This window comes from Rhodanobacter thiooxydans LCS2 (assembly GCF_000264375.1).
GTDB classification, from domain to species: Bacteria; Pseudomonadota; Gammaproteobacteria; order Xanthomonadales; family Rhodanobacteraceae; genus Rhodanobacter; species Rhodanobacter thiooxydans.
Genome location: NZ_AJXW01000055.1, coordinates 1 through 57,671, shown reverse-complemented (window position 1 = coordinate 57,671; position 57,671 = coordinate 1). Strand labels below are relative to the sequence as shown.

General features: G+C 63.8%; 44 protein-coding genes (1 of these 44 running past the window's edge). 23 read left to right on the top strand and 21 right to left on the bottom strand.

The window, feature by feature from the left end:
* Both mtgA and UUA_RS11890 read left to right on the top strand, forming a co-directional pair.
* Nucleotides 1-107 carry the final stretch of a monofunctional biosynthetic peptidoglycan transglycosylase gene (gene mtgA / locus UUA_RS11895; protein WP_008437135.1) on the top strand. 634 nt of this gene lie to the left of the window's left edge, so the window shows 107 of its 741 coding nt (coding positions 635-741); its start codon lies off the left edge, out of view; its stop codon occupies nt 105-107.
* Between the two features lie 97 nt (nt 108-204).
* Complete coding sequence (locus UUA_RS11890; protein ID WP_008437134.1) at nt 205-633, top strand: CBS domain-containing protein; 429 nt, start codon at nt 205-207, stop codon at nt 631-633.
* 26 nt (nt 634-659) lie between these two features.
* On the opposite strand, the gene UUA_RS11885 is transcribed toward UUA_RS11890, so the two are convergent.
* On the bottom strand, nt 660-1,922 hold the full coding sequence (locus UUA_RS11885; RefSeq protein ID WP_008437133.1) for an NTP/NDP exchange transporter: 1,263 nt from the start codon (nt 1,920-1,922) through the stop codon (nt 660-662).
* Nucleotides 1,923-2,001: 79 nt separating this feature from the next.
* Between UUA_RS11885 and UUA_RS11880 the strand changes: the two genes are divergently transcribed.
* Nucleotides 2,002-3,639: a GMC family oxidoreductase gene (locus tag UUA_RS11880; RefSeq protein ID WP_050981876.1), complete on the top strand. Its 1,638-nt coding sequence runs from the start codon at nt 2,002-2,004 to the stop codon at nt 3,637-3,639.
* An 86-nt stretch (nt 3,640-3,725) separates the two neighbouring features.
* Here the strand turns inward: UUA_RS11880 and UUA_RS11875 are convergent, their stop codons facing one another.
* Both UUA_RS11875 and UUA_RS11870 read right to left on the bottom strand, forming a co-directional pair.
* Nucleotides 3,726-5,618 (bottom strand): M48 family metallopeptidase, encoded by a 1,893-nt coding sequence (locus UUA_RS11875; RefSeq protein WP_008437131.1) that lies wholly within the window; start codon nt 5,616-5,618, stop codon nt 3,726-3,728.
* A gap of 47 nt (nt 5,619-5,665) precedes the next feature.
* Nucleotides 5,666-6,253 (bottom strand): LemA family protein, encoded by a 588-nt coding sequence (locus tag UUA_RS11870; RefSeq protein ID WP_008437130.1) that lies wholly within the window; start codon nt 6,251-6,253, stop codon nt 5,666-5,668.
* Between the two features lie 57 nt (nt 6,254-6,310).
* Here UUA_RS11870 and UUA_RS11865 point away from each other — a divergent pair, with 57 nt between their 5' ends.
* Nucleotides 6,311-7,630, top strand: coding sequence for a serine hydrolase domain-containing protein (locus tag UUA_RS11865; protein ID WP_008437129.1), 1,320 nt, complete (start codon nt 6,311-6,313; stop codon nt 7,628-7,630).
* 72 nt (nt 7,631-7,702) lie between these two features.
* Here UUA_RS11865 and UUA_RS11860 read toward each other — a convergent pair whose 3' ends face one another.
* The 7 genes from UUA_RS11860 to UUA_RS11830 form a co-directional block, all read right to left on the bottom strand.
* Nucleotides 7,703-8,725 carry an energy transducer TonB gene (locus UUA_RS11860; protein WP_039953889.1) on the bottom strand — a complete coding sequence of 341 codons (1,023 nt, stop codon included), beginning with the start codon at nt 8,723-8,725 and terminating at the stop codon, nt 7,703-7,705.
* 385 nt (nt 8,726-9,110) lie between these two features.
* Nucleotides 9,111-9,644 (bottom strand): met regulon transcriptional regulator MetJ, encoded by a 534-nt coding sequence (gene metJ / locus UUA_RS20220; protein ID WP_039953886.1) that lies wholly within the window; start codon nt 9,642-9,644, stop codon nt 9,111-9,113.
* Between the two features lie 610 nt (nt 9,645-10,254).
* Nucleotides 10,255-10,650 (bottom strand): glycine cleavage system protein GcvH, encoded by a 396-nt coding sequence (gene gcvH, locus UUA_RS11850; protein WP_008437120.1) that lies wholly within the window; start codon nt 10,648-10,650, stop codon nt 10,255-10,257.
* Between the two features lie 90 nt (nt 10,651-10,740).
* Nucleotides 10,741-11,841, bottom strand: a complete 1,101-nt coding sequence (gcvT, locus tag UUA_RS11845) for a glycine cleavage system aminomethyltransferase GcvT (protein ID WP_008437119.1) — start codon at nt 11,839-11,841, stop codon at nt 10,741-10,743.
* A gap of 87 nt (nt 11,842-11,928) precedes the next feature.
* Nucleotides 11,929-13,806 carry an adenylyl-sulfate kinase gene (gene cysC / locus UUA_RS11840; RefSeq protein WP_008437118.1) on the bottom strand — a complete coding sequence of 626 codons (1,878 nt, stop codon included), beginning with the start codon at nt 13,804-13,806 and terminating at the stop codon, nt 11,929-11,931.
* Nucleotides 13,806-14,723 (bottom strand): sulfate adenylyltransferase subunit CysD, encoded by a 918-nt coding sequence (gene cysD / locus UUA_RS11835; protein WP_008437117.1) that lies wholly within the window; start codon nt 14,721-14,723, stop codon nt 13,806-13,808. The genes cysC and cysD overlap by 1 nt, the downstream gene beginning before the upstream one ends.
* A 177-nt stretch (nt 14,724-14,900) precedes the next feature.
* Complete coding sequence (locus tag UUA_RS11830) at nt 14,901-16,298, bottom strand: amidase (RefSeq protein WP_008437116.1); 1,398 nt, start codon at nt 16,296-16,298, stop codon at nt 14,901-14,903.
* A 168-nt stretch (nt 16,299-16,466) separates the two neighbouring features.
* Between UUA_RS11830 and UUA_RS11825 the strand changes: the two genes are divergently transcribed.
* The 13 genes from UUA_RS11825 to UUA_RS18565 all read left to right on the top strand — a co-directional run bounded on the left by UUA_RS11825 (nt 16,467) and on the right by UUA_RS18565 (nt 32,400).
* Complete coding sequence (locus UUA_RS11825) at nt 16,467-18,077, top strand: electron transfer flavoprotein-ubiquinone oxidoreductase (protein ID WP_008437115.1); 1,611 nt, start codon at nt 16,467-16,469, stop codon at nt 18,075-18,077.
* Nucleotides 18,078-18,392: 315 nt separating this feature from the next.
* Nucleotides 18,393-18,686: a HigA family addiction module antitoxin gene (locus UUA_RS11815; protein ID WP_008437111.1), complete on the top strand. Its 294-nt coding sequence runs from the start codon at nt 18,393-18,395 to the stop codon at nt 18,684-18,686.
* 124 nt (nt 18,687-18,810) lie between these two features.
* The gene (locus tag UUA_RS11810; RefSeq protein WP_050981878.1) at nt 18,811-20,790 is read left to right on the top strand and encodes a glycosyltransferase; all 1,980 of its coding nucleotides are present in this window, start codon (nt 18,811-18,813) and stop codon (nt 20,788-20,790) included.
* Nucleotides 20,791-21,136: 346 nt separating this feature from the next.
* Nucleotides 21,137-23,746 (top strand): rhamnan synthesis F family protein, encoded by a 2,610-nt coding sequence (locus tag UUA_RS11805; RefSeq protein ID WP_274378156.1) that lies wholly within the window; start codon nt 21,137-21,139, stop codon nt 23,744-23,746.
* A 106-nt stretch (nt 23,747-23,852) separates the two neighbouring features.
* Nucleotides 23,853-24,599: an electron transfer flavoprotein subunit beta/FixA family protein gene (locus tag UUA_RS11800; RefSeq protein WP_008437104.1), complete on the top strand. Its 747-nt coding sequence runs from the start codon at nt 23,853-23,855 to the stop codon at nt 24,597-24,599.
* 145 nt (nt 24,600-24,744) lie between these two features.
* On the top strand, nt 24,745-25,686 hold the full coding sequence (locus UUA_RS11795) for an electron transfer flavoprotein subunit alpha/FixB family protein (RefSeq protein WP_008437102.1): 942 nt from the start codon (nt 24,745-24,747) through the stop codon (nt 25,684-25,686).
* Between the two features lie 65 nt (nt 25,687-25,751).
* The gene (locus UUA_RS11790) at nt 25,752-26,852 is read left to right on the top strand and encodes a DegT/DnrJ/EryC1/StrS family aminotransferase (protein ID WP_039953884.1); all 1,101 of its coding nucleotides are present in this window, start codon (nt 25,752-25,754) and stop codon (nt 26,850-26,852) included.
* Nucleotides 26,837-27,826 (top strand): glycosyltransferase family 2 protein, encoded by a 990-nt coding sequence (locus tag UUA_RS11785; RefSeq protein WP_039953883.1) that lies wholly within the window; start codon nt 26,837-26,839, stop codon nt 27,824-27,826. The genes UUA_RS11790 and UUA_RS11785 overlap by 16 nt, the downstream gene beginning before the upstream one ends.
* Complete coding sequence (locus UUA_RS18880; RefSeq protein WP_167316982.1) at nt 27,807-28,628, top strand: WxcM-like domain-containing protein; 822 nt, start codon at nt 27,807-27,809, stop codon at nt 28,626-28,628. Before UUA_RS11785 ends, UUA_RS18880 begins: the two co-directional genes overlap by 20 nt.
* Before the next feature lie 38 nt (nt 28,629-28,666).
* Nucleotides 28,667-29,605, top strand: coding sequence for a hypothetical protein (locus UUA_RS11775; RefSeq protein WP_039953881.1), 939 nt, complete (start codon nt 28,667-28,669; stop codon nt 29,603-29,605).
* Nucleotides 29,606-29,617: 12 nt separating this feature from the next.
* Nucleotides 29,618-30,286, top strand: coding sequence for a MaoC/PaaZ C-terminal domain-containing protein (locus UUA_RS18570; RefSeq protein ID WP_008437096.1), 669 nt, complete (start codon nt 29,618-29,620; stop codon nt 30,284-30,286).
* A gap of 3 nt (nt 30,287-30,289) precedes the next feature.
* A complete protein-coding gene (locus UUA_RS11765; protein WP_008437095.1) occupies nt 30,290-30,697 on the top strand; it encodes a GtrA family protein in 408 nt (135 codons plus the stop codon).
* A gap of 116 nt (nt 30,698-30,813) precedes the next feature.
* Nucleotides 30,814-32,400: a hypothetical protein gene (locus UUA_RS18565; RefSeq protein WP_008437094.1), complete on the top strand. Its 1,587-nt coding sequence runs from the start codon at nt 30,814-30,816 to the stop codon at nt 32,398-32,400.
* Nucleotides 32,401-32,578: 178 nt separating this feature from the next.
* On the opposite strand, the gene UUA_RS11755 is transcribed toward UUA_RS18565, so the two are convergent.
* The 8 genes from UUA_RS11755 to UUA_RS11715 all read right to left on the bottom strand — a co-directional run bounded on the left by UUA_RS11755 (nt 32,579) and on the right by UUA_RS11715 (nt 46,696).
* Nucleotides 32,579-33,666, bottom strand: a protein-coding gene (locus UUA_RS11755; RefSeq protein ID WP_238533019.1) for an IS3 family transposase whose coding sequence is annotated in 2 segments (ribosomal slippage) — nt 32,579-33,414 and nt 33,414-33,666 — 1,089 coding nt in all. Because the reading frame shifts where the segments join, the coding sequence is not laid out codon by codon here.
* 44 nt (nt 33,667-33,710) lie between these two features.
* A complete protein-coding gene (locus tag UUA_RS11745; RefSeq protein WP_008437091.1) occupies nt 33,711-36,038 on the bottom strand; it encodes a YfhO family protein in 2,328 nt (775 codons plus the stop codon).
* Between the two features lie 231 nt (nt 36,039-36,269).
* Nucleotides 36,270-39,119 (bottom strand): rhamnan synthesis F family protein, encoded by a 2,850-nt coding sequence (locus UUA_RS11740; protein WP_081491548.1) that lies wholly within the window; start codon nt 39,117-39,119, stop codon nt 36,270-36,272.
* 84 nt (nt 39,120-39,203) lie between these two features.
* The gene (locus UUA_RS11735) at nt 39,204-40,064 is read right to left on the bottom strand and encodes a glycosyltransferase family A protein (protein ID WP_008437089.1); all 861 of its coding nucleotides are present in this window, start codon (nt 40,062-40,064) and stop codon (nt 39,204-39,206) included.
* Nucleotides 40,065-40,069: 5 nt separating this feature from the next.
* The gene (locus UUA_RS11730; RefSeq protein WP_155943268.1) at nt 40,070-43,282 is read right to left on the bottom strand and encodes a hypothetical protein; all 3,213 of its coding nucleotides are present in this window, start codon (nt 43,280-43,282) and stop codon (nt 40,070-40,072) included.
* Between the two features lie 5 nt (nt 43,283-43,287).
* Nucleotides 43,288-44,664, bottom strand: coding sequence for an ABC transporter ATP-binding protein (locus UUA_RS11725; protein WP_039953879.1), 1,377 nt, complete (start codon nt 44,662-44,664; stop codon nt 43,288-43,290).
* Nucleotides 44,654-45,484, bottom strand: a complete 831-nt coding sequence (locus UUA_RS11720) for an ABC transporter permease (RefSeq protein WP_039953877.1) — start codon at nt 45,482-45,484, stop codon at nt 44,654-44,656. Before UUA_RS11720 ends, UUA_RS11725 begins: the two co-directional genes overlap by 11 nt.
* Nucleotides 45,485-45,526: 42 nt before the next feature.
* Nucleotides 45,527-46,696 carry a trans-sulfuration enzyme family protein gene (locus UUA_RS11715; RefSeq protein ID WP_008437083.1) on the bottom strand — a complete coding sequence of 390 codons (1,170 nt, stop codon included), beginning with the start codon at nt 46,694-46,696 and terminating at the stop codon, nt 45,527-45,529.
* Between the two features lie 273 nt (nt 46,697-46,969).
* On the opposite strand from UUA_RS11715, the gene rfbB reads away from it, so the two are divergent.
* The 6 genes from rfbB (at nt 46,970) to mgtA (ending at nt 54,732) form a co-directional block, all read left to right on the top strand.
* Nucleotides 46,970-48,040: a dTDP-glucose 4,6-dehydratase gene (rfbB, locus tag UUA_RS11710; protein ID WP_039953875.1), complete on the top strand. Its 1,071-nt coding sequence runs from the start codon at nt 46,970-46,972 to the stop codon at nt 48,038-48,040.
* Between the two features lie 2 nt (nt 48,041-48,042).
* Nucleotides 48,043-48,933, top strand: a complete 891-nt coding sequence (gene rfbA / locus UUA_RS11705; protein WP_008437081.1) for a glucose-1-phosphate thymidylyltransferase RfbA — start codon at nt 48,043-48,045, stop codon at nt 48,931-48,933.
* On the top strand, nt 48,930-49,487 hold the full coding sequence (gene rfbC / locus UUA_RS11700) for a dTDP-4-dehydrorhamnose 3,5-epimerase (protein WP_008437080.1): 558 nt from the start codon (nt 48,930-48,932) through the stop codon (nt 49,485-49,487). Before rfbA ends, rfbC begins: the two co-directional genes overlap by 4 nt.
* Nucleotides 49,484-50,413 (top strand): dTDP-4-dehydrorhamnose reductase, encoded by a 930-nt coding sequence (rfbD, locus tag UUA_RS11695; protein WP_008437079.1) that lies wholly within the window; start codon nt 49,484-49,486, stop codon nt 50,411-50,413. The genes rfbC and rfbD overlap by 4 nt, the downstream gene beginning before the upstream one ends.
* 226 nt (nt 50,414-50,639) lie before the next feature.
* Nucleotides 50,640-52,052: a mannose-1-phosphate guanylyltransferase/mannose-6-phosphate isomerase gene (locus UUA_RS11690; RefSeq protein ID WP_008437078.1), complete on the top strand. Its 1,413-nt coding sequence runs from the start codon at nt 50,640-50,642 to the stop codon at nt 52,050-52,052.
* Nucleotides 52,053-52,179: 127 nt separating this feature from the next.
* A complete protein-coding gene (mgtA, locus tag UUA_RS11685) occupies nt 52,180-54,732 on the top strand; it encodes a magnesium-translocating P-type ATPase (protein WP_008437077.1) in 2,553 nt (850 codons plus the stop codon).
* 20 nt (nt 54,733-54,752) lie between these two features.
* On the opposite strand, the gene UUA_RS11680 is transcribed toward mgtA, so the two are convergent.
* The 3 genes from UUA_RS11680 to glmS all read right to left on the bottom strand — a co-directional run.
* Nucleotides 54,753-55,226 carry a host attachment protein gene (locus tag UUA_RS11680; protein ID WP_008437076.1) on the bottom strand — a complete coding sequence of 158 codons (474 nt, stop codon included), beginning with the start codon at nt 55,224-55,226 and terminating at the stop codon, nt 54,753-54,755.
* A gap of 42 nt (nt 55,227-55,268) precedes the next feature.
* A complete protein-coding gene (locus tag UUA_RS11675) occupies nt 55,269-56,159 on the bottom strand; it encodes a universal stress protein (RefSeq protein WP_238533018.1) in 891 nt (296 codons plus the stop codon).
* Between the two features lie 47 nt (nt 56,160-56,206).
* On the bottom strand, nt 56,207-57,671 hold a 1,465-nt coding region (gene glmS / locus UUA_RS11670; RefSeq protein WP_008437068.1), incomplete at its 5' end, for a glutamine--fructose-6-phosphate transaminase (isomerizing).

Sequence of the window (57,671 nt, the reverse complement as noted above, 5' to 3'; positions counted from 1 at the left end):
CCAGCGCCTATGTGCAGCGCCGCGCGGCATGGATCCAGCGGCAGATGTACCAGCTCGGCGGCCCCGGTTACCTCGACCGCCGCGTGCCGCCGCGCAAGCCGCGCTGAGCGCCCGCGACCGGTTCACGACTTCACTACACGCCGGCGTGACGGCGGCGCTAGACTCGCCGCAGACGGCCCGTCCGGGCCGCAGGGAGACCCAAGCATGAGCCAGGTCAAACATCTGCTGCAGGGCAAGGGCAACGCGATCTACAGCATCGCGCCGGAAGCGCCGGTGCTCGATGCGATCAAGCACATGGCCGAGCACCGGATCGGCGCGCTGCTGGTGATGCGCGGCGAGCAGCTGGTCGGCGTGATGTCCGAACGCGACTACGCGCGCAAGGTGATCCTGCAGGGCCGCTCCTCCTCGCAGACCGCGGTGTCCGACATCATGAGCGGCAGCCCGCTGACGGTGAGCCCGGATACCGACGTGTTCGAGTGCATGCGCCTGTGCACCGACAGCCGCGTCCGCCACCTGCCGGTGGTGCAGGACGGCAAGGTGGTCGGGGTGATCTCGATCGGCGATCTGGTCAAGGCGGTGATCGACGCGCAGGCCGAGCAGATCGAGCACCTGCAGCGCTACATCACCAGCTGAGAGCCGGGATGCAGGAAAGCATCGGCTCAAGCCGATGCTTTCGCCCCCTTGTCCACGGGCGCCTGTTCGTCCGGCGCCAGATCCGGCGACCAGCCGGCACGGCGTGCGACCACCGTCGCCAGCGTGGCGACGCCGGCACCGGCCAGAGCCAGGCCGGCCACGCCCCAACCCAGCATGCGCAGGCCGCTCACCGCGCTGGTCACCACCAGGTCGCCGAAGCGCCACACCGCGGTCTCCACGAAATTCTTGCCCTTGTAGCGCGTCTCGCGCGGCACCCGCGTGTACAACGCATCCACCGCCGGCTTGGTCATGCCGTAGGCGAAGCCGCGCGTGATTACCTGCATCACGGCCAGCAGCGGCACGCTGTAGCTGAAGAACGCGAAACTCCCACCACCGATCAGCGCCACCCCGACCAGCAGGGCCAGATTCACCAGCGACGGAACGACCAGTCCCCAGCCCGCGCCGCAACGCACCAGCAGCCACGGCGTCACGCTCAGCTGCAATGCCGCGCCGAGCAGGTTGGTGGCCAGATCCAGGTCGTTGTAGAACAGCGTGCGTGCGACCGTGCTGGTGAAATGCGCCTTGGCATAATCCGCCACCAGCGCATAGGCCAGCGTGCCGATGCCATCGCCAAACAGCATCAGCAGAGCCATGTAACGCAGGAACGGCCGCGACCACAGCTCCTTGAGCCCGGCCCACAGCGAGCCGCCGATGGTTTCCTCGCCCTGGCTGCCCGAGCGCCGGTCGTGGCTCGCCGAAAGCCGCAGCAACAACGCCAGCGCCAGTGCCAGCGCCAACGCCGAGACCAGCAGCAGTGGCGCCACGCCGATCGCCCTCACCAGCAGCTTGGTCACCAGCGGCCCGAACAGTGCCCCGCCCATGCCGCCCAGCGCGATCAGCGAAAACACCCGCCGAGCCTGGCCGCTGGAGAAGATGTCGGCCATGAAACTCCAGAACAGCGACACCACGAACAGGTTGAACACGCTGACCCAGACGAAGAACAGCACACCCAGTTCGCGCGCGCCGATGCGCTCCTGTGCCATGAACGCGGGCACGAACGCCAACAGGCAGACAATGAAGAAGCCATAGCTCCAGCCAAGCAGTGGCCGCCGCCGGAAGTGCGCCACCAGCATGCCGAACAGCGGCGTCAGCAGCAGCATCACCACGAACACCGCGCCGTAGAACAACGGCAGCGACTGCGAGCCGACCGCCCCGCTCAGCTGGTCGCGCACCGGCCGGATGATGTAGTACGAGGTCATCACGAAGAAGAACGCCAGCGCGGAGAGCATTGGCGCGGCGGCTTGTTCCACAACGGTTTGGCGGGGCAAACTCACAGGCGCATCCAGCGTGGGGCGCGGCAAGCCTAGCATGCGTTCACGCTTACCCGATCTGGCATGGGGGGACACCTTGGACAGTTACGACTACGTCATCGTCGGCGCCGGCTCGGCCGGTTGCGTGCTCGCCAACCGGCTCAGTGCCGACCCGGCCGCGCGCGTGCTGCTGCTGGAGGCTGGCCCCGCCGACTGGAACCCGCTGATCCACATGCCTGCCGGCATCGCGCGACTGGCCAACAACCGCGCGCTCAACTGGAACTACCGCACCGAGCCGGAACCGGCGCTCGGCCAGCGCCGCCTGTGGTGGCCGCGCGGCAGGACGCTCGGCGGTTCCAGCTCGATCAACGCGATGTGCTACGTCCGCGGCGTGGCGGCCGACTACGACGGCTGGGCCGAAGCCAGCGGCGACCCGCGCTGGTCGTGGCACGAGGTGCTGCCATGGTTCCTGCGCAGCGAGGACAACAGCCGCGGCGCCAGCGCGCTGCACGGCGCCGGCGGCCCGCTCGGCGTCGCCGACCTGCGCCACCACAACGTGCTGTCGGCTGCGCTGCTCGATGCGGCCGCGAGCGCCGGCTTCGCGCGCAACGACGACTTCAATGGCGAACGGCAGGCCGGCTTCGGGCTGTACCAGGTGACCCAGCGCGACGGCGCACGCTGCTCCAGCGCCAGCGCTTTCCTGAAGCCTGTGCGCCAGCGCGCGAACCTGCACGTGCGCACGCACGCACTGGTCGAGCGCGTGCTGGTCGAGCACGGCCGCGCGGTCGGCGTGCAGTTGCGCCACGGCCGGCACGGCGTCGAGCGGATCGAAGCGGGTGAAGTGATCCTTGCCGGCGGCGCGATCAACTCGCCGCAGCTGCTGATGCTGTCCGGCATCGGCCCGGCCGAGCACCTGCGCGAGCACGGCATCGCGGTGCTCGCAGACCTGCCCGGGGTCGGCGGCAACCTGCAGGATCATCTGGACATCTGCACGCTCGACGGCAACCCCAACCGCGTCAGCTACGACCACCTCAACGAGCTGGCTGCCGGCTGGCGCTGGCTGCGCCACCGCGACGGGCCTGGCAGCTCGAACGTGGCCGAGGCCGGCGGTTTCGTGCGCAGCCGCTACGCCGCCGACGCGCGCTGCGACCTGCAATTCCACTTCGTGCCGGCGTTGCTCGACGACCACGGCCGCCATCGCCTGCCCGGCTACGGCTACACGCTGCATGCGTGCCATCTGCATCCGCGCAGCCGCGGCCGGCTGCGCCTGCGCTCGGCCGACCCGACGCAGCCGATCGCGATCCACGCCAATTACCTGGGCGACCCCGAAGGCCACGACCTGAAGATGATGATCGAGGCGGCGCGGCTGTCGCGCGAGATTCTCGACCAGCCGGCGTTCGCGGCGTATCGCGGCGAGCCGGTATTCCCCGAACGGCGCATCGCCAGCGACGCCGAGTACATCGACTTCATCCGGCGCAAGGCCGAAACCATCTACCACCCGGTCGGCACCTGCCGCATGGGCAGCGACGAACGCGCGGTGGTCGACAGCGAGCTGCGCGTGCGCGGCGTGGACAGGCTGCGCGTGGTGGACGCTTCGGTGATGCCCAGCCTGCCGACCGGCAACACCAACGCACCCACCATCATGATCGCCGAGCGGGCGAGCGCACTGATCCGCGGCGAAGGACAAAGCCTGTAGGAGTGCACTCGTGCGCGATGCTTTCCGTCATGTGACGAAGAGCATCGCGCACGACCGAAGGAAGTCCCTTGTGGGCGAGTGCGCTCCTACAAAGGCAGCGGGCAATGCAGGCTGGCGCAGATCACCCGCAGCAGTTCCGCCTCCTCCACGCTGACCTGGCCGTCGGCGTGGATCGCACGCAGCAAGGCCTGGATCACCAGCTCCTTGGCCATCGGGTTCAGACCGTCCAGATCGTCCAGCGCGCGCTCGAACGGCGTCTGCCAGGCCGCCGGCGGCGGCGTCCACTCGATGGCCTCGCCGGGGAACGCCTGCTGCATCGCGAACAGCCACGCACGCCTCGCGCCGGCCTGGTCCGGACAGCCGGCCGCGGCGACGACGGTACAGACCAAGATCACGCTGTCGCGTGCCGCCGGAAGCTTCTTCACCCCATCGACCGGCGCGCTGCGCGGCGCGTGCGCCTCGCCCAGCTGAATGCGCAGCAGGCGCGCCAGGCAGTACTCGCCGATGTCGACCCGGCCATCCACCCTGACCAGGTCGTCCAGCACGCGCAACAAGGTCTGCTGGCGTCCGTCGGGCAATTGCCTGAGCGCGGGAAACGCCAGTGCGACCAGCGGCAGGCGCGCGATCGGCGCCAACGCGGTGAGGGCGGATGCCTGTGCCTGCACGGCACGCTGCACATCGTCGCCGAACGCATCGGCAACGATCCGGCGCTGCGCCGGCTGCAGCTCCGCCTCCGATGACAGCGCCAGCGCCAGCATCACCGTCAGCGCAGACTCGGGCTGCTGCACGGCTTCGCTCAAGCTCGCCGGCATTGCCTGCTGCACGACGGCGGCTCGCTGGAATGCCGGCGCGGCCGCGGCAGCGCCGCCGGCCAGCACGCCCGTCAGTACCGGCGGCAACGGCAAGCCCGACATGCCCGGCACGCCGGAGCCGGCCGCCGCAGCGTGCGCAGGCACAGGCGGTGGCGATGCCGCTTCGCGCGGCATCCCCGCCGCCATGCGCACCAGGTCGGCCTCCGTGAAGCCAGGCTCCAGCACGCGGATGCGCTCGAGCAGGGGCGGATGGGTGGCGAACAGCGCGTTGAACCGCCCGGCTTCGCCGAACAGCATGTGCGCCACCTCCTGCCGGTTCGCCACCTGCAGGGTGGAACCATCGGCGTCGATCGCGATCTTCTTCAGCGCGCCGGCGAGACCTTCGGTCTGGCGGGTGAACTGCACCGCCGAGGCATCCGCCAGCGCTTCGCGCGAACGCGCCACCGCGGCCTGGATCAGGCGCGCGAAGAAATAACCGATGTAGCCGACCACCATCAGCGCCACGCCGATCAGCAGCACCTGGCTGCCGCCACGACGGCTGCCGCGGCCGCCGAACTGCAGCAGCTTGCGCCCCGCCACCGCCAGCACCAGGATGCCGAACAGCAGGCCCATCAGGCGGATGTTGAGCCGCATGTCGCCGTTCAGCACGTGGCTGAACTCGTGCGCGACCACTCCCTGCAACTCGTCGCGGCTGAGCTTGTCCAGGCAACCCCGGGTCACGCACACCGCCGCGTCGGAGCTCGAGTAGCCGGCGGCGAACGCGTTGATGCCTGGTTCGTCGGTCATCAGGTAGATGTCCGGCACCGGCACGCCGGAGGCGATCGCGACTTCCTCGATCACGTTGCGCAGCCGGCGCAGCTGCGGGTCGCCGGTATCCGGCGGCACCGCCACCGCGCCGACGCTTTCGGCCACGGCCTTGCCGCCGCCGGACAGGGTCATGATGCGGAACAGCGAGCCGAGCCCGATCCCGGCGACCACCGCGGCGCTGCTGACCAGCAGCAGCGGCAGGTTCGACGCCGCCGGCTCGCCCGCGGCCGGATGGTTGCCGAAGGCCAGCCACACGGCCGCGTCGATCGCCACCACGATCGCCACCACCGCCAGTACGAACAGCGCCACCAGCCGCCGGCTGCTGCCGCGCACGCGCGCCTGTTGCGCAAAGAAATCCATGCAAGCTCCCGGAGTGCGCCGCGGCATGCACCGCGACGCGGCGGCGATCAGCCGAAGGAAACCTTCGGCGCGTCGCGCACGGCCGGGTTGTCGATCGCGAGCGGCTCGGCCGCGGCGAAGCCGAAGCCGTTCGCCACAAACGACGCGGGAAAGACCTCGCGCCGGTTGTTGTAGGTCAGCACCGAATCGTTGTAGGCCTGGCGCGCGAACGCCACCCGGTTCTCCGTGGAGGTCAGCTCCTCGGAGAGCTGCATCATGGTCTGGTTCGCCTTCAGGTCGGGATAAGCTTCCTGCAGCGCGAACAAATGCCCGAGGGTCTGGGTCAACGCGTTTTCGCTGCTGGCCAGCTGCTGCATCGCGGCCGGGTCGCCCGGGTTGGCCTTCGCGCCGGCGAGCCCGCCGACCGCCGCATTGCGCGCCTGCACCACTGCTTCGAGCGTGCCGCGCTCGTGCGCCAGGTAGCCTCTGGCGGTTTCCACCAGGTTCGGAATCAGGTCGTGGCGACGGGTGAGCTGCACGTCGATCTGTGCAAACGCGTTCTTGTAGCCGTTGCGCGAAGTGACCAGTCCGTTGTAGATCGCCACGAAGTACAAGACAATCAGAACGATGACTATCAGAAGAATGATCAGGCCCATCGTCACGCTCCCCTTCTCCAAGGCGCGCCCCTCGCGCCGGAACCACGTCAGAATACCATGCAGTTTCAGAACCTTTTCCTGCTGATCGCCGGTGCGCTGGGCCTGGCTTGCACGCCGCTGCGCGCCGATGCATCGCCCGTCCCGCCGGCAGCGGCCACGCTGTCGACCAGCGGCGATATTGCGCCGCAGAAGCTGCCCGCGGCACGCGTCAAGCAGACTCTCGCGGACTACCAGCACTGGCTGAACCGCCTCGCCCAGCGTGATGCCGTGGCCGGGCTGGCCACGGCGGTGGTGATCGACGACAAGGTCGTGTTCGAAGGTACCGTCGGTTATGCCGATGCGGCCACCAAGGAGCCGATCAAGCCGGACACCGTGTTCCGCCTCGCCTCGCTGTCCAAGGCGTTCGCCACCGCCATCGCCGGCCTGCTGGTCGACGACGGCAAGCTCGACTGGGACACCAAGCTGGTCGACGTGCTGCCGTACTTCAAGCTGAAGGACATGCAGGCCGCCTCGCAGGCCACTGTCGGCGACATCCTCGGGCAACGGCTGGGCCTGCCGCGCAACACCTACGACAACATGCTGGAAGGCGACACGTCGTACGAAGAGCTGGTGCGCAAGCTGGACGAGGTCAGCATGGTCTGCGGCGTGGGCCAGTGCTACGGCTACCAGAACGTCGCCTTCAGCATGATCGGCGACGTGGTGCTGGCGCGCACCGGCGACTTCTTCTATCGCCAGGTCGACAAGCGCATCTTCTATCCGCTGGGCATGAACACGGCCAGCTACGGTCGCGCCGCGCTGGAATCGAGCAAGAGCTGGGCGCGCCCGCACCGCGCCACCAGCCGCGGCTGGGTGCCGTTCGACCCGAACGAGACCTACTACCGGGTGGCGCCGGCGGCCGGCGTCAACGCCAGCCTGCGCGACATGGAAAAATGGCTGATCGCGCAGATGGGTGGGCGTCCGGACGTGCTGCCCACCACGCTGCTGGACACGCTGCACAAGCCAGGCGTCTCCACCCCCAGCGAACTGCACGCCACGCCGTGGCGCAGTGAACGCCTGAGCGCGGCGCACTACGCGCTCGGCTGGCGGGTCTACAAGTACGGTGGCGAGACGCTGATCTACCACGCCGGCGCCGTCGCGGGCTACCGCACCATGATCGGCTTCTTCCCGAAGTACCGCGCCGGCGTGGTCACGCTGTGGAACTCCACCGGCCCTACCCCGAGCGGGCTGATGCCGATGGTGTTCGACGACCTGCTGGGCCTGCCGCATGTCGACTGGGCCAATCTCGACGGCGCCGCCAGGCCAGCGGTGCAGGCACGCCCGAAGGCGAGGGCCAAGGCCAAGCCACACGCGCATCGCCGCGCGCCGCGGCAGCGCTGAGCCGCCTTCCCCGAAAAGAAAGGCGGCGCATGCGAAACATGCGCCGCCCGGCCTGCCGCACCCGCGCCGCGATCAGAGCTTGAACTCGATCCGCTGCTGCTTGACGCTGGAAACCGCCACGCCGTCCTTCATCGCCGGATTGAAGCGGTAACGCTCCACCGCATCGATCGCGGCACGGTCGAAGACATGGCGCGGCTGCGACTCGACCACCTTCACGTCGCTGGTCGTGCCGTCGGGATCGACCGTGAACGACACCACCACCCAGCCTTCCTGACGGGCACGCATCGCGGCCGTGGGGTAGCGCGCGGGCGCGCCCTTCACCAGGACTGCCGCCGTGGTTCCGCCAGCGGCATTGCTGCCGCCGTCAGCCGCTGCGGTGGCGTTGCCGCCGGTCGCCGCCGGCTCCGACTGCTGCGCCGTGCGCGGCTGCTCTGCCTTCGGCTGCGCGCCCGCCTGGGCCTTCTGCTGCTCGGCCAGCTGAGCCGCCGCCTGTTTCTCCGCGGCGGCCTTCTGGGCGGCCAACTGCGCCGCCTTTTCCTGATCCGCGGCGAGCTGTTGCTGCCTGTCCTGCGTCTTGCGCTGGGCATCCAGCTTGGAGCGCAGGATGGTCAGCGTGAAGTTGGCCGGATCGGCCTTCGCCAGCAATTCGATCTGGCGCTGCGCCTCGCCCCAGTCACGCGAGTTGATCGCCTGTTCGGCCGAGCTGGCCGCGAACGGGAACGTCTCGCGCAACGCATCGGAAGCCACCTTGTTGCCGGGATCCTTTTCCAGCACGCGCAGATAGAACTCGAACGCGTTGTTGCCGGCCGGCGCCAGGTAGCGCTGCTCGTTCATGGCGGTACGCGCCTCGGCCAGCAGCTGGTTGAGATCCATCGCCGCCACGTTGGCCGGCGGTGGCGCCGCCCGCGTCGCAGTGGAAACCGGTGTGGATGGATGGCCGCCCGCGTCGGCCATGACCAGGTCCTGATGCGGCTTGATGATCAGGAACCACGCGCCCGCGGCGAGCAGGGCGAAAATGGCGATGATGGCAATGATCAGCGGCCGAACGGCCCCACGCACATGCCGGCGCGTATCGAGTATGTATCGGGTATCCATGGTCTCTCACTGAGTATCGACAGATACCCGCGCTTTTTCCCCCTGTCCATCCAGGAGCGGCGAATCCCCCGGATTCGCCGCGGCGCGGATGTGCAGAAGGTAACTCCAACGGCGCAGTACGGCAAATCATGCGCGCGGTCACGGCAGTGGCCGGAAACAAGGTCCAGGCGGGCGTTTCCCGAAGCCGCGCCGGCAGCAGGCGCAGGGCGGCCACGCCAAATAAAAAGCGGGGCATGCCACCTGGCCACGCGAGATTTTTCCGGCCCCCGAAACGAAGCGTCCCGGCCAGGCCGGGACGAAGGCTTCTCGAAGTGCTCTCCCCGCGCTGGGCACCGCGGGGAGAGAAGTCGATGGCTAATCTTATTGTGGGGTGTCGCGTGTCGCCTTACTTCTTCGCTTTGGCCTTCGCGGTCTTGGTGGCCTTCACCACCTTGGCCGGTGCAGCTTTCTTGGCGGCGGCCTTCTTCGGCGCAGCCTTCTTCGCAACCTTCTTCACCGCGGCTTTCTTGGCGGCCGCCGGCTTCTTGGCGGCAGCTTTCTTCGCCGGCTTCTTGGCGGCAGCCTTCTTGGCAGCCGGCTTCTTGGCGACCGGCTTCTTGGCGGCGGCCTTCTTCACGGCGGGTTTCTTGGCGGCGGCCTTCTTGGCGGCCGGTTTCTTTGCAGCGGATTTCTTGGCAGTGGCCATGGTTCGTCTTAGCTCCTCATCAGTTGGCAGTGGTTGCCCAGTAAAAGCGTGCAGGAACGCCTCGACCAACACATCGCTGTTGGTGGCGTGCCGAAGATTGTTCACTTGGCGGTGGGTGCGCAAATCAGAAAGCCGCCGCAGTACGTGCAGCGGAATCGAGACGGTGATCTTGCGTACTGCGTTGGCCTTTTCACCGTGCTCGACATACGGCTTGATGTACTTCGTTGTCGCCATGAAAACCCATTCCCCGTGATCTGTTGCGAAAGCTATCCCCGAAGATTTCGGCTGTCAATTGATTTTAGTCATCAAATCAATCCCGTTCCAGCCACCCCAAATCGTCTCCAGGCCTTCCGCAACAAGGCTTCCGGGCCATTATGCGGATTAATCAAATGGACGTCTGGACGGCCATATAATTTTCTTCAAAAAATCGGCATTACTTCTGAAACCGTTGGTACACAACGATTTCAAGGCCAATTCCCTCGATAGTCATTGAAACGGCCATCGCGTGAAGCCTTCCGCACGAAGCACTTTCCGACTCGCCGGCAGCCTGCCCGCAGATGAACGGAACACGACCGGAAGCGGCCTGTTCGGGGTCTGCGCCAACCGAAAAAAAATTTCCCGGAGTTGCCCAATCCGGTCCCCGGGGGACGTGGGAGGAAGACGCTACGACGACGGCGGCGACCTCGCGGGACCGTCGCGCGAAGTCATCGCGGGCACCATCGCATCGACAAGATGCGCCTGTGCGACACCAGTCGCGCGCACCTCGCATGCACGAATCACCGCGGCAAAAACGACGCCGGCCGCTCAGGGCGGCCGGCAGGGTCGAGCATGATCGCGCGCGACTTCAGTGGTCTTCGTTCTCGACCAGTTCCTCGTAGTCGTTGGCGTCGAGCAGCTCGTCGAGTTCGGCACGATCGCTGGGGCGCACCAGGAAGATCCAGCCTTCGCCGAAGGCGTCCTCGTTGATGGTCTCGGGCTTGTCGTTGAGCAGCTCGTTGACTGCGACGACCTCGCCGGACACCGGCGAGTAGATGTCCGAGGCGGCCTTCACCGATTCCACCACGGCGGCGCCGCTGCCTGCCTTCACGGCGGAGCCGACTTCCGGCAGCTCGACGTAGACCAGGTCGCCGAGCTGGTCCTGCGCGTGGTCGGAGATACCCACCCGGACCAGGCCGTCGTCTTCGGCGCGGGCCCACTCGTGGGACTTGAGGAATTTCAGATCGCCGGGAATCTCGCTCATGATCGGGGTCCAGTCGTTGGGTTGGGTCGGATTGTCGGCGGTGATTCTAGCGATATCCGCCGGGGAAGAATGCATGCGGCGTGATGCCGCTCAGATCCCTTCGCAGGGCTTGCCGTCGCGCACGAACGGGTATTTCACCAGGCGCACCGGCACTTCGCGGCCGCGGATGTCCACGCGGATCGCGCCCGGCTCGCCGGCGGGGATGCGCGCGAACGCCACCGCCTTGTCGAGGGTCGGCGCGAAGCTGCCGGAGAGGATCTCGCCCTCGCCGTTGGCGGTGAGCACCTTCTGGCCGTGGCGCAGCACGCCCTTCTCGTCCAGCACCAGGCCGACCATCACGCGCTTCACGCCGGCGGCCTTCTGCGCTTCCAGCACCTTGCGGCCGATGAAATCGCGGCCTTCGTCCAGCGCGATGGTCCAGCCGAGGTTGGCTTCCCACGGCGACACGCTCTCGTCCATGTCCTGGCCGTACAGGTTCATGCCGGCTTCCAGCCGCAGCGTGTCGCGCGCGCCGAGGCCGGCCGGCTTCACGCCCGCGGCGGCCAGCGCCTCCCACAGCGCGACGGCATGTTCGGCCGGCACCATGATCTCGAAGCCGTCCTCGCCGGTGTAGCCGGTGCGCGCCACGAACAGCGGCATGCCGTGCGGCCCCTGCGCGGCGGCGGCGGCGAACTTGCCCAGCTTCTCGATGCGCGGGCGATCCACCTCGTGCAGCAGGCCGAGGACCTTGGCGCGCGCGTGCGGGCCCTGCACCGCGATCATGGCGAACTCGGGACGCTCCTTCACCTCCACCCCGAACGCCTTCGCCTGGCGCTCGATCCAGGCCAGGTCCTTGGCGCGGGTGGCGGCGTTCACCACCAGACGGTAGAACTCGTCGCCCAGGAAATACACGATCAGGTCGTCGATCACCCCGCCGTGCTCGTCCAGCATGCACGAGTACAGCGCCTTGCCCTGCACCTTCAGCTTGTCGATGCTGTTGGCCAGCAGGTGGCGCAGGAAGTCCTTCGTGCGCGCGCCGTGCAGGTCCACCACCGTCATGTGCGAGACGTCGAACATGCCGGCATCGCGGCGCACCGCGTGGTGCTCTTCGATCTGCGAGCCGTAGTTGATCGGCATGTCCCAGCCGCCGAAGTCGACCATGCGTGCGCCGAGCGCGCGATGGGTGGCGTTGAGTACGGTCTTCTCGGTCATCACGGGGCGCCTTGCGGGGGGAAGTTCCGCATTATCGCCGCCGGCACCGGGCAATCCAACCCATGCACGGCCGATGCCGCTCCCGCCTCAGCCGGCGGTGTCGCCGTCGATGCCCGCCAGCACCCGCGCCACCACCTGCTCGGCCAGCTGCTCGGCGCGCTCGCCGCTGCTCAGCAGATGGATCTCCGGTGCCTCGGGCCGCTCGTACGGCGCGTCGATGCCGGTGAAATTGCGGATCTCGCCGGCGCGCGCCTTGCGGTACAGGCCCTTCGGGTCGCGCCGCTCGCACTCTTCCAGTGGCGTGTCCACGAACACTTCCATGAACTCCGCCGCGTCGAACAGCTCGCGCGCCGAGCGGCGCTCGCTGCGGTACGGCGAGATCACGCTGACCAGCACGATCAGCCCCGCGTCCACCATCAGGTGCGCCACCTCGGCGATGCGGCGGATGTTCTCCACGCGGTCCTGCGGAGTGAAGCCCAGGTCCTTGTTGATGCCGTGGCGCACGTTGTCGCCATCGAGCAGGTAGGTATGGCAACCCAGCGCATGCAGGCGACGCTCGACCAGGTTGGCGATGGTGGACTTGCCGGCGCCGGACAGGCCGGTGAACCACAGGCACAGCGGCTGCTGGCCCTTGCTGGAGGCGCGCACGCCTTTGTCGATGTCGACGTGCTGCCAGTGCACGTTGGCCGAACGGCCCAGCGCGAAATCCAGCATGCCGCAGGCCACGGTGGCGTTGCTCTGGCGGTCGATCAGGATGAAGCCGCCCAGCGTGCGGTTGTCCGCGTACGCCTCGAACGCGACCTCCTCGTCCAGGCCCAGCGTGCAGTAGCCCACCTCGTTGAGCACCAGCTGCCGCGCGGCAAGCTTCGCCTGGCTGTTGACGTCCACCTTGTGCTTGATCGACATCACCCGCGCGTTGACGGTGCGCGTGCCGAGCTTCAGCCAGTAGGTGCGGTTCGGCAGCAGCGCGTTGTCGCCCAGCCACAGCAGGTGGCAGGCGAACTGGTCGGCCACCGGCGCCGGGTGCAGCGCGTCGGCGATCACGTCGCCACGGCTGATATCGATCTCGCGGTCCAGGCACAGCGTCACCGCCTGGCCGTCACCGGCGCCGTCGAGATCACCGTCGGCAGTGACGATGCGCGCGATGCGCGCGCGCTGCACGCCGGGCTGCACCAGCACCTCGTCGCCCTTCGCCACGCGGCCGCCGCAGATCGTGCCGGCGTAGCCGCGGAAGCTCTGGTCGGGCCGGTTCACCCATTGCACCGGCATGCGGAAGTCATGGGCGCGTAGCGGCGTGACGTCGGCCGACTCCAGCAGTTCGAGCAGGCTGGGGCCGGTGTACCAGGGCATCCGCGACGAGCGCGTGCCCACGTTGTCGCCGTCCGGCGCCACTACCGGCAGGCAGGCCACCTCGGCGATGCCCAGCGACTGCGCCAGCGCCCGGTAGGCGTCGGTGATGCCGCGATAGACCGCCTCGTCGCAGCCGACCAGGTCCATCTTGTTCACCGCCAGCACCACCTGGCGGATGCCCAGCAGCGCACATATATATGTATGCCGACGGGTCTGCGGCAGCAGGCCCTTGCGCGCATCCACCAGCACCACCGCCAGCTCGGCGTTGGAGGCGCCGGTGGCCATGTTGCGGGTGTACTGCTCGTGGCCGGGGCAGTCGGCCACGATGAAGCTGCGCCGCGCGGTGTGGAAGTAGCGGTAGGCGACGTCGATGGTGATGCCCTGCTCGCGCTCGGCATCCAGGCCGTCGGTGAGCAGGGCGAAGTCCAGCGCGCCGCCGGCGTCGGCGTGCAGGCGGCGGCTGTCGCGCGCCAGCGCGTCGAGCTGGTCCTCCGGCACCGTACCGGCGTCGTACAGCAGGCGGCCGAGCAAGGTGCTCTTGCCGTCGTCCACGCTGCCGCAGGTGATGAAGCGCAGCAGGCCGTGGCCCGTGTCGGTGGCGGTGGTGACTGCCATCAGAAGTAGCCCTCCTGCTTCTTGCGTTCCATCGAGGCGCTGGGGTCGTGGTCGATCACCCGGCCCTGCCGCTCGGAGCTGCGCGAGTCGGCCATCTCGGCGATGATCTCGTCCAGCGTGGCGGCGGACGATTCCACCGCGCCGGTGAGCGGGTAGCAACCCAGCGTGCGGAAACGCACCAGCCGCGTTTCCACCGCCTCGCCCTCGCGCAGGGTGAAGCGCTCGTCGTCCACCATGATCAGCGCGCCGTCGCGCGCCACCACCGGGCGCGGCGCGGCGAAGTACAGCGGCACCACCGGGATGCCCTCGCGGCGGATGTACAGCCACACGTCCATCTCGGTCCAGTTGGACAGCGGAAACACCCGCACGCTCTCGCCCTGGCGGATCTGCGTGTTGTACGTATGCCAGAACTCCGGGCGCTGGCGCTTCGGGTCCCAGCGGTGCTGGCCGTTGCGGAACGAGAACACGCGCTCCTTCGCGCGCGACTTTTCCTCGTCGCGGCGCGCGCCGCCGATCGCCGCGTCGAAGCCGTGCTGGTCCAGCGCCTGCTTCAGCGCCTGGGTCTTCATCACGTCGGTGTGCACGGTGGCGCCGTGGGTCAGCGGCGAGATGCCCTGGCGCACGCCCTCCTGGTTGATGTGCACCAGCACCTGCACGTCGCCGGCTGCCGCCACCCGCTCGCGGAACGCGATCATCTCGCGGAATTTCCAGGTGGTGTCCACGTGCAGCAGCGGCAGCGGCGGCCGGGCCGGGAAGAACGCCTTGCGCAGCAGGTGCAGCAGCACCGAGGAATCCTTGCCGATCGAATACAGCATCACCGGGTGGCGGAAATTCGCCGCCACCTCGCGGAAGATGTGGATGCTTTCCGCCTCCAGTTCGTCCAGATGCGAAAGCGCCGACGCGTTGCCTGTACTCATGCGCGAAACCCGGGTTGCCTTGCGCGGGCGCGCCATCGCGCACCGCTTATCCGCGCCATGTTACGCGATCGCTGCCGGTGATCCGAAATAACCTTGCCCGGCGCGCGCCGCCATGCGGGGGCATATGCGCAGCGGATTTCCCCTCCCCTGCGCGCAGGGGAGGGAGCGCGATGCACCTCAGGCGATGGCGGGATAGACCGGCTCGGCGTCCAGCGTGGCCGCGCACACCGCGGCCAGTTCCAGCAGGCGCAGGTCCGAGCCGCGGGCGCCGACCATCTGCAGACCGATCGGCATGCCGTTCGGCAGCGTGCCCATCGGCAGGCTCACCGCGGGGCAGCCGGCCAGGCTGGCGAAGCTGGTGAGGTCGGCCTGCGAATCCGGCACCGGGCCATCCAGCGGGAACGCGCCCTGCGGCGTGGTGGGCAGCACCAGCACGTCGACCTGGGCGAACAGCCGGCGCATCTTCAGCGTGGCCGCGTCCAGCACGCGGTCGGCCACCGCGTAGTCGGCCGCGCTCTTGCCGGCGGCGTAGCCGAGCAGGCGGCGGAAGTGTTCCGACACCGGGTGCCCGGTATCGGCCAGGTCCGCGGCGAAGGTGCCAAGCATCTCCGCCTCCATCAGCAGCAGGCCGGCGCGGCGGGTGCGTGCGAAATCCCAGTCGGCGAAGTCGACCGTGCGGCGGTCGCCCAGCGCATGCGGCAATTTCGCCAGCGCCGCCTCGAACACCTCGACCACCTCCGGCTGCACGCCGACCGCGGCCAAGTCGGGGATCAGGCCCGCGCGCAGGTTGCCCGGCTCCCAGTCCGGCAGCGCGAACGCCACGCGGCGCCGGCGCGAGCGCGCGTCGTCGGCGTCGTAGCCGGCCAGCACCTGCAGCAGCACGGTGAGGTCGTCGGCGCTGCGCGCCAGCAGACCGACCGCATCCAGCCGGCGCGCCGCCGGCACCAGGCCGCGGGCAGAGATCTCGCCGTGGGTGGGCTTGAGTGCGTACACGCCGCAGTAGCTGGCCGGAATGCGGATCGAGCCCAGGCTGTCCGAACCCACCGCGGCCGCGGCCAGTCCCGCGGCCACCGCCGCCGCCGCACCGCCGGAGGAACCGCCGGCGGTGTAGCCGTGACGGTACGGGTTGTGGGTGGCGCCGAAGTGCGGGTTGTTGGTGACCGCGCCCAGCGCGCCCTCGTCCATGTTGGTCTTGCCCAGCAACACCGCGCCGGACGCGCGCAGCCGCGCCACCACGTGCGCGTCCTCCCGCACCGGCTTGCTGCGACCGGGCAGGCCGACCCGGGTGGGCCAGCCGGCGATGTCGAAGTTGTCCTTCAGCGCGATCGGAATGCCGTCCAGCCGGCCGATCACGCCGTCGCGGCGCCGCCGCTCGGCCAGTTCCGCCTGGTCCTGCAGCAGGCCCGAACGCTGGTCCACATAGGCATGCAATTGCGGATCGATCCGCTCGATCGCCTGCTGGTAGACGTCGGCCAGCGCCTGCGGCTGCACGCGGCCCACCGCCAGCCAGTGCAGCAACTGGCACACCGAGGCGCGGCGCAGGTCGAGATCGGCGATCGGCGGCATGGAATTCATGAACGCTCCCTTGGGTTGCGCCGATTATCACCGCCTCGGGTGAAGCGTTTGCAAGCGGTAGCGCAGCACGCGTTGCCGCACGACGCACGAAAACGGACAATGGCGGCCTGACCCATACCCGCGCGCACGGCCATGCCTGCGCCGCCACCGAGCTTCAGGGAGTCCGCCATGAGCGACCGCGAAACCATGGAATACGACGTCGTCGTGGTCGGTGCCGGCCCGGCCGGCCTGTCGTTCGCGATCCGCCTGAAGCAGATCAAGCCGGACACGAGCGTATGCGTGATCGAGAAGTCATCGACCATCGGTGCGCAGATCCTCTCCGGCGCGGTGATCGAACCGCAGCCGCTGGACGCCCTGCTGCCCGGCTGGCGCGACAATCCGCCGCCGATCTGCGTACCGGCCGGCGAGGACGAGTTCTGGCTGCTGTCGAAAACCGGCGGGCGCAAAATGATGGTGCCACCGGGCATGAAGAATCACGGCAACTTCATCGTCTCGCTGGGCGCCATGTGCGCCTGGCTGGCACCGCAGGCCGAGGCGCTGGGCGTGGACGTGTTCCCCGGCTTCGCGGCCGCCGACAACATCTATAACGAAGACGGTTCGGTCGCCGGCGTGCGCATCGGCGACATGGGCGTGGCGAAGGACGGCTCGCACAAGGCCGGCTACACCCAGGGCATCGACATCAAGGCGAAGGTCACCGTGCTGGCCGAGGGCGCGCGCGGCAGCCTGACCAAGCAGCTGATCAAGCGCTACGCGCTGGACAAGGACAGCGACCCGCAGGGCTACTCCATCGGCATCAAGGAACTGTGGCAGTTGCCGCCCGGCCGCGTCACTCCCGGCAAGATCGTGCACAGCTTCGGTTGGCCGGCCGACACGCACACCTACGGCGGCAGCTTCATGTACCACCTGGACAAGGACCGCATCGCGCTAGGCTACGTCAGCGGGCTCGACTACACCGACCCGAAGTACCAGCCGTGGGAAGCGTTCCAGCAATGGAAGAACCACCCGCACGTGAAGCCCTTGCTGGAAGGCGGCAACATCCTCAGCGCCGGCGCGCGCGTGATCGTCACCGGCGGCTGGCAGTCGCTGCCGAAGTGCGAGATGCCCGGCGCGCTCTTGATCGGCGACACCGCCGGCCTGCTCAACGTGCCGAAGGTGAAAGGCACCCACCAGGCGATCCGCAGCGGCATGCTCGCCGCCGAACACCTCGCCGGCAACGGCCTCGACGCCACCGGCTTCGACGCCAAGCTGCGCGGCTCCGAGGCGATGGCCGAGCTGCGGAAAGTGCGCAACATCAAGCCCGCGTTCAAGAAGGGCCTGTGGTTCGGCATGCTCAACGCCGCCTGGGAAACCGTCACCGGCGGGCTGTCGCCGTGGACGCTAAAGAACAAGCCCGACTGGTCCAGCCTGCACAAGCTCGGCGAGTACGAAGAACCGAAGCGCGACTACGTGCAGCGCACGCTGCCGCCGCGCGACCGCCTGGCCGGCGTCTACTTCGCCGCCACCGAGTACGACGAGGACCAGCCGGTGCACCTCAGGGTGGCCGACACCGACATCTGCGCCACCCGCTGCGTCGAGGAATACGACAACCCCTGCACCCGCTTCTGCCCCGCCAACGTCTACGAGATGGTGCCCGACGAAAGCGCCCCGCACGGCAAGCGCCTGCAGGTCAACGCCGCCAACTGCGTGCATTGCAAGACCTGCGACATCAAGGACCCGTACGAAATCATCACCTGGGTGACGCCCGAGGGTGGCTCGGGGCCGAATTACCAGAACCTGTGAGCCTGCAACTATCCATTGACCCGCCTGATGGGCGACGATGCTTAACCCGCTTTTCCCTTCTCCCTCCGGGAGAAGGTGGCTCGAAGAGCCGGATGGGGGTTCGGGCGAAGGGAGGTATCACAGACCTGTCGAAACTTGCATCCGGTGCCACACCCGAACCCTCACCCCAACCCCTCTCCCGACAGGAGAGGGGCTTCGTGGAGCAGGGCATTGCGGTCAACCAGAGGCCATGGCATGTGTGCAACAGGGCAACTGGCAGACGTTCGAGTTCCGAGACGGGAACGCCTACGTCCTGAACTACGAGGACTATCACTGATGCCCATGTACAACCCTCCCCATCCCGGCGAGTTCATCACGAACATCTACCTTGAGCCCAACGGCATCCGTGGCCGTGAGCTGGCGGCCAAACTCGACGTGGCTGCCTCCACCCTCAGTCGCATCCTGAACGGGACGAGCCGCGTTACCCCGGAGATGGCACTGCGTCTTTCCAAGGCGATCGGCCGCACCCCCGAGAGCTGGTTGCTGCTGCAGGACAACCATGATCTCCGGGTTGCGCGCCAACACGTGGATCTGAAGCGCGTGGCCAAGCTTCGGCTGGCAACGGCCTGACTTCGGTATCGAGGGCAGTCCGCTGATCGGCAACTTGCACTGGCGACTCAAGCGCCTGGGCTACCTGTGGCAGCGCACGCGCGGCAGCCTCGCGCTGCGCGGCTGGCGCGGCACGCTGGCGCGCATGCGGCAGGAGTTCCAGTCACGCCCCGAGCTCGATGAGGCACTGGCGCTGCTGCCGCTGGACGAACCGTTCGTGCCATTCGCGCTGCCAGTCAGCGATCAGCCGCAGGTGTCGGTGGTCATCCCGGTCCACGGCGAACTCGCGCATACCCTCGCCTGCCTGCGTTCGCTGGCGCGGCATGGCGCGCAGGTGCCGTTCGAGGTGATCGTGGTGGACGATGCCTCGCCGGACGCCAGCGCCGCCACGCTGGCCCAGGTGGTTGGCCTGCGCCTGCAGCGCAACGCCGCCAACCTCGGCTTCATCGGCAGCTGCAACGCCGGTGCCGGGGCGGCACGCGGCGAATTCCTGCTGTTCCTCAACAACGACACCCAGGTCACCTCCGGCTGGCTGGATGCGCTGCTGCGTTGCTTCGCCGAGCGCGCCGACTGCGGCATCGCCGGCAGCCGGCTGGTTTATCCGGACGGACGCTTGCAGGAAGCCGGCGGACTGGTTTTTGCCGACGGCAGCTGCTGGACCACCGGCCGTTTCGAACCACGCGACATGCCGCTGTTCCGCTGCCGGCGCGAGGCCGACTACGTCTCCGGCGCCTCGCTGCTGATCCGTCGCGACGTGTTCGTCCGCGCCGGCGGCTTCGACGCGCGCTACGCGCCGGCCTACTACGAAGACGCCGACCTCGCGTTCGCAGTGCGCCGGCTCGGCCTGCGCGTGTACTACGAGCCAGCCAGCACGGTAATCCATTGCGAGGGTATCAGCGCCGGCACCGACTTGAGCCGCGGCATGAAGCGCCACCAGCGGCCCAACCAGGCGAAGTTCGTCGACAAATGGACGGCCGAACTTGCCGCCCAGCCGCCCGCCGGCACGCCGCTCGAATGCGCGATCCACTGGCGCCGGCGCGGCCACGTGCTGGTGGTGGACGCGATGACGCCGGAGCCTTCGCGTGACTCCGGTTCGCTGCGCCTGTGCGCGATCCTGCGCCTGCTCGACGAACAGGGCTGGAGCACCGCCTTCCTGCCCGACGACGGCCGCGCCAGCCCGGCGGAGATCGACGCGCTCGGTGCACTGGGCTGCGAAGTGTTGTGCAAGCCGTGGGTGGCGGACCTGCCGCGCTGGCTGCGCGAGCACGGCAGCGAACTGCACGCGGTGATCCTGTGCCGGCACACCGTCGCCGGCCAGTACGCCGGACTGGTGCGCCGGTACGCACCGCAGGCGAAACTGATCTTCGACACGGTGGACCTGCACTTCCTGCGCGAACGGCGCGCCGCCGAACTCGGCGGCAGCGCCATAATGGCCCGCCAGGCCGAGGCCGCACGCCGCAGCGAGCTGGCCCTGATCGAACAGGCCGACGTCAGCCTCGTGGTCAGCCCGCACGAACAATCGCTGCTGGCGCGGCTGTTGCCGCAGGCGCGGGTGGAACTGCTGTCCAACATCCACGAGGTGCACGGTTGCCGGCGGCCCCATGCGGGGCGCCGCGACCTGGTCTTCATCGGCGGCTACGGCCATCCGCCGAACAGCGACGCGATCCGCTGGATCGCCGGCGAGATCCTGCCGAAGCTGCGCGAGACACTGCCCGACATCCGCGTGCACGTGCTCGGCGACATGCCGGACGCGGCGCGGCACGAGCTGGCCACGCCGGGCCTCGAATTCCACGCTCGCGTAGCCGAGCTGGCGCCGTGGCTGGACCGCTGCCTCGCCACGCTGGCGCCGCTGCGTTTCGGCGCCGGCGTGAAGGGCAAGATCAACATGTCGATGAGCCACGGCGTGCCGGTGATCGCCACACCGGTCGCCATCGAAGGCATGCAACTCACCGATGGCCTGGATGTGCTGGTGGCCGAAAACACCGACACCTTTGCCACGGCTGTAGCACGGCTGCAGGCCGACAAAGCGCTGTGGTGCGCCCTTTCCGTCAACGGCATGGACAACGTGCGCCAGCATTTCTCCACGGGCACCGCTGCGGCGACCCTGCGACGCATCCTGTGCTGATGGCCATCGATGCCTCGAGCGCACCTACCCGCTCACGGTTCATTACTGTGTCCATGCCACGAATGACGTTCATCTCCGAAGACCTCACAATGTCTCGACAATGGTGGTCATGAGAAAGCTCGCTGCCATGGTCGATCTGTTACGCGATGTCATTGCCCGCCACGGCGGAGGCTGGGCGGGTGCGTGGTCGGTGGCTACTCGCAGTTTCAGGGCACTCCGCGCGCTTGGCTGGAGCGGATTCGCACAGAGAGTCCGCGCATCGAGACGACCGCAGCTACGCGCGGCCACATCACCCGACCTCGTCAAGTTTCCACCGGCCTGTCCGCTGGACCAACTCGAACTCAGCGTGGGCATCATGATCCATGTCTTCTACGCGGATCTGCTCGACGAACTGGCCAACGACGTAGCCCGCATGCCTGTTCCATTCGTCCTAATGGCTTCTGTCGTCGACGAGCAGGCTCAAGAAGCGGCACTGTCCCGTTTTGGAGCGATCCCGAACGTAAGGGCCTTGCACGTCCGCATCGTGCCCAACCGTGGCCGCGACATCGCGCCGTTTCTGCTGACCTTCCGCGAGGAAATCCTCGCGCTCGACCTCGTCTGCCACCTGCATACCAAGAAATCGCTCTACTCCGGCAAGGAGCAGGGGGCATGGCGACGCTACCTGATCGACGCCCTGCTCGGCACCCGCGACCGGGTCGCCTGGATCCTGGGCATGTTTCAGGCAATGCCGCGCTTGGGCATGATTTATCCGGAAAGTTTCGCCTCGATGCCTTGGTGGGGGCACACATGGCTGTCCAATGCCGGGTGTGCACGCGAACTGGGAGCCAGGCTTGGCATAGGGATCGATCCAGGCGCCTATTTCGACTATCCCGCCGGATCAATGTTCTGGGCTCGCACTGACGCGTTGCGTCCGCTGTACGAACTGGGACTGTCGCTGGATGCGTTCCCATCCGAGCTCGGGCAGACCGACGGCACGATGCAGCACGTCGTGGAGCGGATGTTGGGTCTTATCGTGCGTCATCAGAACATGGTTCTCGGCATCCTGCCGGCGAACGGTTCAACCGGCCTGAGGAGTGAGGGCGAGCGGAACTGGATGTCCTATTTCAACGCGAGCCTGGCAGACAAGATCGCCTTCGCCGCAGTCGACGCGCGCATTGTTTCCTTTGACTTGTTCGATACCCTCGTCTGGCGCCCGTTCCTGCATCCCTCCGGTGCCCGGAACTACCTCGCCGATCTGGTGGAAAAAAAGTTCGGCCTGGTGGATTTCGCCATCTTGCGCACGCGTGCCGAGGAGATGGCGCGTGCGAAGCACGGCCGCGACGTTGACTGCGCGGCCATCTACGAAACCATGGCACGCCTTCCCGAACTTCGCGATATGCCCGTCACGGATATCCGAGAACTCGAACTGGCCACCGAAAGGCATCTCCTTAAACCCAGGCCGGCCGCGATCGAGGCCGCCCAGGCGCTCGGCCGCTCCGGCGAGCTAGTCATCGCGGTTTCCGATATGTACTTCGACGCGAATGAACTCGAACGCGTGCTTCCCGCGTCGGTTTCCGCGGTCGTTCGGAAAGTCCACGTATCCTGCGAAAGCGGCTGGCGCAAGGACACCGGCGAAGCCTGGCAACACTTGCCGCGGACAGAACATGTCCCCCGCGACGAGTGGCTGCATGTCGGCGACAACGAACATGCCGATGTCCAGCTTCCGCAGGCACTGGGCTTCATCCATCCGGTGCATGTCATGCGTTCCAGTGCGCTGCTTGATGTTGTACCGGCTCTACGCAGCCTGCGCCCGAAACCAGAACAGCTCGAACGCTGGCAAGAACAGTTGTGGCTTGGGCTGATCGCTAACCACTTCAATGAATTGGCCGATGGTCGCCCCGAAGCCTTTGGCCAGCAACTCATCATCGAAGCACCTGAAACACTGGGCTACGTCGTCTTGGGGCCGCTGCTCCTCGACTACAGCACCTGGCTGGCGCGTCTGGCGCTGGAGCGCCGCGCGCAAAGCATCCTGTTTCTCAGCCGTGAGGGGCACCTCCTCCAGCGTGCCTTCCGGAAGTTGCAACTGACCAGTCCCAGCCTAACCTCCATCCAGGCGCATTATCTGCTGGTGTCCCGACGCGGCATGAACACACCCTCGTTGCGAAACATCGAGGACCTGGCAAGCGTTTTCGCGGCACCCTATACAGGTACGCTGGAAAACCTGCTCAATGCCCGGCTCGGCGCGCGGGTCGCTGCTGCTGCAGCCGGGCAACTCGGCAAAACCGCCATCGCAAATGACGTATTCCTGCCAGAGATGAGCGCAAAACTCATCGACTTGCTGCGCCCGGCTGCTGCGGCCATCCTCGACATCGCCAGGACGGAACGAAACGCCTATCTTCAGTACTGGGATAGTCTGAACAGCGACCGCAGCGCCATCGTTGCAGACATCGGGTACGCCGGAACCATCCAGACCGGCCTTTCGACACTGACCGGACAGCCCTTGGGTGGGGCCTACTTTGCGGCGAAACCAACCATCGAGCAGGTTTGTGTGAACGATGGCTGGGCGCATGCCCGCTTCCACGACGCACGCGGCAACAGCCCCCCCGAATCACCGGTGATGAAGTACCACCTGATGCTCGAGGCCATCCTCACCTCTCCGGAAGGCCAGTTCTCGCACTTCGAAGCGGGTGTGGAGGGCCCTCCTGTTCCGGTTCATTTCCAGAACGCAGTGAGCAGGAGTGCATGGAATGTCATCGAACGTATCCAAGCTGGCAGCCTACGCTTTGTCGACGATGTCTACGGTGTGACCGGCGCCTCCAGCGTCGATCTTGCTTTCAGCTCCGCCCACGTCCAGGAGCCGCTGCGATGCACGGGCTCAGGGCTATGGCGACTGGGTGACTGGGCCGACGCACTCCGCATCGAGGACAATTACACCGGCCGGGGGAACGTAGGTACCGCCGATAACCATACCGGCTAAAGCGAGCGTGCAACACCCGAACGGGGCCGTACAACTTGCAGATATGGGCTCAGGTTACAATGCCTCTTTCTGATTGCCATATCTTAAATACTGCAAGGATCCACCGATGAAAATTCTGGTCGGCTACAAACGCGTCGTGGACTACAACGTGCGCATCCAGGTCAAGCCCGACGGCAGCGGCGTGGTCACCGACGGCGTCAAGCTGTCCGCCAACCCGTTCGACGACATCGCGCTGGAAGAGGCGCTGCGCCTGCGCGAGAAAGGCGTGGCCACGGAAGTGGTGGTGGTCGGCATCGGCCCGGCCGACCTCACCGCGCACCTGCGCAACGGCCTGGCGATGGGTGCGAACCGCGCGATCCACGTGGTCGCCGCCGACGCCGTGCAGCCGCTGACCGCCGCCCGCGTGTTCCTCAAGCTGGTCGAGAAGGAGCAGCCGGGCCTGGTGATCCTGGGCAAGCAGGCGATCGACGACGACGCCAACCAGACCGGTCAGATGCTCGCCGCGCTGTGGGACCGCCCGCAGGCCACCTTCGCCAGCAAAGTGGAGATCGCCAACGGCAAGGCCACGGTGACCCGCGAGGTCGACGCCGGCCTGGAAGTGATCGAGGCGGAACTCCCGGCCGTGATCACCACCGACCTGCGCCTCAACGAGCCGCGCTTCATCAAGCTGCCCGACATCATGAAGGCGAAGTCCAAGCCGATCGACACGATCGAGTTCAGTTCGCTCGGCGTCGAGGCGCACGACCACCTGAAGACCACGCACTACGCGGCACCGGCCAAGCGCAGCAAGGGCGTGATGGTGAAGGACGCGGCCGAGCTGGTCGCTGCGCTGAAGCAGAAAGGGCTGCTGTAACCACGTCATTCCTTCCCTCTCCCTTTGGGAGAGGGTGGCCGCAGGCCGGGTGAGGGTACGGGCGAGGCGGAATACCCACGCACCACCGAACCCTCACCCCAACCCCTCTCCCGCAGGGAGAGGGGCTCAAGAGAGAGACAACGACATGAGCAAGATCTTGGTCATCGCCGAGCACCTCGGCGGCAAACTCAACTCCTCCACCGCCCGCGCGGTGAGCGCCGCCATCGCGGTGAAGGGCGAAGCGATCGACGTGCTGGTATTGGCCGACAGCGTCGACGCGATCGCCGCCGAGGCGGCGAAGATCGACGGCGTGAGTCGCGTGCTCACCGTCGCCCGCGCCGAGAACGCGCACCCCCTGGCCGCCGTGCTGGCGCCGCAGATCGCCAAGGCCGCCGCCGGCTACAGCCACGTGTTCGTGCCCTCCACCACCTTCGGCAAGGACGTCGCCCCGCGTGTCGCCGCCCTGCTCGGCGTGGCCCAGGTCAGCGACGTGATGAGCGTGGAAGGCGCCCACACCTTCAAGCGCCCGATCTACGCCGGCAACGCGATCATCACGGTCGAAGCCGATCCCGCCTACGCCGTGGTCGCCACCATCCGCTCGGCCTCCTGGCCGGCTGCCGCCATCGGCGCAAACAACGCGCCGGTCGAGGCGTTGGCCGTCGACGTCGTGCTGCCCACGCACACCCGCTTCATCGAGCTGAAGCAGGGTGCCAGTGACCGCCCCGACCTGCAGAGCGCCAGCAAGGTCGTCTCCGGGGGCCGCGGCGTCGGCTCGAAGGAGAACTTCGACATCATCTTCAAGTTCGCCGACAAGATCGGCGCCGCCGTCGGCGCCTCGCGCGCCGCGGTCGACGCCGGTTACGTACCCAGCGACCTGCAGGTCGGCCAGACCGGCAAGATCATCGCCCCCGAACTGTACATGGCCATCGGCATCTCCGGCGCCATCCAGCACCTCACCGGCATCAAGGATGCCGGCACCATCGTCGCCATCAACAAGGACGCCGAGGCACCGATCTTCGAAGTGGCGGATTTCGGGCTGGTGGGGGATCTGTTCAAGCTCATTCCGGAACTCGAAGCTAGCCTTTAAGTTCAGACGTGCCATCGGCTGGAAAGCCATGGCGATAATTCGCAATCGCCGCTTCTGGGAAGCTCATGCATACCATCCCCATCAATGCACTCGACCGCCATATCAGGCCATTAACCGAAGAATTGATGCGCGCCAGCGCCGCCGTCATTGCCAGCGGCTACTACGTTCTTGGGCCAAACGTAAAAGCATTTGAAAAGGAATTTGCCGAGTACTGCGGCGTTTCCGACTGCGTCGGCGTCGCCAATGGCACCGAGGCGCTGGAGTTGGGGCTTCGCAGCATAGGCATTACCCAAGGCAATCGCGTGGCCGTGGTTGCCAACGCCGCCATGTATGGCACTACCGCCGTACTCGCCTGTGGTGCCGACCCAGTCTTCGTGGACATCGACCCTGCCGCTCACACGATGGATCCCGCGTCGCTTGAAGCCGTGCTCGCCTCCGGCTCCATCGACGCCACCATCGTTACCCACCTCTACGGCAGGCTGGCTGACATGGATGCCATCATGGCGTTGGCCCGCAAGCACGGGTTCGCCGTGTTCGAGGACTGCGCACAAGCCCACGGCGCACATGACGCCTTTGGCCGACGCGCTGGCAGCTTCGGCAAGGCAGCCGGCTTCAGCTTCTATCCCACCAAGAACCTGGGCGCCATAGGTGATGGCGGCGCTATCGTCACCAACGACCCTCAAGTTGCCGGCACGCTGCGCAAATTGCGCCAGTACGGCTGGGCAGCCAAATACTGCAACGAGCTTCCCGGTGGCCGCAACAGCCGCCTGGATGAGCTCCAGGCCGCTTTCCTGCGGATCATGCTGCCTCAGCTGGATGGCTGGAACGCGCGCCGCCGGGAAATTGCCAACCGCTACTCCCGGGAGATCCGCAACGAGCGCATTCGGGTTCCCGCCATCAGCGGTGCGGAGTACGTCGGCCACCTTTACGTCGTGCAGGCTACGGATCGAGCCGAACTCCAGCGTCACCTGGCAGCTGCCGATATCGGCAGCGACATCCATTACCCCGTTGGTGACCACCATCAGCCTTTTTTCGGCAACCGTTACGTCACAACGCAACTGCCAGTTACCGAAGCCGCGTGCCAAAGCGTCCTTACGTTGCCATGCTTCCCTGAATTGAGCGACGATGAAGCGACACGAGTGATTCAAGCATGCAACAGCTTTTGAATCCACGTTACTCGCTCGTTATTCCCGTTTACCGCAATGCGGAATCAATCGACGCATTGCTCGCCGCGGTACGCCACCTCCAAGAACAACTTGACCACCGCCTCGAAACCCTATTCGTGATCGACGGCAGTCCGGATGACTGCCACTGGCAACTGCAGACCAAGCTGCCGGCGAGCGGTCTGCGTGCCAAGCTGATCCTTCTTTCACGCAATTTCGGTGCATTTTCCGCGATTCGGGAAGGCCTGCTGCACGCACGTGGCGATTTTGCCGCCGTGATGGCCGCCGATTTGCAGGAGCCGCCGGAACTGGTGCTTGAGTTCTTCCGGCGCCTGGACAGCGATGAAGGCGACATCGCCTTCGGTGTACGTGAAGCCAGGCACGATCCATGGCTGTCGCGCCTGATGGCCAATACCTTCTGGCGGATTTATCGGCGTTTTGTACAGCGAGACGTACCCGTCGGGGGTGTTGACGTCTTCGCTGTGAACAGGCAATTCCTCGACCGCGTAACGGCATTTGGCGAGGCGAACGGCAGCCTGCTCGGCCTTCTGTTCTGGATGGGGGGGCGCAGAATATTCGTGCCGTATATGCGTCGAGAACGCGCCCACGGCAAGAGTGCCTGGAGCTTTCGCAAGAAACTCACCTATCTGCTCGATAGCGTCTTCGCATTTACCGATGCACCAATTCGGCTACTGCTTGCCTGCGGGATGGCCGGCTTGGGCCTCTCCGTCGCCCTGGGAATAACCGTCTTGGTAGCTCGCCTGATTGGCTTAGCCATGGTGCCCGGCTATGCAGGTACCATGCTTGCGGTGTTGTTCTTTGGTGGGCTGAATGCGCTCGGGCTGGGGCTGGTCGGCAACTACGCCTGGCGTGCCTACGAAAACACCAAGCATCGGCCTCTCAGCATTCCCATGCTCATCGAAGAGTTTGGCGCACCCAATCAGTCGGATACACCCCGTGAAAAAACTGAACCCTGATCTTGCGGCACATGCACTGATCTCGCCATTAGCTGTGCTGGGCACGAATGTCGAAATCGGTGCCGGCGTCATCATCAACGGCAGCTGCGACATAGGCGACAACTGCGTCATCGGCACAAGCGCGGTTCTCGACCCCGGAACCGACGACGCACACATCATCGTCGAAGCCGACGTCCGCGTCATGGCTTCCGCGACTATCGCCGGATCGGTGCGTATCGCTCGCGGCGCTCTGGTGCAGCCGGGTGCGATAGTCATGCGGGACGTCCCCCCTCACGCTATCGTGGCTGGAAATCCGGCACAGATTGTCGGTTACACCACAACCCAGGCCGATGCCGCAAACACTCTCGGCACACATCCATTCGATACGCCGGGTGTCACCACTTCACAGGTTCGCGGTGTCACCCTGCACCGTTTGTCCAAGGTGCTTGACCTGCGCGGAAATCTAACCGTTGGAGAGTTCGGTCGCACGCTCCCCTTTGAGGCAAAGCGCTACTTCATGGTGTTCGGCGTACCCAATGCAGAGGTGCGCGGCGAACACGCGCACCGCACTTGTCATCAGTTCCTGATCTGCGCGCACGGCAGTTGCAGCGTCGTTGCCGACGATGGCCACACCAGAAGTGAATTCGAACTGGACGACCCCTCGGTAGGCCTGCATCTACCGCCGCTGATCTGGGGTATCCAGTACAAGTACTCGCACGATGCCGTCCTGCTGGTGTTCGCGTCCGAATTCTATGACGCATCCGAATACATCCGCACCTACGGCGAATTCATAGAGCTGGTATCGCGGAAAAATCCCGAATGAGCGAGACATCCACTACCCCCCTCCTGCAAGCTTCAGCCATGCAAGACCTGCGCGCAGGCATTGCGGGTGCTGGCGTGGTATCACCTCACGCGTTCATTCGCGGGCTCGATGCCGGCTATGACCGCGAAGTTATGCTCGATCAATGGTTGCGCCCACTGAACGAGGCTGACGACCTTCGCTTCCGCTTCCAGCATGGTGACAGCGGCGAGCACTGGGTGCTGATGGAAAGCCTGCCATGGGATTCCGAATTCTTTGGTCGAGGCATGGCACGGCTCAACGCCGTCATCCAGCCTGGCATACCCGTGCCCCTGCGCACCGATACGAGCCACGCTGCCGAGGCGGTTCGCGCAACACTGGAGCTCGCAAAGGCGCGCGGCATCGATTACGTATTTGCCCCCGTCAGTCCTAACGACCTGCCGACCATTCGCGTTTTGAGCACCTGCGGCTTCGACTTGATCGAAACCCGATGCCATTACCACCGGCCGCTGAATGCCCCTCCCACGCAGCGTCACTCCACCAGACTAGCCACCACTGCGGACATACCTTCGCTCGCACATGCCGCGCGAGTCATGGTGAATCCGTTCGATCGCTTCCACGCCGACCCGGCGGTCTCTGAAAAGGATGCCGACCGGCTCATGGAACGCTGGGTAGAAGCATCCATCGCGGGTGGATTCGCTGATGCAACCATCGTTCCTGATGTCGATGCGCCAGAAGCTTTTTGCACCGCCAAGTATCACCGCGAGCACTGGGCGGGCTGGGGTTGCAAACTTTCCCAGCCCGTGTTGAGCGCGGTGGCTCCCAAACACAAGGGCTGGTACGTAAAGATCATCTCCGAGCTGGATGAGCATTTGCGTAGCATTGGCGCCGAACATTCCTTCCTCATTACCCAGATCACCAATAACGCCGTCATTCGCAGTTGGGAGAAGCTGGGGTACGGCTTCGGCAAGGGTGAACACATTTTCCGCAAACTACTCTGACCACGAGCCATCATGACCGAGTGCAACGAACTACTCACGGCAAATTGGAATCTGGCGCAAAGTACGACGCGCGAACTCCTTTCGACCATCCTGTCGAAGCGGCTGGATGAGGTGCTGGTAGAGGGAGACAACCTCGACCAACTTCGACAGATCGAGCGCCTCGGCTTTCCACTGGAGCCGGCATCAGCCGGATATGGCAACGAGAGTGCCGCGACGCCGAAGCCTGAAGGCGCACAAACTGGCGCGCTGCATCGCTGCATGCTGCTTCCGCACCTTTCCCACTCGCGACTGCCGGTACAACAGCATGAGTTCTCCGTAAGCACTGAAGATGTCCGGCGCTACGGAGAACAGAGCGGCGACCTCAACCCGCTGCACTTCGACGATGACGTCGCGCGCAAGCACGGGTTTGCCGGGCGCATTTCCCATGGCATGCTGTTCAACGGATGGTTCACCCGATTGCTGGGAACCGAATTCCCAGGCGCAGGTACAATTTACCTTCGCAGCACCTGTGTCTACCTGGCCCCGGTCTACCCGGACACCCCCTACACGGTGCGGATCTCCACACCACGCCATGACCCGTCCCGTGGCGCGTACCGCATACTGGCGCAATTGTTTTCCGCCGATGGGCAGCATGCCACCATCGCCTACGCCGACGTGCTGAACCGCGCGCCGCGGTGGTAGCCCATGTCTCTTGCGCGGCTCCTGTCACACAAGCACATTTCCGCTGAAGCACTGCGCTTCCTCCTGGGCGGAGGGGTCAACACCCTGCTCTCATACGCCATCTACTGGCTGTTGCTGCCTTGGCTCAGCTACCCGGTCGCCTACACCATCAGCTACGCGGCAGCGATATTCACTGGCTTCGCCATCAGTACGTGGTTCGTTTTCCGCGCCCCTTGGTCATGGCACAAGCTGGCCGCTTTTCCACTGGTGCAGTTGTTCAACTACCTGCTGGGCTTGGGCACCGTCACCGTATGCGTCCGCTATCTTGGCATCGACGCAAAGATTGCCCCCGTGCTGGCTACCGTAATCGTGCTGCCCGCCAATTTCCTGCTGACACGCAGCTTGATGCGGCTTCGCGTACAAAAAGGATAACTGTACCGGTCAGCACCAAGCAGGCGATACGCAAAGCGGCGCGGATGCGCAGTATGGTGATAAGAGGTGAGCGAATTCAACTTTGAAGTGCTGCACCTCAACGAGGTAAGAGACCCATGGTCGGCTTTTTCAAGAAGAAGGTATCGTGCCATCTCATCCTAATATCGGTGATTGCCATACTTGCTTGCCTCTTGGCCTTCCTGCTCGGTAGGCACAGGGGCTTCAATCTCGCGGACGAAGGTTTCCTCTGGTACGGCGTCGAACGAGTTTTGCGTGGAGAGGTGCCGATCCGTGACTTCTCCTCCTACGATCCAGGGCGGTATTACTGGGCGGCGTTTTGGTTGTGGCTCTCCGGGACACAGGGTGCGGTCGCAGTACGCACCGCAACTATGATGTTCTTTGCATCAGCCGTTGTTCTGGCCGCTCGCGCAGTCTGGCTGCAATCGTCCGACCGAACTACAGTGCGGTATCTGCTCGCGATGGTTGCGGTGGCTTGGTTCCTGGTGTGGATGATCCCGTGGTGGAAGAGCTACGATGCGGCGATCTCGATTCTCCTGGTGCTGAGCCTTGGTCACGCACTGGCGCAACCGCAGCCAAAGCGCCTCTTCTTGCATGGGCTAGTGGTTGGTCTGGCAGCGGTTTTTGGCCGTAATCACGGACTGTATGGACTTGTTGCTTGTTTTCTATCTATACCGTTTGTGTTTCGTCCGATTGGTCGACCATCAAGACTTCGCGTAACGGCCGCTTGGGCAGCCGGGATCCTCATTGGCTATATGCCGATGCTCGGGTGGCTGGTATTTGATCATCAGTTCCACGTTATGTTTTGGGATGGCATTCGCTTTATCTTGTTTGAATACAAAGGAACAAACCTCCCATTGCCGGTTCCATGGCCTTGGCGGGTTTCATTCGCGCAAGACTTCTGGATGGTCGCGTGGCAATTAGCGATTGGGCTCTTATTCTTTGCGCTTCCCTTGTTTTGCATAGTCGGTATTGCCGTCGTCAGTATCCGTCACGCAAGACGATCGTCGATACCGCCACTTTTTCTCGCGTGCGTTCTTACGGCCATCCCGTATACGAACGTTGCGTTTTCCCGTGCGGACATGGCGCACTTGGCACAAGCCATTTATCCCGGGATGATCGGCTTTCTGGTATGGCCGGCCTCACGAAATGATCGTGTGCGCTGGAGACTGGCAATAATTGCTGTGCTCACCATTCTCTCGCTATTGGCTGCATTGCCGATGCATCCGGGCTTCATGTCCCGGCTCCAGGGGAACTGGCGGGTGGCTGATATCGGGGGCGAGCATCTGGTAGTCGATGCCGCGACTGCGCGGAGTGTGAAGGCGATTCAGACGTTGTCGAGTCGACATGGCGTGCCGCCGGCGACAATGGTCACTGCGCCGGTGTGGCCGGGCGCTATGGCGATGCTGCATGCGCGTTCTGCCGCTTGGGAAATCTATCCGTTGGTTCCTCGCAATGAAAGCTTCCAACGGCAGGAGATCGCACGGGTTGCAGATGCACGGCCGGGGCTGATTTTCATTTTAGACATCGCCGTTGATGGTCGCCCGGAACTCCGTTATTCGGCTACACATCCTTTGATCTGGCAGTATGTGCATGACCACTATTTGGAATTACCCCCCGATAGAGATCTCCCCGGTGTCTCCACCTTTGTCCCGCGTGTCCAGAGCACTAATGGCAATCGGTAAGAGCCGTGTTACCTCTATCGCAATAATTATTCTTGCGAGATGTCCCCAAGCAGAGGTATCTGGGGGCACACGTGGCCAAGGTGAGGTGGAACGCACATGACTTCGTCACTACGGGCCACAGATAGGGGCTCAGACGGCGCGGTAATCCCCCCACTTTTAACTGACAGCAAAAGTGGAGCTAAGCGGCGAGTGCCAATTTCTGCATCGGCGTGATGCCACCGAGTGCCATGTTCGGGCGCTCATGGTTGTAAGTCCATAGCCAACGGGTGGCCATGTCCTGCACCTGTTCGATCGAGTCGAACAGGGTTCGAGCCAGCCAGGCGTAGCGCACGGTTCGGTTGTAGCGTTCGACGTAGGCATTCTGCTGCGGCTTACCCGGCTGGATATGCTCGATCCGGATGCCCTGTTGCTCCGCCCAGGTCAGTAGCGTGCCACTGATGTATTCCGGGCCGTTGTCGCAGCGGATCGCCTGTGGTTTGCCACGCCACTCGATGATCTGCTCCAGCGCCCGGATCACGCGGACTGCAGGCAGCGACAGATCGACCTCGATGCCCAGCCCTTCGCGGTTGAAGTCATCCAGCACGTTGAACAGCCGGAAACTACGCCCGTCGCTGAGCTGGTCGTGCATGAAGTCCATCGACCACACCTGATTGATCGACTCGGGCACCGCCAACGGCTCGGGCCGCTCGCGCACGATCCTCTTTCTAGGTTTGATCCGCAGGTTCAATTCCAGCTCCCGGTAGATGCGGTAGACCCGTTTGTGATTCCAGCCGTAGCCCTTGACGTTGCGTAGGTGCAGAAAGCACAGGCCGAAGCCCCAGTCACGATAGGCCGTGGTCAGGCGAACCAGCCAATCCGCGATGCGCGCGTTCTCCGCGCTCGCCTTGGCCTGGTAGCGATAGCCGGTCTCGCTCAGTGCGAACGTCTGGCAGGCGTGCCGGATACTCGTGCGCCCGTTCTCCACTGCCCATCGGGCCATCTCCCGGCGTTGAGATGGCCTCACCATTTTTTTGCCATCGCCTCCTTCAGCAGCTCGGCACTGAGCTGCGCGTCGGCGTACATCTTCTTCAGGCGCCGGTTCTCGTCCTGCAGCTCCTTGAGCTGGGACATCAGCGACGCATCCATGCCGCCGAACTTGCTGCGCCACTTGTAGAACGTCGCCGTACTGATGCCGTGCTCGCGGCACAGTTGCGGTACAGGCGTGCCGGCCTCGGCTTGCTTGAGCACGGCCAGGATCTGGCTGTCGGTAAATCGGGACTTTTTCATGGAACCTCCTCGGGAAAGACTACGAGAAAATTCCACTTCTGGCGTCAGCTAATTGGCGGGGGGATTACCGCGCCACGACCGCGCTTACGGACGGCCCATTCATAGGCAGATAAAACCAGCAGCGTCAGAAAGCTCGCGAGCCAGCCAATCCTCCTCCCCGGGGGAGAATAGTTGAGATCGATCAAGGCTACCCCTTTCGGCAACACTACTCCGAGCAACCCAAAATCCACCGGTATCGCATTGACCACCCGGCCATTCACGCGAATGGTCCAGCCCTTGTCGAACGGGATTGAGAACACGGCCACGCTGGCGGAATTCGCCAATATCTTGGCGCGAAGCGCATCATCGCTCAAATAGCTTAATTGGCCGTCGCTTCCCTGGCTCGCCGACACCTCGCTCGGCTCAACCTTCCTTATGCCTCTCGCCATGACATCTGGCAGATAGCTATCCTGGACAAACGCGGTCCGGCCTGTCAGCTCCTCACGTACCCGCGGAGGCAACACAAGAACGGAATCCTGCCTTACGACGGAGTCAAACAGTCTCAGGCCGGTCCAGGCTTTATCGCTACGGTATATGCCAATCCCGTCCACGCTCTTCCAGAAACCAAACCCTTCCGGGATGCCTTTTCCGTCTTTCGACAGAACGTACTTAACGGAAAGCAATTGGAGAAGTCCGACCCTGTCAATGTAACTCGATATGTAGTTTGCAGCGGGGAAAGGTCTGGCGACGTCAAAGCCGGCGTTCAAGTCATTCAGTGATTTTCCGGTCAAAAAGTATGTTTTGATGCCGCGGTAGCCTTGAACCATCGCGTCATTCAAAAATACCGAGTCATAGGTTTTTTCGACACGGAAGAAGTCCCCGGACGACTCTTCGGCATTGATGGCGCTCAATGCCTCGCCCGTGGCGTCCCAATAATTTGCCTTGTTGGCAACCTGAACAGCATAACTAACCGCGGGCGTCCGCACATTGAGGTCAGGGCCAGCCGATAGCGCCAGTTCGACGATACAGGCACAGGCAATAAGCAAGCCGATCGGCAAGGCAAACTTTGGAACCCACCTTATTACGAGCAACAGAGCCACATAGATTGCCGAGAAGCACACAACCCTGTGGACAACGTGAGCATCGACAATCCCGGGTTTCAACAACAATGCGGCAAGCGCAGGTGCAGCAACGCACACTCCTCCAAAAAGGATCCAACTCACCTTAAAACCATGCTTCAGGTTGTAGCTCAGTGCCAGAATCGAAGGCACCAAGACCAAAAGTGAGACCAACAGCGTCGAATACCTGTACCCACCATGCTGGAAGGCGTAGACCACATACTTAACACCAGGAATAGCGATATAGACCGCAATAAACACTAACGAAACCCATGCCAACCGCCTGACGCTTTTCGGCACACGCTTGGACAAGGCGGAAGGGAAGAGGATCAGCGGAAGCACTCCGACGTAGAATGTGGGAGCCTCAAACCAGTTGATGATCCCTCGCCACGCCAAGGCCCCTCCAAAAATGTCCTTGTGGAAAAAGGACACCAACTGCACGCCGATCTGACTGACACTCGTCGTCACAAACAGTTCTCGAACAAGGCCACTACTTTCCGCCGACTGCCCCGCCACTCGCGGACTATCGAACAAGTAATAAATACTTGGAAACAGAATCGGGGCAGTGAGAAGCAGTCCCATGCTCAATGGGATCGCGCAGTACCAACCCGACGTCATAGCAGTTGAAAGAAACCGCCTGCCATCCATGGCAACTGCACGCACAAGAAGATATCCGGTCGCCGAGAAGGCGACCAGATAAATGTTGTAGCTACCAGCCACGCCAACGCACACGCCACAGAAGACAAGCCAGCTCCTTGCGCCAGTCGCCAGACATACTTCGATCGAATACAAAAGGATGGCCAAAATGGCGACCATGGTGCCTTGGTCATCCCATTGCCCATTCGTCACCATATAGCCGCTCAGCGCATACGCCCAACCACCCACGCAAGCGGCAATGAAGCCCGTTCCTATCCGGCGGAAATAGAGATACATGAAGCCACCCGAGAGCAGGACTCTCAAGGCGAATTCATACACTCTCAACGAAAGTTGCATATCAGGGGGAAACAACGCGGCGCCGGCGAGTGCTATCACATCGGTAAAGGTGCCCAAATAGGCACCCGCACCAATACTAAAACTCCAGGATATGCTGAGCGCCTGATGCAGCTCTCTGGAAAGCAGCACTTGGTCAGCGAAATACGATACAAAGGTGTCGTTGCCTATATCGTGAAACGCAAAGGCGTGATTCCCCGAGAAATAATCCCTAAGAAGAAATAGGAGAACCGCGCCCAACGCAACGACAAACACCAACCCCCGGACCGACAAGGCTTTGTTCATCACACCTCGAATTGAATTAAGCCTGCTCATAGACGATGAAGTCCCACAAAGGAAACGCGACGGAAGCCCTTGAACCGCGATGTCATCAAACGGGGGTCACCTGACGCGACGCATCCAAAAGTGCTGTGGTAGTAAATATCTACAGAGCACAACTAACCGGACGCTATCGGACGTCACTACCGCGAGAATGAGTCTCATGTTCTAGGCCTCACTGCCTCAACTTTACGAGAATCAAGACAGTGAATAGTAGTCGGCAACGTTGATCTCACCTATTCCCGTATAGTCATCTTCGACGTATAGGAACTGGCGAAGACTGCCAAGCGACCACTCGCCCGTCGCGACCCGCCTGAGGCCTTCTTCCATGGATTGAGGCTTGATGCCGCCATGCAATACATCCACCCCAACGACCTCGAGCACATCCTTGATGTAAGCCAGGATGCCCGAATGACATTGGTCGAGCACGTGGAACTCACGCTGCGAGATACCATCGGCACGGTACACAGGGGAAAGAGCCCCTCCACTCGCCTTCACAAAACCCTGGAATTGACCGGAGGGGGCCGTCAACACACTCTCCAGTAACAGGTTGTACCTCAACATGACGTTGTCGGTATCTCTTTCGTTAAGCGCATTGCCGTAATACCCCTTCGCAAACACCCCCCTGGAGGAGTACTCGTTGGCTTTTTCCGTAGTGGCGAAGTAGTAGCCGTGCAATCGCTCCTTGGTTAGTTCCATCAGGAGCTTCTGAATCGTCTCGTTGAATCCAACATCAACCACCGCGCTTGCACCCTGCAGATGGAGAGACGACCAGTACTCCTGATAGGCGCCTCGTGCACCTCGTGCGTGCGCCTGAATGCGCTCGTAAACCTTGGAAACTGTGACGCAAACCTCCCTCTTTACTGCCGGGAGTTCCACATGCACCTTTTTTAGCGTTTGCGAGAGATCTTGCAGAACCACATCGCCCAACGCTTCGCCAAGCCTGGCCCGAACCAGCGTTTCGAAATCGCCCTTGAATCTTCCGCCAAAGAGCTTTTCCAGATCAGCAGGCCGTTCAATACACGCTATCTGGCAACCAAGCCTGGACGCCAGGAAATACTCCCTGCGTACATTCCCGAGCTCCGGAATGTACTCCGCAAACAGGTCAAATGCCTTTGTCAGCAGATGGCCCTCACGACTCAAGAAGAGGAGGTTGCGTATACCGTCATCGATGACCATTGACGACATCCATGCCAGGAAGGCGAAAACCACGGGGCCGTACACGGTGTATCCGAGGTCAACCGGATCATCCAAGAGACATCCTCCGCACAGCTTCTCTGGCTTTGTATCAGCCAACAAGGCAAACCTGTTGGCAACAAGCCCGATACAAAGATCCTCCAGCCAGCTCAGCGATTCCACCGTCGCGTCCAGGCCGCGAAGGCTAGGAACAAGATCAAGAAGCGCAGACGGCCTCAGTACCGGCACGGGATGCGGCAGTCCGAACTCCTGAGGGAGCTGGATATCCGAATGTTCGTTGTCACCGACATGGAGCCACTTCGCCGGTGTGACACCCTCAACCCGCGCAATCTCCGTCCATGCCGCGCCCCGATCCTTTCGCCAGTGCGTCTCTGACGATACGTACAGGTGTGCAAGGGGCGCGACACCGAGGCCAGAAAGGATCTTCTCGATCGCCCGGCCTGGGAGATACATATCGGATACGCCGATAACGCGCGCGTCGCCGCCGACAGCTCGTCGAAGCGCCGCCACTACGGCTGGCCTCGCCTTGAGCATATCTTCTTCGCTTTGAACTTCTAACGCACACAACTTCGCAGCCAGCTGATCGTCCTTGATAAGTCCGCCAAACTGCTTGTAGATGTCCTCGATCGTAGCGTCGTTTCCACCATTCAGTCGTACAGCCTCAATCTCGGCCTCCCGTCGAACCGAACAGAAATCGCCGAGGCCAAATAGTCGATACACGCGCGCCTCCAGGTGCCGCCGCGCACCATCTGGTGTCAAAAATGGCCTGAGAACCAACGTGTCGAATACATCGAATGAAATCAGGCGAGCGTCCTTCGATTTAGTGTCGAAGGCACTGCCGAAGGGGGCCCAATGCCGGAAATAACCTTCGCTTCCCCGGCCAGGAGACGAGGATGTCCTATATTCGATGCCGTCGAGAATGACTGCATACCGGTAGCCAGAAGCGATCGCCTGTAGGACGAACAGGCGCTCGATCGCATGCTGGAGCGTGCCGTCCTTCTGCCCAGCCTCGTCCGGGAAGTCTTCAAACTTCAAGCCCAGCGAAAAAAGACTGCTCAATGCGGATGTGCGAGCCCAGAACATCGAGCCCGCAGGGTAATCGACATATCCATGGATATTGATGGGAATTGAAAGCCGCTGCGCGAGTGCGGCCCCAATCACTTTATTGCTTAACCATCCATGTCCCCAATAAGGAATGGCGTGAAACGTCTCCGGATAAAGAATTCCCAGCCGACCATCTTGCTCAAGATGGCAGAGGATTGAATGCACGCGCTCCCGACTTCCCAAGAGGGCGTCAAACAGATGTCGCCGCCACTCCTTCTGGTCACTACCCGTAAATAGCGACTTCTTGGTGTGAATGTGGCAAATATAGTCGAGACCCAGGATCTCCTCTCTAAAAGAAACGAGGAAGGGTGCAATGTCCCGCCCCCGATTCTCAACTTTCTTGACCACCACCCGGCTAGCCGACGTCATTCCCTTGACCCGATCCAGAAGGTACTGTTGATCACTCTCGTGTACGACCGAAATCAATAGCGTGTACGGGAACGGTACGTTCCGCAGGTAAGCCTCGATCTCATCCCACAGATCGATATAGAAAACGTGAATCATGATTCCGGTACGTCCCGAAGGCAGCCGATCCAGCGCAATCTCGTGCGAAGCAGCCTGCGGCGCCGGAATGTGCCAGCGAAGCCTCGCAATCATGACCTGGCACGCTGACGCCGGACCAAGCTCACGAACTCGCACAAGGGAATGGCGAAGCAATTTCCAGAATCCACCATGACGACCAACCATCAGCCGCATGGTTGCTCGCACGCGTCCTGCACGCCTTCTAAAGGTGGAAAACGATTGCATGAAATGACTTCCCCCATTCAATCCATTACCCAAACATCATCCGTATCGGAACCAAACCACCAACAGTCCAGAAACAGCTCCAATTCACCCACTTACCAGTTGTCTGACCGTCAACTTGGAATTCCTTCGTTCCACCCCAAGGCGCTCTTGTACTTCCGAGGAGACAAGCAGCGTATCCTTCCTGCGTTCCACGAATAAACCGGCCACATCCCATTCCATGCGGGACTGGGCATTAAGGGTGGCCGAGGTAAGAACGGTATTGCTTCCATCGTCTTTGAAATAATAATCCCCCACAATTCGATTTATCCCCGCAAAGCTCGACGTGTACTTTGCGCAAATGCGAAGAAGAAAATCATAGTCTTCAAACTTCGTAAGCGAGTTTTCAAAAAATAGATCAATAGGATCGATCTTTGAACGATCCAAAACGAAGCTGTGAATGGGGCAAAAATTCATATGAAAGAAGTCGCGCAAACCCTCCCCCGCAAACTCTCGCCGCTTGGACAGCACCAGCGCGGCATCCTCGCAGATCATGGCGTGCTTTACCGCTATACCGCCAAAGGCTATGGCGGAATTCGAGCGATCAAGCTCCGAAATTAAATGCTTATAGGACTCAGGATAGATTGTGTCGTCGTAATCGAGCAAGGCCAGGTATCTTTCGCCGGCCTTGCTCATCCCCATATTGATGAGCGCGGAACGAGCATCCGCTGGCTCAGGGGCAGTGAAGTTCTCGACCTCCAGGGAAATGCCTTCGGCCAGCTCTCGATAGACAGACAGCATTCTCTTGAGCTCATGCAGTTCGGATTCTTTGAAACGCTGCGTTATCACACGGACAGTCAGCGGGCCATAATCCTGCATGGCGAGCGAGAAAATACATCTCCGGAGCTCATCTATCCGGAGTACATCGTGGAATCGCACGATAACGTCAAGGCCGTCGCTCTTGCTCATCTTGTTCACCATCGCGTACTCGCAAAACTAAAGGAATGACTAAAGTCCGCAACGTTCAGTGGCTCATCCATGACTTTCACCGGCCCGACATTCGGCACTTTCAGGCCATATTCCCCAAACTGCCCGAGTATCGTCTGTTCAAAAGCTGCTGATCTCCACTTCCTGGCCAATATGAGGCCAGAAGTCAGGAATCGACGCTGAACCTCCAGATCAAATCCTCGATCCGTTACCGGATGAAAAAATCTCGCCCTTGGGCAAGTTTTTACCTGAAACCCTTCGCGCCTCGCACGCCAGGAGATATCTACGTCTTCGCAGTACATAAAAAACTCATCCGCAAATCCGCCGATGGCCTGATAGATCTCCCTGGTAATCAAGAGACATGCACCGGACGCCCACGGGGTATCGAACCCCCAGAGATCGTAGGTCTTAGGATGCTCTTCCGGGAACTGGATGGCTTCGATCAGGGCCCGCCCCTGCGCGGCAACGCTCATTGCAAGCAATGCAGAGATACAGCCCGGCTCGAATGCACCATCGGGATTTGCCGCAATATAAACGTCTGCACCTTGTTCGAAAGCATGCGCCATTAGTACGTTGTGGGCGGCCCCAAAACCCACATTCCCTTGCGTCGAAAAATGTTCGACCTTGGCGGCCAAGCCTGGCACCACACCACTCGCTTCACCGTTATCTATTATGTAAATCGCACCACCTGACTGATCGTAATCAAGCAACGCTTGATCCGCACTCCTGACGGAGCGCTGCAGCTCTCTGTGATCGTTGTTGTAGGTCACGAAACCAACCACGACTCCCTTGGGTGCCGTCTTGGGCAAGGTTATTCCCAGCGCCTCCCGCTGGCTCCATTGCAGCCTCAGCCGCAGGACTTCCAGCGGATCATGACCATGTGATCGAGCCAGCAGTAAATGATGTTCAAGCGCATCATCACCCGGGGGCAGATCATGATCACTCGCGTAACGCTTTGCATTGAAAAGCAGGCAGGGCTGCAGCCGGATTGTCGAGCCATGCAGAACATAATGGACAAGCGGATTCACACCAGCATCCTCATGCCGCAGATACTCATGCTTGTACCAACTCACGTCGAACAGGCTGTTGGGATTGCGGCCCTCGCGCGCGCCGAACTCAACAAAATGTAGCAGCGGGTTAACGCCGCACTCACGTACGTCAGGGTTCTTCTCGAGATACCAGCGTGCGTCGAACAACGGATGCGGCGATCGGCCCTCCACCCCCCCATGCTCCAGGAAATGAATCAAGGGGTTGATGTTGGCCTCACGGACATCCCCGTTTGTGTTCAAATAAAAATCTATATCAATCAACGGGGTTGGAGACCGCCCCTCAGCCATTCCGAACTGAATGAAGTGATTGAACGGATCCAGCTGAGCTAAGCGCACGTCTTCGTTAGTCGACAGGTACCACTCTTCGACAAAGAGCGCTCGCAGCTGATCATTGCCACCAGCGACCACGGAGCCGGTGTGACTCGAACTGCTGGTGTCATGACCAAATGCGAGGTCAGATTGCGAAATGCCACCAGCCCGCGAGAGCCTCCGGACCCAATGCACCCCGCTCGTCGCAAACCGCCTCAACCAGGCATGGCGGCGCATCACTCGCCGCAAAGGCCCAGTCAAGCCCCAGCTCAGGCTTGCCTTGATCTGGCCAAGCTCCGCAGTCACCAAATGATTACGCTCTGCCAAGCCCTGAAGGCTCTCTTCGGCGAGAAGCAACTTTCGTTGAAGCGTATCGCGCTGCACCACGACACCTCGAAACTCGCTGTCACTGACCGATGCAGCCAGATCCTTGCGCAGCTGCGCCACGACAGCTTCCTTTTCCTGGACGTTCGTTCTTAACTCTTCCACGAAACTCCTTTCACTATCCCGCTCCATTTTCAGTTCCGCCAGATCTTGAACCATCGCACGGCGCTCGGCCTCGATGGCTGCCTTTTCGGCCTGCGCACCATTCAGTTCCGCCACCGTGCGGTCGTACCTGCCCATCAGCGCCTGTAAGGACTCCTTGAGTGCCGCCAGCTCTTGAACCCTCGCACAGCGCTCGGCCTCGATGGCCACCTTTTCGGCCTGCGTACCACTCAGTTCCACCACCGTACGGTCGTACCTGTCCATCAGCGTCTGTAAGGACTCCTTGGCGGCGTACATGGCGAACTCTTGTTGCGCAAGCGTCTCGCTAGCCTGCTGCAGCTTTTCCGCTCGCTCAAATGCCGTAACCCTAGCGGCGTCAAGTTTCTGCACGACGTCAGAGACTACTGATCGTGCGTCCACGGATTCCGGATGAGGTACATACCCGTCCTTTCCCTCCATGGCCTGTAGCAGCGTTTCAAATTGTGAGTTGGGCACAACGTCGGACGCTAGCGGCTCGACGAAGGCGAATCGCGACTCGGCCTCCTTGAGCAGGCCGACGAGGTCGGATATGGATCCGCTCCCGCTGGCAGCCACCCTGTAGGCCTCGTAAACATCCAAAAGCAGGCTCCGCCATGGCACAGGCAACACCGCGGGTTTTTGCCCCGTGATGTTGTGACGCAAGTCGGGATTCAGATGCGCATCGACGGCCTCCGCGCAGGCAGCAGAGGTAACGGGCCATTCTATATGGAACCCCTCGGAAATACGCGCCATGCAGCTACGCCAATCAGTCAACAATTGATCGTACGTAACCAGTGCGCGATCGCTGGCATCCCCCTCCACGATCGATTCACTGAGATGCCTAAGCCAAAGCAGGCTCGCCGACGCTGGGGACATCCCATTTCGTTTGATCAACGACTGAACCACCTCTTCCGGATGACGTACGGTAATGAGGTGCTTGGGTACGTAGTTACATTCAATGACTGCCGCCTGCCAAAGCGGAACCAAGCGACACAGACGCGGATCCTTCACGGCCCAAAGGGGTGAGGGCTCAAACTCCCTCTTGATCAGCTCCTTCAGCTGGCGCCGCATGGGAGCGACCACCTGGCTGGAACACCATCCGTCTGGAAGCAATCGCGGATCATCCCAGGCAAAACCAAGCGCCGCCAACACCTTCTCATTCAGGTCGACAGCGTAGTAGTTCTCCCAAAACCCCGCCTCGTTATCCGCCGCAGCCTCAAGCAACCAAGTACCCAAATTTGCGCCGTGAAGATTCAAGATGCGCGTAAGCGAAGACGTACCGCTACGGTGCATCCCCAATATAAGAATTGCGCTTCCCCTGGATGCCAAAGACGCCATATCTGTCACTCGGTTTCACCCGTTGCAATCAACTTTGGTCCAATCTCGAAGTCGACGAAACCTGTTGCAAGCCTCGACGGCTTCGGCAAGACCCGAAACATCGCCGCGTCAAGTAGACGATCAAGGTAGACCTCATCCTCGCCAAGCCTGCCGAGAATGCCAGCATTGAGGAAATAGGTGCCCGCATCCAGTAAGCACTTGAAAGAAAAGCGCGCGCAGACAACATCACCTTCTTCAACGGATATCTCGGAGCCGTGGTCACCCGCGGTGGTGCCGCCGCCCAACTCAAGCCCAGTTACCGTCTTGATCAGCATGCCGCATCTGATGGATGCCGCCGCCCGGGAAAATCGAACGCGATAGGTGTAAATGTACGTCTTCCCCTGCACCAACACATTGACCCGCGCACCACCTCTCGTCTCGATCCGCGCGTCAACTATCTCTGCGCCTTGGGCGTCGTAACGAACAGTGCTCTTTGGGAACATTTCTGGATCGAACGATTCTAGCCCCTGTTCATCAGCTGGTGCCGACCGCCCCCCATCATTACCCTCTTCGCCAAGCCCGGGCATGGCGATACTATCGCTACCAATGCCAATGCACTCGGCCTGGATCTCTCGGCGCAACTCCGCTTGACGATATGGCGGCGCGTAGATCAGCTTGTGGTATCTCGATATCACCAGTTTGGGTGCCCCAATCGCCAGAAGCTCCCCCTGATCGAGCAAAATGGCGCGATCACAAAGCTGCATTACGACACCGGCCGAATGCGAAACAAACAGAACGGTTACGCCTGAGTCCCGCAACTGCTGAATTCGTGCAAAGCACTTTCGCTGAAACGCCTCATCCCCTACCGACAGCGCTTCATCGACGACCAAAATATCGGGTGTCACGTTAATCGCGACTGCAAATGCAAGCCTCACGAACATACCACTGGAATAACTTTTGACCGGCTGATCGATGAACCCTCCAATCTCGGAGAACTCCACGATCCGCTCAAAACGCTCCGCCACCTCGGCGCGCGTAAGGCCAAGGACGGTGCCATTCAAGTAGACATTTTCACGTCCGGTGAACTCTGGATTAAATCCGGCACCCAACTCCAAAAGTGCCGCGATACGCCCTCGAACGGCAATGCTCCCGAAGGTCTCACCAAGCGTCCCGCAGATGATCTGCAAAAGGGTGGACTTGCCGGACCCATTCCGCCCCACTATCCCAAGCGTCTCACCGCGTGCGACCTCAAAGCTTATGCTCTTGAGTGCCTCGAACTTCCTATACCAAATATGCTTGCGAGAAGGGGACGAAAACATCTGCAGCAGTCGGTGAACCGGCCTTTCATAAACGGGGAAGGCCTTACTCAAGTTTGTCGCGACAATTACGTTGTCAGATGACATCGCCAAAGCCCTTGCGCGTGACTCGAAAGAATGCATAGCCGGCATACATCACCACAACACCAAACATCAGATAGAGACCAAGCCCCCGCCAATCCGGCATTCTCCCCCAGAGCGCGACCTCTCTAGCCTGATCTATGATGAAAGTAAGCGGATTGAGCTTGATCATGAAACGAAAATTCTCCGGCAGCGCACTCACTGGAAACATGGCCGATGACAGGAACAGCATGGCCGTCGCCAAAACTCCGGTGACCTGGTTGATATCGCGTAGATAAACGCCCGCCGCCGCAAGAAACCACGACAAGCCCAGCGTGAACACTATCAGCGGCAACAAGACCACAGGCAAAAGGGCGACTTGCCATGTAAAGGTGTGATCAATTGCCGCGCGAAGCGCGATAAAGACCACTACATTCATCATTGCGTGAAACAACGCTGACACCACCATAGGCCAAGGCATCAGCTCAAGTGGGAATATGATCCTTTTGACGAAGTTGGGGTTTGACGTTATCAGTAATGGCGCCCGCGTCAAGCATTCCGCGAAAAACCCATGCACAATGAGGCCGACAAAAAGGATCAGCGAATAATGAGAGCTGCCATCCTGAACCTGTGGCCACTTGACCTTCATGACGGAACCGAAGGCCAGCGTATAAACCAACAACATCAGAAATGGACTGATGAGAGACCAGAACAATCCGAAGCTTGCCCCACGGTATCTCCCCAGAATTTCACGCTTGGACAGTTCGGTTACCAGAGACCGGTGTTTTCCGAATGGAGAAAACGGATCAAACACAATATTTGTTGACACCGCTTTTAGTTCTGACATCCAGCTTCTTCTCCGAATAAAACGCATCCATAGATCCAACTCTTAATACGCGAGGACCGATGAAAGCTCCTGCTGCAGGTCTCGCACATCTTCAACACCAATCGAGAGCCGCACCAGCCCGTCGCTGATGCCCAGCCGCTTGCGGTTGGCTGGCGGCACCGAGGCGTGGGTCATGATGGCGGGGTGCTCGATCAGGCTCTCGACGCCGCCGAGCGACTCGGCCAGGGCGAACAGCTCGCAGCGTTCCAGCATGCGGCGCGCCTTCTTCAGGCCGCCCTTCACCTCGATGGTCACGATGCCGCCGAAACCGTGCATCTGGCGCTTGGCCAGGGCGTGTTGCGGGTGACTCTTGAGACCCGGGTAGATCACTCGATCGATGGCCGGGTGCTTCTGCAACCAGGTTGCCAGTTCCAAGGCGCTGGCGCAGTGCTGGCGCATGCGCAGATGTAGCGTCTTCAGGCCGCGCATGGCGAGGAATGCGTCGAACGGGCCGGCCACCGCGCCCACCGAGTTCTGCAGGAAGCCCATCCGCTCAGTCAGGTCCTTGTTGTTGGCAACCACGATGCCGCCGACCATGTCGGAGTGGCCGTTGATGTACTTGGTGGCCGAGTGCAGCACCAGGTCGGCGCCGAACTCCAGCGGTCGCTGAACCATCGGCGAGCAGAAGGTGTTGTCGACCACCAGGATCAGGCCGTGCTTCTTCGCGAACGCGGCAACCTTGGCCAGGTCGACCAGCTTCAGCATCGGGTTGGTCGGCGTCTCGGCCCAGATCATCCGCGTGTTCGGCTTCAGCGCTGCTTTCAATGCTGCCGTGTCGTTCAGGTCGACGAAGCTGAAATCCAGTCCGGCCGAGCGGCGTCGTACCCGCTCGAACAGTCGGTAAGTGCCGCCGTAGAGATCGTCCATAGCGATCACGTGGCTGCCTGAATCGAGCAGGTCCAGCACGGTCGATGCCGCCGCCAGACCGGAGGCGAACGCGAAGCCGGCCACACCGCCTTCCAGATCCGCCACGCAGCGCTCATAGGCCATCCGCGTAGGATTCTGCGTGCGCGAATACTCGTAGCCCTTGTGCTTGCCCGGGCTCTCCTGCACGTAGGTCGAGGTAGCGTAGATCGGCGTCATGATGGCGCCAGTGCTGGGGTCGGGATGCTGGCCGGCGTGGATCGCGCGGGTACCCATTCCCTGTTCGCTGCGTTGCTTGCCGTTTTTCATCGCCTTGTTGCTCCCAGCCCACTGGACGGGCCATCTTGGATGAGGATCGAACCGCTGATTCTAGCCGCTAAGGGGTAACCGCCGGGCATTCGGATGAAGACGACGTTCATATCAAAGTGGGCAAACTGCTGACTTGTTGTCACTTCTTTACACCATGGTGCTCCGCAAACCTGACCGGCGCTTGGTCATTGCGGCCAGAACCGGCATCATTTGCTGCTGACTGCGCGTTCAAATCGCCAGCAGGCCCCACTGAGTCGAACCCAGGACACACTGATGAATGGATTATCCGCAAGGAGCAAGACACTGTTGGTGACCGGCGGAGCCGGCTTCATCGGCGCGAATTTCGTGCTGCAGGCAATGGCCGACGGCTTGCACGTGGTCAACCTGGACAAGCTCACCTATGCCGGCAACCTCGACACGCTGGCCTCGCTGCAAGGTGATGTGCGTCACGTTTTCGTGCAGGGTGACATCGGCGACCGCGCATTGGTGGCGACGCTGCTGGCTGAGCACAAGCCCGATGCCATCGTGAACTTCGCGGCCGAGTCGCATGTGGACCGTTCGATCGACGGGCCGGCCGAGTTCGTGCAGACCAACGTGGTCGGTACGTTGGGCCTGCTGGAATGCGCCCGCGATTACTGGCGCAGTCTGGAGGGCACAACCCGCGAGGCATTCCGCTTCCTGCATGTGTCCACCGACGAGGTCTATGGCTCGCTCGGCGCCGAGGGCAAGTTCACCGAGACCACGCCGTACGCGCCGAACTCGCCGTACTCCGCGTCGAAGGCTGCGTCCGACCATCTGGTGCGAGCGTTCCACCACACCTACGGCCTGCCCACGCTCACCACCAACTGCTCGAACAACTACGGGCCGTACCAGTTCCCGGAGAAGCTCATTCCGCTGGTGACCGCCAAGGCGCTGGCCGGCGAGTCACTCCCTGTTTACGGCGACGGCCTGAACATCCGCGACTGGCTGTTCGTGGGCGACCACTGCAGTGCCATCCGTCGTGTACTTGAGGCCGGTCGCGTGGGCGAGACTTACAACGTGGGCGGCAATGCCGAACGCACCAACATCACCGTGGTGAAGACGATCTGCGCGTTGCTCGACGAGCGCCGCCCCCTGGCCGACGGTCGCAAGCGCGAATCGCTGATCACTTACGTGAAGGACCGCCCCGGCCACGACCGCCGCTACGCGATCGACTCCAGCAAGCTGCAGCGCGAACTGGGGTGGAAGCCCTCGCAAACCTTCGAAAGCGGTATCGCCGCCACGGTGGACTGGTACCTCGCCCACCAGCCATGGGTGCAGCGCGTGCTGGACGGCAGCTACCGCATGGAGAGACTGGGCGCATGAGCATGACCAACGCACGCAAGGGCATCATCCTCGCCGGCGGTTCCGGCACCCGGCTGCACCCGATCACCCGCGCGATCAGCAAGCAGCTGCTGCCGGTGTACGACAAGCCGATGATCTACTACCCGCTGGCCACGCTGATGCTGGCCGGCATTCGCGAAGTGCTGTTGATCAACACCCCGCATGAGCAGGACATGTTCCGGCGCCTGCTCGGCGACGGCTCGCAGTGGGGCATCGCCATCCACTATGCGGTGCAGCCCTCGCCCGACGGACTGGCGCAGGCATTCACCATCGGTCGCGACTTCGTCGACGGCAAGCCGAGCTGTCTGGTGCTGGGCGACAACATCTTCTACGGCCACGGCTTCACCGAGCGGCTCAAGCGCGCCGCCGCGCGCGAGCATGGCGCCACCGTGTTCGGCTACTGGGTGAAGGACCCGGAGCGCTACGGCGTGGCCGAGTTCGACGGCGCCGGCAAGGTGATCGGGCTGGAGGAAAAGCCGGCCCAGCCGAAATCGCATTACGCGGTCACCGGCCTGTACTTCTACGATGGCCGGGTATGTGACTACGCCGCCTCGCTGAAACCCTCGCCGCGCGGCGAGCTGGAGATCACCGACCTCAACCGCTGTTACCTCGACGGCGGTTCGCTGCATCTGGAGCAGCTCGGCCGCGGCTTCGCCTGGCTGGATACCGGCACCCACGAGTCGCTGATGGAGGCGGGCAACTACATCGAGACGATCGAGAACCGGCAGGGGCTCAAGGTGTGCTGCCCGGAAGAAATCGCCTACCTCAACGGCTGGATCGACGCCGAGCAGTTGCTGGCGCTGGCCGCGCCGCTGGCCAAGACCGGCTATGGCCAGTACCTGCAGCAGCTGACCCGGCAAGGCTTGGCACGATGAAGGTCATCGAGACGGCACTGCCCGGTGCGCTAATCATCGAACCACAGGTGTTCGGCGATTCCCGCGGGTTTTTTTACGAAAGCTACAACAAGGCCAAATGGGTCGAGGCCGGCATCGATGCCGACTTCGTGCAATCCAACGTCTCGCGCTCCGCGCGCGGCGTGCTGCGCGGCCTGCATTACCAGTGGCCAAACCCGCAGGGCAAGCTGGTCAGCGTTCTGGAAGGCGAAGTCTACGACGTGGCGGTGGACATCCGCCGCGGCTCGCCCACGTTCGGGCAGTCGGTGGGCGTGATGCTGACGGCCGGCAACCACCGTCACTTCTGGATACCGGAGGGCTTCGCGCACGGTTTCTGCGTGGTTTCCGAATTCGCCACCTTCACCTACCAGTGCACCGCGTTGTATGACGCCAAGGCCGACGCCGGCATCCGCTGGAACGATGCCGCGCTCGCCATCGACTGGCCCGTCAGCGCACCACTGCTGTCGGACAAGGACAGCAAGACGCCGCTGCTCTCGGACGTGCCGCCCGAGCGCTTGCCGGTCTACACGCCATGAGGATCCTGCTGCTCGGCGCCAACGGCCAGCTCGGCCGTACGTTCCTCGACCAGGGCGGTCTGGCCACCCGCGGTTCGCTATTCGTCGCCAGCCGTGACGGTGCCCTGGCGGGCGGCGGTCGCGGCGAGATCGCCGACCTGTCTGCCCCCGAATCGCTGCCTGCCCTGCTCGATCGCGTGCGGCCGGACCTGATCGTCAATGCCGCCGCGTACACGGCGGTCGATCGCGCCGAGCAGGAAGAGGCGCTGGCCACCCGTGTCAACGGCGAGGCGGTCGGCGTGCTGGGCCATTGGGCAGTAGCTCACGGTGCGCTGGTGATCCATTACTCCACCGACTACGTGTTTGACGGCAAGCAATCGCAGCCCTACGCGGTCGACGCGCCGACCGGTCCACTTGGCGCCTACGGTCGCAGCAAGCTCGCAGGCGAGCAGGCGCTGCGCGACAGCGGTGCCGATCACCTGATATTGCGCACCGCGTGGGTCTATGCCGCACACGGCCACAACTTCCTGCGCACCATGCAGCGCCTGGGCGCCGAGCGCGACGAGCTGCGTGTGGTGGCCGACCAGCACGGCGCGCCCACCGACACCGGCCTGATCGTGCAAGGCACGCTCGCCGCACTCGATCGCTGGCTGCAGTCGAAGGGTGTGCAGCGCCCTGCACTGGTCGGCACACACCATCTGGTCGCCAGCGGCGCGACGACCTGGCACGGCTTCGCCAGCGCGATCTTCGACGAGGCGCAGGCGCGCGGCCTGCTGCCGCACCCACCGCGCGTGATGGCGATCGCCACCACCGATTACCCGACTCCAGCGGTGCGCCCGGCGTGGTCATTGCTGGACAACTGCGACTTCCAGCAGCGATTCGATTTCCCTCTGCCCGATTGGCGCGAGGGATTGGGCAAAGTCATCGGCCTTCTCCACTCGCCGTAGGGACGACCTTACGCCGATCGCCCTTGATGGCTAACGTACAAGGAGCACGCTCGCGGGCGATGCGTTTGAGGTCGGTAGTTGCTAGGGCAAAGGCATCGCCCGCGAGCGGGCTCCTACGACATCGCGCGCTTGTTTGGTGTCGCCGGCGATGGGCTTTCGAATGACACGAATGACGGGTTTGGTTCACAATCGCGCGCATTCCTCCCCCGCTTGCGCGCGAAACGCCATGTTGATCCCCCTCATCCTCAGCGGCGGCAGCGGCAGCCGGTTGTGGCCGGTGTCGCGCAAGAACCTGCCCAAGCAGTTCCTGGCGCTGGCCGGCGAGGGCACGCTGTTCCAGCAGACCGTTGCGCGCACCCGGCAGCTGCCGGATGTCGCCGCGCCGATCGTGGTGGCCAGCGAGGATCATCGCTTCCTCGCCGCCGACCAGCTGCTGGAAGCGGGCGTGGCGGACGCCACCATTGTGCTGGAGCCGCTGGCCCGCAACACCGCGCCGGCGATCGCGCTGGGCGCGCTCAGCGCCCTGCAGCGCGACGCGGAGGCCATCCTGCTGGTGCTGCCGGCCGACCACCTGATCGGCGACACCGCCGCCTTCGTCGAGGGCGTGACGAAGGCGCTGCCGCTGGCCGCGCAGGGCTGGCTGGTCACCTTCGGCATTCGCCCGGATCGCCCCGAGACCGGCTTCGGCTACATCCGTCGCGCCGAGGCGATCGGCAGCCATGGCTACCGCGTGGAGCGGTTCATCGAGAAGCCCGACCTCGCCACAGCCGCGTCGTACCTGGCCGATGGCGGCTACGACTGGAACTCCGGCATGTTCCTGTTCAAGGCCGCACGCTACCTGGAAGAACTCGAGGCGCACGCGCCGGCGATGCTGGCCGCAGTGCGCGAGGCGCACGCGAAAGCCACGACCGACCTCGACTTCGTGCGCATCGACCGCGACGCGTTCGCGCAGGCGCCGGACAAGTCGATCGACTACGCAGTGATGGAGAAGACCACGCGCGCGGCGGTGATCCCGGTGAGCTGCGCGTGGAGCGACATTGGCTCGTGGTCGGCACTGTGGCTGACCGGCAACAAGGACACCGCCGGCAACCTGCGCGAAGGCGACACCTTGGCGGTGGACACGCGCAACTCGCTGCTGCGCTCGCACGAGCGCCACCTGCTTGCCACCGTCGGCATCGACGACCTGATCGTGGTGACCACGCCGGACGCCACCCTGGTGGCGCACCGCGATGCCGCGCAGGACGTGAAGAAGATCGTCGAGCAGCTGAAGGCCGCCGGCCGCAGCGAGCACTCGCTGCACCGCGTGGTGTACCGGCCGTGGGGTAGCTACGACTCGCTGGAGGAGGGCTCGCGCTTCCAGGTCAAGCGCATCGTGGTCAAGCCCGGCGCGGCGCTGAGCCTGCAGAAGCACCACCACCGCGCCGAGCACTGGATCGTGGTCTCCGGCACTGCCGAGGTCACCTGCGACGACAAGGTGTTCCTGCTCAGCGAGAACCAGAGCACCTATATCCCGCTGGGCAGCAGGCACCGCCTGCGCAACCCCGGCAAGGTGGCGCTGGAACTGATCGAGGTGCAATCCGGCAGCTACCTGGGCGAAGACGACATCGTGCGCTACGACGACGTCTACGGGCGTGCCTGATCGGCGACCCGTGTCGCCGGATGGCCGGGCGACGTCAGCCGATCGTGCAGGCCGCCGCGTGGATGCGCGGCCCAGTTGACCGGCATCAACACGGCGACAGGGCGCGCGTCGCAGAGTCGCCGGCAGCATGAACGACACCGGCACAGCTTCCCCTGCGGCGCGGAATCCGGCGGCCATCCCGCTGGCCGGCCTGTTCCACGCCCTGGCCAGCAGTGCGGAGGGATTGTCCGGGCCCGAGGCGGCGAGCCGGCTGCTGCGCGATGGCCCGAACGAGGCCCGCCAGGCCGGCCGCCATGGCGTGATCGCCACCCTGCTCAGCCTGTTCGCCAACCCGCTGGTGGTCATCCTGCTGCTGGCGGCGGGCGTCTCCGGCTTCCTCGGCGACTGGGCCGGCGCCGCCATCATCGTCGCCATCGTGCTGCTGAGCGTGACGCTCAACTTCGCGCTCAGCTACCGCTCGCAGCAGGCCGCCAACCGCCTGCGCGAGGAGATCGCGCCGATGGCAACGGTGCTCCGCGACGGCCGCTGGCAGGAACGGCCGCGCCGCGAACTGGTGGTGGGCGACGTGATCCGGCTGTGCGCCGGCAACCGGGTGCCCGCCGATGCGCGCCTGATCGACGCGCGCGACCTGCACGTGCAGCAGGCTGCGCTGACCGGCGAATCGGCACCGGCGGCCAAGGAGTCCGTGGCCGGCGCGGACGGCGCGAACGGCGCGGATGCGCGGCAGCTGGTCTTCCTTGGCACCTCGGTGGTGGCTGGCACGGCGACCGCGCTGGTCTTCGCCACCGGGCGCAACACGGCCTTCGGCGACGTTGCCGAGACGCTGTCCGAGCGGCCGCCGCAGACCGAGTTCGAGCGCGGCCTGGCGGATTTTTCCAGGCTGATCATGCGCACCGTGGTGTTCCTGCTGCTCGGCGTGCTGCTGGCGGGCGTCGTGCTGCACCGTCCGCCCCTGGAGACGCTGCTGTTCGCGCTGGCGCTGGCGGTCGGACTGACGCCCGAGTTCATGCCGATGATCACCACCGTCACGCTGGCCCGCGGCGCGGTGCGCATGGCGCGCCGGCGGGTGATCGTCAAGCACCTTGCCGCCATCGAGGATTTCGGCAGCATGACGGTGCTGCTGAGCGACAAGACCGGCACCCTGACCAGCAGCGAGACCGCGGTCGCCGCCACGGTCGACCCGTTCGGTGAAGCCTCCACGCGCACGCTGCTGCTGGCCCAGCTCAACGCCGCGTTCGAGACCGGCATCCGCAGCCCGCTCGATGCGGCCATCCTGCGCCACGCCACGCTGACCACCGACGAGTACCGCAAGCTCGACGAGATCCCGTTCGACTTCGAGCGGCGCCGGTTGTGCGTGGTGCTGCAGCACGGCGACGAACGGCTGCTGGTGGTCAAGGGTGCGCCGGAATCCGTGCTCGCCGCCTGCACGCAGTACGAGGTGGGCGGCATGCCGCGGCCGCTCGACGACGACGCCACGGCCCGCTGCACGCGCTGCTACGAGGCGTTCGGCGAACAGGGGCTGCGCGTGCTGGCGGTGGCCTATCGCAACATGCCGGTGCAGGACCGCTACACGGTAGTCGATGAAACCGCGCTGGTACTGGCCGGCTTCGTCACCTTCGCCGACCCGGTGATCCCCGGCGTGGCCGATTGCCTGCGCGCGCTGGCGCGTGACGGCATCGCGGTGAAGATCCTCACCGGCGACAACGAAAAGGTGGCGCGGCATGTGTGCGAAGAGGTCGGCATCGACGCCAGCCAGCTGGTGACCGGCACGCAACTCGACGGGCTGGGCGAGGCCGCGCTGGGCGCCCTGGCCGAGCGCACCAACGTGTTCGCGCGGGTTTCGCCCGCGCAGAAGCACCGCATCGTGCTGGCGCTCAAGGGGCGCAACAGCGTGGTCGGCTTTCTCGGCGACGGCATCAACGACGCGCCGTCGCTGCATGCCGCCGACGTGGGCATTTCGGTGGCCGACGCCGTGGATGTCGCCCGCGACGCCGCCGACATCGTGCTGCGCGAGCGCGATCTGGGCATCCTGCACGCCGGCGTCATCGAGGGTCGCCGGGCGTTCGCCAACGTCATGAAGTACCTGTTGATGGGCACCAGTTCCAACTTCGGCAACATGTTCAGCATGGCCGCCGGCACGCTGTTCCTGCCGTTCCTGCCCATGCTGCCGACCCAGATCCTGCTGAACAACTTCCTCTACGACCTGGCGCAGACCGCCATCCCGACCGACAACGTGGACGAGGCGCAACTGCGCCGGCCGCGGCGGTGGAGCGTGGCCGTGATCCGGCGCTTCATGCTCGGCGTCGGGCCGATCAGCTCGCTGTACGACTTCGCCACGTTCTACGTGCTGCTGCACTGGCTGCACGCTTCGGAGGCGGCGTTCCACACCGGCTGGTTCATCGAGTCGCTCGCCACCCAGACCCTGGTGCTGTTCGTCATCCGCACCGCCGGCCATCCGCTGCGCAGCCGGCCCAGCCCGGCGCTGGCGGTCGGCGTGCTGGCGGCGCTGGCCATCGGCATGGTGCTGCCCTGGACACCGCTCGCGCCCAGGCTGGGCATGACGCCGTTGCCAGCGGCGTTCTTCGTGTTCCTGCTGGCGGCGACGGCCACCTACCTGCTGCTGGTCGAGCTGGCCAAGCGGCGATTCATGGATGCTGACGAATGGAACCCAGCGGCATGAGCCGGCGGGCGTCAGCTACGTCACGAGCGAGCGGAAGCATGCGGCCCTGCCTGGCGGAGGAATTCCCGCGGCAGTCGCGCATGGATCTCGTCGGCCGACAGCCCGGCGAGGTCGAGCTTGAGCTCGCCGACGATGCTGGCACGCAGGGACTTGCTGAAGTGGGTGTGCAACACGCCGAGCAGATGTGGCGCCGCGACCAGCACCAGGTGCTCGAAGCGCCCGGCGCGGCGGTCACGCTCCAGCGTCTCACCGATGCTGCGCGCAAACGCATCGAGGCTCTTTTCGGACAGGGTGGTATGCGGCTCGATGGCGTGGCGCGACGGCCCGGCGCTCTCATTTGTGCGTGGCAGGCGCTCGGTCGGCGCGTCACGGCCCAGCGCCCGGCCATCGGGATTGGTCAGGCAGGCAACCTCGGTCCACGTCGCGGGCTTTGCGTTTGCCTCGAAGCAGCGCGCCCTCACGCTGTCGGCGACGACTACCATCACGTTGGACATATCGAACCTCCCGCGGAAGCGCGCAAGACGACCATGCCGGCATCAATGCCGCATCACCACCGGAATGCCGGCATGGTTCAGGATATGGCGGGTGGCGCCGCCGAAGACCCATTCGCTGAAACGGGTGCGGCCGTAGGCCCCCATCACCAGCAGGCCGGCGCCGATCTCCGTCGCTGCGGCGAGCAGGGCCGCACCGGCTTGCTCGTCGCTGGCGAGCAGCGGGCGTTGCTCGGCATGGATGCCGTGCCGCCGTAGATACATATCGAGATCGAACGCGGGCTTCCAGTCTATTTCGGTGAGCACTTTTCGCTGCGTTCCGCTCAGCACCACCACGCGGCCGGCGCGCGCCAGCAGCGGCCGCGCCGCGTGGATCGCCCGGATCGCCTCCGGCGAGCCGTTCCACGCCACGGCAATGCATTCCGGTGCGGGCGCCAGCGCTCCTTCCGGCGGAACGACGAGGCACGGGATCTCCACCGAGAGCGCGATGCGACCAGGTTCCACGGCACTCTCTTCCGGCGCCGGCGTGCGTTCCAGCACCAGCAGGTCATGCCAATTGCCGATGTGCCCGAGCACGCTGGGCAGGTCGCCGGCGGCTACCTGCCAAGCCGCCTTCGTCACGCCGTGCTCGCCAGCCCAGCGGACGAACGCGGGGCCGGCGGCCGAAGCGCCCTCCATCAAATCGCGGATACCCTCCAGAACGTAGCTCGCAAGCTCCGGCGTCTCATACCCCTGCATCAGGGCCATCGGCGACGGACTGACGTAGAGACCCGTCAGCGAGGCATCCAGCGCAGCGGCCAGGCGCGCCGCGTACGCCGGGCCTCGCGACCAGGTCGCGTAGCTGCTGGTGTAGGCCAGGATGTCCCGCATGTCGCTGCCCTCCTCCACGGAAGACAATCTAGCGATGCCGCAGACCGCAGGCTTGACCTCGATCAACTACGGCATGCAAAGGCCTTGCGCAGGCGGCATGGCCATTTGCCGCGCTACTCCACGGTGACGGATTTCGCCAGGTTGCGCGGCTGGTCGACGTCGGTGCCGCGCAGCACGGCGACGTGGTAGGCGAGCAGCTGCAGCGGCACGGTGAACACGGCCGGGGCGATGAAGTTGCCGCCGGAGGCCACGCGCAGCATGGTACCGGTGCCGGCCATGTCGTCCATGCCGGCGGCGCCATCGGCGAACACGATCAGGCGGCCGCCGCGGGCGCGCACTTCCTGCAGGTTGGATTTGAGCTTGTCCAGCAGCGGGCCGTTCGGCGCCACCGCAATCACCGGCATGTGCTCGTCGACCAGCGCCAGCGGGCCGTGCTTGAGTTCGCCGGCGGCATAGGCCTCGGCGTGGATGTAGGAGATTTCCTTGAGCTTCAGCGCGCCTTCCAGCGCCACCGGGTACTGCACGCCGCGGCCGAGGAACAGTGCATGCTGGCGGTGGATGAACTCGCCGGCCAGGGCGATGATCGCCGGCTCCATCTGCAGCGTTTCCTCGATCGCCCGCGGCAGGTGCTGCAGCTCGGCGCACAGCGCGGCGTAGCGCGCCTCGTCCAGGCCGTGGCGGCGGCCCAGTTCCAGCGTCAGCAGGGCGAGCGCGGCAAGCTGGGTGGTGAAGGCCTTGGTCGAAGCCACGCCGATCTCGGGGCCGGCGCGGGTCATCAGCTTGAGGTCGGCCTCGCGCACCGCCGAGGACTCGGGCACGTTGCAGATCGCCAGCGTGCCGAGGTAGCCGCGGCGGCGCGCTTCGCGCATCGCCGCCAGGGTGTCGGCGGTTTCGCCGGACTGCGAGATCGCCACGAACAGCGTGCCTTCGGGCACCACCGTCTCGCGGTAGCGGTATTCGCTGGCCACTTCCACGCTGACCGGCAGCCGCGCGTACTCCTCGATCCAGTACTTGGCCACCAGGCCGGCGTGGTAGCTGGTGCCGCAGGCGACGATGTGCAGGCCGCGGGTGGCCGCCAGCAGCGCGTCGCTGTCGATGCCGAAGATGTTCGGCAGCACGCCGTGCGGGCCCAGGCGCGCTTCCAGCGTGTCGGCCACCGCGCGCGGCTGCTCGAAGATCTCCTTCTGCATGTAGTGGCGGTACTCGCCGCGCTCCACCGCGTCGCTGGACAGCTCGCTCTCGTGCACCGCGCGCTCCACCGGCGCGCCGTCCAGGCCGTACACCTGCATGCTGTCGCGGGTGATCTCGACCACGTCGCCATCGTCGAGATAGACCATGCGGTGGGTCACCTGCACCAGCGCCTGCGCGTCGGAGCCGAGGAAGTTCTCGCCGATGCCCAAACCGACCAGCAGCGGCGCGCCGCGCCGCGCGCCGACCACGTGGCCGGGCTCGTCGCGGCTGAGCACGGCGATGGCGTAGGCGCCTTCCAGCTCGCGCACGGTGGCCAGCACCGCCTCGCGCAGGTGCAGGCCCTGGTCGAGGTGGCGGTCGATCAATGCGGCCATCACCTCGGTGTCG

Excerpts from the sequence above, each read along its gene's own strand:
- UUA_RS11735 (WP_008437089.1), bottom strand. The coding sequence starts at position 40,064 with ATGAGCAAGAGCGACGGCCTTGACGTTATCGTGCGATTCCACGATGTA.
- rfbB (WP_039953875.1), top strand. The coding sequence starts at position 46,970 with ATGAATGGATTATCCGCAAGGAGCAAGACACTGTTGGTGACCGGCGGA.
- UUA_RS11740 (WP_081491548.1), bottom strand. The coding sequence starts at position 39,119 with ATGCAATCGTTTTCCACCTTTAGAAGGCGTGCAGGACGCGTGCGAGCA.
- UUA_RS11765 (WP_008437095.1), top strand. The coding sequence starts at position 30,290 with ATGTCTCTTGCGCGGCTCCTGTCACACAAGCACATTTCCGCTGAAGCA.
- UUA_RS11865 (WP_008437129.1), top strand. The coding sequence starts at position 6,311 with ATGCAGTTTCAGAACCTTTTCCTGCTGATCGCCGGTGCGCTGGGCCTG.
- UUA_RS11745 (WP_008437091.1), bottom strand. The coding sequence starts at position 36,038 with ATGAACAAAGCCTTGTCGGTCCGGGGGTTGGTGTTTGTCGTTGCGTTG.
- UUA_RS11680 (WP_008437076.1), bottom strand. The coding sequence starts at position 55,226 with ATGTCCAACGTGATGGTAGTCGTCGCCGACAGCGTGAGGGCGCGCTGC.
- UUA_RS11775 (WP_039953881.1), top strand. The coding sequence starts at position 28,667 with ATGCAAGACCTGCGCGCAGGCATTGCGGGTGCTGGCGTGGTATCACCT.
- UUA_RS11875 (WP_008437131.1), bottom strand. The coding sequence starts at position 5,618 with ATGGATTTCTTTGCGCAACAGGCGCGCGTGCGCGGCAGCAGCCGGCGG.
- UUA_RS11715 (WP_008437083.1), bottom strand. The coding sequence starts at position 46,696 with ATGAAAAACGGCAAGCAACGCAGCGAACAGGGAATGGGTACCCGCGCG.
- rfbC (WP_008437080.1), top strand. The coding sequence starts at position 48,930 with ATGAAGGTCATCGAGACGGCACTGCCCGGTGCGCTAATCATCGAACCA.
- mgtA (WP_008437077.1), top strand. The coding sequence starts at position 52,180 with ATGAACGACACCGGCACAGCTTCCCCTGCGGCGCGGAATCCGGCGGCC.
- UUA_RS11860 (WP_039953889.1), bottom strand. The coding sequence starts at position 8,725 with ATGGATACCCGATACATACTCGATACGCGCCGGCATGTGCGTGGGGCC.
- cysC (WP_008437118.1), bottom strand. The coding sequence starts at position 13,806 with ATGGCAGTCACCACCGCCACCGACACGGGCCACGGCCTGCTGCGCTTC.
- UUA_RS11720 (WP_039953877.1), bottom strand. The coding sequence starts at position 45,484 with ATGTCAGAACTAAAAGCGGTGTCAACAAATATTGTGTTTGATCCGTTT.
- UUA_RS11725 (WP_039953879.1), bottom strand. The coding sequence starts at position 44,664 with ATGTCATCTGACAACGTAATTGTCGCGACAAACTTGAGTAAGGCCTTC.
- gcvT (WP_008437119.1), bottom strand. The coding sequence starts at position 11,841 with ATGACCGAGAAGACCGTACTCAACGCCACCCATCGCGCGCTCGGCGCA.
- UUA_RS11880 (WP_050981876.1), top strand. The coding sequence starts at position 2,002 with ATGCGTTCACGCTTACCCGATCTGGCATGGGGGGACACCTTGGACAGT.
- UUA_RS11890 (WP_008437134.1), top strand. The coding sequence starts at position 205 with ATGAGCCAGGTCAAACATCTGCTGCAGGGCAAGGGCAACGCGATCTAC.
- UUA_RS11885 (WP_008437133.1), bottom strand. The coding sequence starts at position 1,922 with ATGCTCTCCGCGCTGGCGTTCTTCTTCGTGATGACCTCGTACTACATC.
- UUA_RS11810 (WP_050981878.1), top strand. The coding sequence starts at position 18,811 with ATGCGGCAGGAGTTCCAGTCACGCCCCGAGCTCGATGAGGCACTGGCG.
- UUA_RS11785 (WP_039953883.1), top strand. The coding sequence starts at position 26,837 with ATGCAACAGCTTTTGAATCCACGTTACTCGCTCGTTATTCCCGTTTAC.
- UUA_RS11815 (WP_008437111.1), top strand. The coding sequence starts at position 18,393 with ATGCCCATGTACAACCCTCCCCATCCCGGCGAGTTCATCACGAACATC.
- UUA_RS11790 (WP_039953884.1), top strand. The coding sequence starts at position 25,752 with ATGCATACCATCCCCATCAATGCACTCGACCGCCATATCAGGCCATTA.
- UUA_RS11825 (WP_008437115.1), top strand. The coding sequence starts at position 16,467 with ATGAGCGACCGCGAAACCATGGAATACGACGTCGTCGTGGTCGGTGCC.
- UUA_RS11795 (WP_008437102.1), top strand. The coding sequence starts at position 24,745 with ATGAGCAAGATCTTGGTCATCGCCGAGCACCTCGGCGGCAAACTCAAC.
- UUA_RS18570 (WP_008437096.1), top strand. The coding sequence starts at position 29,618 with ATGACCGAGTGCAACGAACTACTCACGGCAAATTGGAATCTGGCGCAA.
- rfbD (WP_008437079.1), top strand. The coding sequence starts at position 49,484 with ATGAGGATCCTGCTGCTCGGCGCCAACGGCCAGCTCGGCCGTACGTTC.
- metJ (WP_039953886.1), bottom strand. The coding sequence starts at position 9,644 with ATGGCGACAACGAAGTACATCAAGCCGTATGTCGAGCACGGTGAAAAG.
- UUA_RS11830 (WP_008437116.1), bottom strand. The coding sequence starts at position 16,298 with ATGAATTCCATGCCGCCGATCGCCGATCTCGACCTGCGCCGCGCCTCG.
- UUA_RS11730 (WP_155943268.1), bottom strand. The coding sequence starts at position 43,282 with ATGGCGTCTTTGGCATCCAGGGGAAGCGCAATTCTTATATTGGGGATG.
- gcvH (WP_008437120.1), bottom strand. The coding sequence starts at position 10,650 with ATGAGCGAGATTCCCGGCGATCTGAAATTCCTCAAGTCCCACGAGTGG.
- UUA_RS11870 (WP_008437130.1), bottom strand. The coding sequence starts at position 6,253 with ATGGGCCTGATCATTCTTCTGATAGTCATCGTTCTGATTGTCTTGTAC.
- UUA_RS11690 (WP_008437078.1), top strand. The coding sequence starts at position 50,640 with ATGTTGATCCCCCTCATCCTCAGCGGCGGCAGCGGCAGCCGGTTGTGG.
- UUA_RS11800 (WP_008437104.1), top strand. The coding sequence starts at position 23,853 with ATGAAAATTCTGGTCGGCTACAAACGCGTCGTGGACTACAACGTGCGC.
- cysD (WP_008437117.1), bottom strand. The coding sequence starts at position 14,723 with ATGAGTACAGGCAACGCGTCGGCGCTTTCGCATCTGGACGAACTGGAG.
- rfbA (WP_008437081.1), top strand. The coding sequence starts at position 48,043 with ATGACCAACGCACGCAAGGGCATCATCCTCGCCGGCGGTTCCGGCACC.
- UUA_RS18565 (WP_008437094.1), top strand. The coding sequence starts at position 30,814 with ATGGTCGGCTTTTTCAAGAAGAAGGTATCGTGCCATCTCATCCTAATA.